The sequence below is a fragment of the Microbulbifer sp. TB1203 genome, from assembly GCF_030997045.1.
Taxonomy (GTDB): Bacteria; Pseudomonadota; Gammaproteobacteria; order Pseudomonadales; family Cellvibrionaceae; genus Microbulbifer.
The window spans coordinates 3115344-3173014 of record NZ_CP116899.1 but is presented as its reverse complement, the minus strand read 5'-3'; the positions used below and the strand labels follow the sequence as shown (position 1 = coordinate 3173014).

Annotated in this window: 35 protein-coding genes (1 of these 35 only partly in view); 18 read left to right on the top strand and 17 right to left on the bottom strand. The window is 59.0% G+C overall.

Going from position 1 to position 57671, the window contains the following annotated elements; all coding sequences use genetic code 11:
• Positions 1 to 31 precede the first annotated feature (31 nt).
• The 3 genes from PP263_RS13310 (at position 32) to PP263_RS13300 (ending at position 4296) form a co-directional block, all read left to right on the top strand.
• Entirely contained in the window at positions 32 to 2533 is a 2502-nt protein-coding gene (locus PP263_RS13310) for a glycoside hydrolase family 88 protein (RefSeq protein ID WP_308364021.1), read from the top strand.
• Positions 2534 to 2545: 12 nt separating this feature from the next.
• The gene (kduI, locus tag PP263_RS13305; protein WP_308364019.1) at positions 2546 to 3388 is read left to right on the top strand and encodes a 5-dehydro-4-deoxy-D-glucuronate isomerase; all 843 of its coding nucleotides are present in this window, start codon (positions 2546 to 2548) and stop codon (positions 3386 to 3388) included.
• 116 nt (positions 3389 to 3504) lie between these two features.
• On the top strand, positions 3505 to 4296 hold the full coding sequence (locus PP263_RS13300; RefSeq protein ID WP_308364018.1) for a gluconate 5-dehydrogenase: 792 nt from the start codon (positions 3505 to 3507) through the stop codon (positions 4294 to 4296).
• A 133-nt stretch (positions 4297 to 4429) separates the two neighbouring features.
• On the opposite strand, the gene PP263_RS13295 is transcribed toward PP263_RS13300, so the two are convergent.
• On the bottom strand, positions 4430 to 5335 hold the full coding sequence (locus PP263_RS13295; RefSeq protein WP_308364016.1) for a complex I NDUFA9 subunit family protein: 906 nt from the start codon (positions 5333 to 5335) through the stop codon (positions 4430 to 4432).
• A 392-nt stretch (positions 5336 to 5727) separates the two neighbouring features.
• Between PP263_RS13295 and PP263_RS13290 the strand changes: the two genes are divergently transcribed.
• Complete coding sequence (locus PP263_RS13290; RefSeq protein WP_308364015.1) at positions 5728 to 6384, top strand: response regulator transcription factor; 657 nt, start codon at positions 5728 to 5730, stop codon at positions 6382 to 6384.
• Between the two features lie 288 nt (positions 6385 to 6672).
• On the opposite strand, the gene PP263_RS13285 is transcribed toward PP263_RS13290, so the two are convergent.
• Positions 6673 to 8163 carry a mannitol dehydrogenase family protein gene (locus PP263_RS13285; RefSeq protein WP_308364014.1) on the bottom strand — a complete coding sequence of 497 codons (1491 nt, stop codon included), beginning with the start codon at positions 8161 to 8163 and terminating at the stop codon, positions 6673 to 6675.
• Between the two features lie 96 nt (positions 8164 to 8259).
• Positions 8260 to 9675 (bottom strand): glucuronate isomerase, encoded by a 1416-nt coding sequence (gene uxaC / locus PP263_RS13280; RefSeq protein ID WP_308364013.1) that lies wholly within the window; start codon positions 9673 to 9675, stop codon positions 8260 to 8262.
• 225 nt (positions 9676 to 9900) lie between these two features.
• On the opposite strand from uxaC, the gene PP263_RS13275 reads away from it, so the two are divergent.
• From PP263_RS13275 to PP263_RS13230, 10 genes are all read left to right on the top strand, one after another.
• Positions 9901 to 10821, top strand: coding sequence for a sugar kinase (locus tag PP263_RS13275; protein ID WP_308364012.1), 921 nt, complete (start codon positions 9901 to 9903; stop codon positions 10819 to 10821).
• Positions 10822 to 10911: 90 nt separating this feature from the next.
• Entirely contained in the window at positions 10912 to 11892 is a 981-nt protein-coding gene (locus PP263_RS13270; protein WP_374693661.1) for a TRAP transporter substrate-binding protein, read from the top strand.
• A 176-nt stretch (positions 11893 to 12068) separates the two neighbouring features.
• Entirely contained in the window at positions 12069 to 12569 is a 501-nt protein-coding gene (locus PP263_RS13265; RefSeq protein ID WP_308364010.1) for a TRAP transporter small permease, read from the top strand.
• A gap of 8 nt (positions 12570 to 12577) precedes the next feature.
• On the top strand, positions 12578 to 13879 hold the full coding sequence (locus PP263_RS13260; RefSeq protein ID WP_308364008.1) for a TRAP transporter large permease: 1302 nt from the start codon (positions 12578 to 12580) through the stop codon (positions 13877 to 13879).
• A gap of 34 nt (positions 13880 to 13913) precedes the next feature.
• Positions 13914 to 15302, top strand: a complete 1389-nt coding sequence (locus PP263_RS13255; RefSeq protein WP_308364007.1) for a glycoside hydrolase family 28 protein — start codon at positions 13914 to 13916, stop codon at positions 15300 to 15302.
• Positions 15299 to 18082: a TonB-dependent receptor gene (locus PP263_RS13250; protein ID WP_308364005.1), complete on the top strand. Its 2784-nt coding sequence runs from the start codon at positions 15299 to 15301 to the stop codon at positions 18080 to 18082. Before PP263_RS13255 ends, PP263_RS13250 begins: the two co-directional genes overlap by 4 nt.
• Before the next feature lie 104 nt (positions 18083 to 18186).
• Positions 18187 to 18369: a hypothetical protein gene (locus PP263_RS13245; protein WP_308364004.1), complete on the top strand. Its 183-nt coding sequence runs from the start codon at positions 18187 to 18189 to the stop codon at positions 18367 to 18369.
• Positions 18366 to 20963, top strand: coding sequence for a TonB-dependent receptor (locus tag PP263_RS13240; protein WP_308364002.1), 2598 nt, complete (start codon positions 18366 to 18368; stop codon positions 20961 to 20963). The genes PP263_RS13245 and PP263_RS13240 overlap by 4 nt, the downstream gene beginning before the upstream one ends.
• 123 nt (positions 20964 to 21086) lie before the next feature.
• The gene (locus PP263_RS13235; RefSeq protein ID WP_308364001.1) at positions 21087 to 22643 is read left to right on the top strand and encodes a glycoside hydrolase 43 family protein; all 1557 of its coding nucleotides are present in this window, start codon (positions 21087 to 21089) and stop codon (positions 22641 to 22643) included.
• Between the two features lie 394 nt (positions 22644 to 23037).
• Positions 23038 to 23436 (top strand): VOC family protein, encoded by a 399-nt coding sequence (locus PP263_RS13230; RefSeq protein WP_308364000.1) that lies wholly within the window; start codon positions 23038 to 23040, stop codon positions 23434 to 23436.
• Positions 23437 to 23634: 198 nt separating this feature from the next.
• On the opposite strand, the gene PP263_RS13225 is transcribed toward PP263_RS13230, so the two are convergent.
• The 11 genes from PP263_RS13225 to PP263_RS13175 all read right to left on the bottom strand — a co-directional run bounded on the left by PP263_RS13225 (position 23635) and on the right by PP263_RS13175 (position 43481).
• Positions 23635 to 26166, bottom strand: coding sequence for a glycoside hydrolase family 95 protein (locus PP263_RS13225; RefSeq protein ID WP_308363999.1), 2532 nt, complete (start codon positions 26164 to 26166; stop codon positions 23635 to 23637).
• Between the two features lie 15 nt (positions 26167 to 26181).
• Positions 26182 to 27291, bottom strand: coding sequence for a pectinesterase family protein (locus tag PP263_RS13220; RefSeq protein WP_308363997.1), 1110 nt, complete (start codon positions 27289 to 27291; stop codon positions 26182 to 26184).
• Positions 27292 to 27529: 238 nt separating this feature from the next.
• Positions 27530 to 28282: a rhamnogalacturonan acetylesterase gene (locus PP263_RS13215; protein WP_308363996.1), complete on the bottom strand. Its 753-nt coding sequence runs from the start codon at positions 28280 to 28282 to the stop codon at positions 27530 to 27532.
• 115 nt (positions 28283 to 28397) lie between these two features.
• Positions 28398 to 29984, bottom strand: a complete 1587-nt coding sequence (locus PP263_RS13210) for a pectate lyase (protein WP_308363994.1) — start codon at positions 29982 to 29984, stop codon at positions 28398 to 28400.
• A gap of 267 nt (positions 29985 to 30251) precedes the next feature.
• On the bottom strand, positions 30252 to 33236 hold the full coding sequence (locus PP263_RS13205; protein ID WP_308363993.1) for a TonB-dependent receptor: 2985 nt from the start codon (positions 33234 to 33236) through the stop codon (positions 30252 to 30254).
• A gap of 109 nt (positions 33237 to 33345) precedes the next feature.
• Positions 33346 to 35364 carry a fibronectin type III domain-containing protein gene (locus PP263_RS13200; RefSeq protein WP_308363992.1) on the bottom strand — a complete coding sequence of 673 codons (2019 nt, stop codon included), beginning with the start codon at positions 35362 to 35364 and terminating at the stop codon, positions 33346 to 33348.
• A 368-nt stretch (positions 35365 to 35732) separates the two neighbouring features.
• On the bottom strand, positions 35733 to 37073 hold the full coding sequence (locus PP263_RS13195; protein WP_308363991.1) for a pectate lyase: 1341 nt from the start codon (positions 37071 to 37073) through the stop codon (positions 35733 to 35735).
• Positions 37074 to 37271: 198 nt separating this feature from the next.
• A complete protein-coding gene (locus tag PP263_RS13190; protein ID WP_308363990.1) occupies positions 37272 to 38234 on the bottom strand; it encodes an alpha/beta hydrolase in 963 nt (320 codons plus the stop codon).
• Positions 38231 to 39805, bottom strand: a complete 1575-nt coding sequence (locus PP263_RS13185; RefSeq protein WP_308363989.1) for an RICIN domain-containing protein — start codon at positions 39803 to 39805, stop codon at positions 38231 to 38233. Before PP263_RS13185 ends, PP263_RS13190 begins: the two co-directional genes overlap by 4 nt.
• A gap of 224 nt (positions 39806 to 40029) precedes the next feature.
• A complete protein-coding gene (locus PP263_RS13180; RefSeq protein WP_308363988.1) occupies positions 40030 to 41601 on the bottom strand; it encodes an RICIN domain-containing protein in 1572 nt (523 codons plus the stop codon).
• 227 nt (positions 41602 to 41828) lie between these two features.
• Positions 41829 to 43481 (bottom strand): rhamnogalacturonan acetylesterase, encoded by a 1653-nt coding sequence (locus PP263_RS13175; protein WP_308363987.1) that lies wholly within the window; start codon positions 43479 to 43481, stop codon positions 41829 to 41831.
• Between the two features lie 4 nt (positions 43482 to 43485).
• Between PP263_RS13175 and PP263_RS13170 the strand changes: the two genes are divergently transcribed.
• Positions 43486 to 43746 (top strand): hypothetical protein, encoded by a 261-nt coding sequence (locus PP263_RS13170; protein WP_308363986.1) that lies wholly within the window; start codon positions 43486 to 43488, stop codon positions 43744 to 43746.
• 126 nt (positions 43747 to 43872) lie between these two features.
• On the opposite strand, the gene PP263_RS13165 is transcribed toward PP263_RS13170, so the two are convergent.
• From PP263_RS13165 to PP263_RS13155, 3 genes are all read right to left on the bottom strand, one after another.
• Complete coding sequence (locus PP263_RS13165; protein ID WP_308363984.1) at positions 43873 to 45708, bottom strand: pectate lyase; 1836 nt, start codon at positions 45706 to 45708, stop codon at positions 43873 to 43875.
• A gap of 110 nt (positions 45709 to 45818) precedes the next feature.
• Positions 45819 to 49076 (bottom strand): pectinesterase family protein, encoded by a 3258-nt coding sequence (locus PP263_RS13160; protein WP_308363983.1) that lies wholly within the window; start codon positions 49074 to 49076, stop codon positions 45819 to 45821.
• 615 nt (positions 49077 to 49691) lie between these two features.
• On the bottom strand, positions 49692 to 50387 hold the full coding sequence (locus tag PP263_RS13155) for a TonB-dependent receptor (protein ID WP_308363982.1): 696 nt from the start codon (positions 50385 to 50387) through the stop codon (positions 49692 to 49694).
• A gap of 588 nt (positions 50388 to 50975) precedes the next feature.
• Between PP263_RS13155 and PP263_RS13150 the strand changes: the two genes are divergently transcribed.
• The 3 genes from PP263_RS13150 to PP263_RS13140 form a co-directional block, all read left to right on the top strand.
• Positions 50976 to 52946 (top strand): CBM35 domain-containing protein, encoded by a 1971-nt coding sequence (locus PP263_RS13150; RefSeq protein ID WP_308363981.1) that lies wholly within the window; start codon positions 50976 to 50978, stop codon positions 52944 to 52946.
• Between the two features lie 841 nt (positions 52947 to 53787).
• Positions 53788 to 56838 carry a pectate lyase gene (gene pelA / locus PP263_RS13145; RefSeq protein ID WP_308363980.1) on the top strand — a complete coding sequence of 1017 codons (3051 nt, stop codon included), beginning with the start codon at positions 53788 to 53790 and terminating at the stop codon, positions 56836 to 56838.
• A 720-nt stretch (positions 56839 to 57558) separates the two neighbouring features.
• On the top strand, positions 57559 to 57671 hold the start of the coding sequence (locus PP263_RS13140; RefSeq protein WP_308363979.1) for a pectinesterase family protein. 1105 nt of this gene lie beyond the right edge of the window; only the first 113 of its 1218 coding nucleotides appear in the window; it begins with the start codon at positions 57559 to 57561; its stop codon lies off the right edge, out of view.

Sequence of the window (57671 nt, the reverse complement as noted above, 5' to 3'; positions counted from 1 at the left end):
GCTGAACAATAAAAATTCGAGAGGAGTGGCCGTGAAATTATCCAGTTCCGTTTACCCACTGTTAGCTGCCGCGTTCGCGCTGGCTTCCTGTGGCGAGAAAACCGATACCGCCGCGAGCGAAGCACAGCAAAAACCGGTAGAGAAGGAAAGTGCGCAGAGCGAGTTGATCGCCCGCCTCCAGCTGGCCAATCCGTCGGCGTTTCCGCGCCTGGACGAACCGGTGTATCTGAGCTTCCGGGAGCTGGGCCTGAGCGAAGACTACGCCGAGCCGTTGGCGGTCCGCGGCGGCGGAAAACTGCCGGTACAGCGGGTCGACCGGGATGCCGATGGCAGCGCCGACGGTATCCTGTTCCTGGTGGACTTGCAGGTGGATGAAAAAATCGACCTGAAAATTTTCCCCGGCAGCGGTGAACAGCCGGCCGCGGATAAACGCACCCAGGCGGAAATTTCCCGCAAGACCGGCGGCCAGTGGGCCGACAGGAAATACCTGGGCGGCTACTTCCAGAATGTCAGCGAGCTGGATGTTCCCCCGGAACACACCGATCACTCGCAGTTTATCCGCTACGAGGGCCCGGGCATCGAATCGGATCTGGTGGGCTACCGGGTCTACCTGGACTGGCGCAACGGTTTCGACATATTCGGCAAGAAAGTGCGCGAGCCGGTGCTGCAGGATGTGGGGCAGGACGGCTTCGAGTCCTACCACCATATGGCCGACTGGGGCATGGATATCCTGAAAGTGGGCGATGCCCTCGGCGTGGGCGGCTATGGCTATTGGGATGGCGAAAAAGTCGTGCGGGTCAGTGATGTGCAGGACTGGTCCGCAAAAATCGTCGACAACGGCGAGCTCTACTCTTCCCTGAATATTGAATACAAAGGCTGGAAGCCCGCGGAGAACAAGCAGGCCGACCTGAGTACGATACTCTCCATGCGCGCCGGCAGCCGCCTGGTGGAAGTGAACGGGCAGGCCAGCGAAGGGCTCGGCGCCCTGGTGGCCGGCCTGGTCAAGCACACCGGTACCCAACTGATGGTCGGCGACCTGGATATTCCCGGCGGGGCCTGGACCTATATCGGCACCTGGGGCCAGCAGAGCCTCGATGGCAGCGGCCTGGGCATGGGCCTGCTGGTGCAGAAAAAGACCGTCAAGGAAGTGACCGAAGACGAACTTAACCAGGTGGTTGTATTCAAGCAGCCGGCCACCAACGATTTCAATTACTACTTCACCGCCGCCTGGGCAAAAGAAGCGGAGAGCAGGCACGGCCCCATCACCAGTGCTGAGCAGTTTGAAGCCTATCTGGCCCGCGAGGCGGAAAAACTCACCATGCCGCTGCGCAAGCGTCTGACCACCGCCCTGAGCGAGACGCAGACCCAGCAGCCGCTGAGCGCCGATGTGGCACTGCAGTGGAGCCAGCGCCTGGCGGATTCCGAGCTGGAGCGCAGCACCTACCAACTGGCTTTCGGAGGCATAGACCCGCACCGCAAGCGCCCGGCCTATTTCGAATACACCACCGGCCTGTTGATGCAGGCCTACGACGACCTCAACCAGGTAAGTCCTGAGCCGCGTTACGCAGATGCGGTGGAAAAGGTGATGGGCTCCTTCGTCAACGAAGACGGCAGTATCAACGGCTACGTGCAGTCAAAATACAACATCGACAGCATCAACGCCGGCAAGATGCTGCTGCGCATATTCGAGCGCAACGGCAAAGACAGCTACAAAACCGCCGTGGCCACCCTGCGCGAGCAACTGGAGCACCACCCGCGCACGTCGGCCGGTGCCTTCTGGCACAAGCAGAAATATCCCCACCAGGTATGGCTGGACGGCGTCTACATGGGCATTCCGTTCTTCGCCCATTACGAAAAAATGCGCGCTGATAATGGCGGAGAGGGGAACTTTGACGAGGTACTGGCGGAATTCAAGGTGGTGCGCGAAAAACTGCGCGATCCGCAAACGGGGCTTTACTTCCACGCCTGGGATGAAGCGAAAGAGCAGGGTTGGGCGGATAAAGAGAGTGGCCTCTCCGCTAATTTCTGGTCCCGTGGCATGGGCTGGATGGCCATGGCACTGGTAGACGTGCTCGACTATATCCCGGAGGAAAACGCGGAGCAGCGGCAGTACCTGATCGACATGGTCAACGAACTGGCCCCGGTGCTGGAAAAATACCAGGACGCTGAAAGCGGTACCTGGTACCAGGTCGCAAATAAAGCCGGCGCGCGGGGTAATTACCTGGAAGCCACCGGCAGCAGCATGTTCACCTACTTCTTTGCCAAGGCCATCAACAACGGCTACCTGCCCGACACTTATGTACCCCTGGCGAAAAAATCCTATCAGGGCCTGCTGGACCAGTTTATCCAGGTGCACGCCGATGGCAGTGTAAGCCTGACCAACAACTGCGAAGTGGCGGGCCTGGGCTTCGGCCGCGACGGCACCTACCGCTATTACATGAGCGAGCCGGTCATCGACGACGATCTCAAAGGCGTTGGCCCCTTCATCATGGCCGGTGTGGAGATGTATAAGCTGCTGAATAAGCAAGGCTAAAAGGAGAGATTTATGGCTACCAAATACGAAGAGCGCTACGCGCACAGCCCGCGCGACTATGTGAGCTACGATACCGAGCGTTTGCGCGAAGAATTCCTGGTGCCGAAACTGTTTGAGGCGGACACAGTGCACCTCACCTATACCCACGTAGACCGCATGATCGTGGGCGGAATCATGCCGGTAGAGGAAGCTGTGCTTCTCGAAACTGTGGACGCGCTCAGATCCGAATATTTCCTCGAGCGTCGCGAATTGGGCCTGATCAATATCGGCGGCCCGGGCGTTGTGGAAGTCGATGGCACCCGCTATGAGGTCGACAGCAAAGAGGCCATCTATGTCGGCCGCGGCTCCCGCGAGGTAAAAGTTTCCAGCAATGACAAGTCCGCGCCGGCGAAGTTCTACCTGAACTCCACCCCCGCACACCGCGAGTACCCCACCCGCAAAGTGGGCCAGAACGACGCAAAGGTGTTGGAGATGGGCGCAGGCGAAACCTGCAACCAGCGCGTTATCCGCCAGCTACTGGTAAAAGAAGTGGTGGAAAGCTGCCAGCTGCAGATGGGTATGACCGAACTGGCTCCGGGCAGCGTCTGGAACACCATGCCATGTCACACCCACAGCCGTCGCATGGAAGCCTATATGTATTTCAATGTGCCGGAAGGCCAGGCCGTGTGTCACTTCATGGGCCCGCCGCAGCAGACCCGCACCATCTGGATGGCCAACGAGCAGGCGGTCATCTCTCCCACCTGGTCCCTGCACTCCGGTGTGGGTACCAGCAACTACACCTTTATTTGGGGTATGGCGGGCGAGAATCTCGATTACACTGATATGGATTTTGTGCAGCCGAACGAGCTGCGATGATCTGAAATTCCCCCTCTCCCCAACCCCCTCCCGCTTGCGGGGGAGGGGCCGGGGGAGGGGGGTGATCGCGGCCAACGGCCGCTCCTACAAATTAAGAATCAATTTAGGGAGTACTTATGGCCAACTCACTGTTCGATCTAACCGGCAAGCTGGCCCTGGTAACCGGTGCCACTCACGGCCTCGGTCTGGCCATGGCGGAGGGGCTGGGCATGGCCGGTGCCAGGCTGGTCATCACGGGCCACTCGTCGCAACAGAAACTCGACGATGCGGTGGCATACCTGCGCAACAAGGGTTTCGATGCGAGCGGCTACCTGTTCAATGTCACCGATGAAGCGGCGGTCGCCGACGGCGTGGGGCAGATAGAAAGCGAGTGTGCGCCCATCGATATCCTGGTGAACAACGCCGGCATCATCCGCCGGGTGCCGTTGCTGGAGATGGAACTGAAGGACTGGCAGCAGGTGATCGACACCAACCTTACCGGCGTCTTCACTATGAGCCGCCCGGTGGTGCGCAAGATGATCGAGCGCGGCGGTGGCAAGGTCATCAATATCTGCTCGATGATGAGCGAATTGGGGCGGGATTCCGTCTCCGCCTATGCCGCGGCCAAAGGCGGGTTGAAAATGCTAACCCGCAATATGGCCACCGAGTGGGCGCGGCACAACGTCCAGGTCAACGGTATAGGTCCGGGCTACTTTGCCACCAGCCAGACCGCGCCTATCCGCGTGGACGGCCATCCCTTCAACGAGTTTATCCTCAGCCGCACCCCGGCGGGGCGCTGGGGTAACCCGGAGGATCTACAGGGTACGGCGATATTCCTTGCCAGCGAAGCCAGCAACTTCGTGACCGGCCAGATCGTCTATGTGGATGGCGGTATCCTGGCGACCATCGGCAAGCCGTCGAACGAATAGCCTGGGGGCGTGGAGCTCCAGCTCCGCTTGCGGGCCGCAGGCCCGCTTTGCGGTGGATGCGCTTCGTATATGCACCCTACAAAATTCCTTTAACCCTATCGATATCATCGGGCGCAAAAGCTTTTATTACCCGCTATTTTTTGGGCAAGCACTCATCCAATAAATCCTCGAGGCTATGGGGATCAATACCGAGGTCGGCAAAAGTTTTCGCGCTCTCACCCACCGTATTGTCACTCTGCATTAGAATAAGTTGGTCGCGGGTGAGTGGAGGGTTGGGCATCAGGCTCAACGCGGCCACCAATACCCGCCAAAGAGTAAATGGTACGGGCACTAATACGCGCCTGCGTCCCAAGTGGGACATAACCACCTGCAGGGCCTGGCGATAAGTGTAGATACTACCGCCACCCAATTCGAACAATTGCTCCTGACCACCACCAGCTCGCCGCGAAAGTTCCGCCACTGCTGTGGCGACGTCTTTGACGTATACCGGCTGCAACCGATTGTTTCCCTCGCCAAACAGCGGTACTACTGGCAATAGGGTTGCGGTTCTGAGGGAGGCCAGGAATGCATCATCGCTACCAAACATAACACTTGGCCGAATCAGGATTGCTCGCCCAAAGGCGTTGCGAACGACCTGCTCGCCCCGTGCTCGCGCGCGAATGAATTTCGACGGTGAATGTTCGTCTACGCCGAGCCCGGATATATGTGCAAGCCGATCAACGCCGGTTGCCCGGGCACAACGGGCGATGCGCTCAGCACCTTTCACGTGGATGGTGTCAAACGTGAGGTCACCTCTCTCCAAATACAAAGAAACTGCATTGACCACGAAGGCCGAACCCATAATCGCCTCTGAAACCCGGCGCTCATCCCGTATATCAACAGGTATTGGCGTGATCTGATCGTTTATGTCAGAGAAATCCACGTCCTGGGGATGGCGTGCCGCAACGCGCACCCGATAACCCATCGTTACCAGCGCCCGTACCACGCGACGACCTAAAAAGCCGGTGCCGCCAAAAACTGTCGCCACCTGTTCATTCATCTCGACCCTCCCGCGCTGACTATCTCGCACCCCTGAATTTTTCTATATGTATTTTTGATGGCCGCGTACGGATTGTGGGTTTCCGGCGCCTTCTCGTTCCCGGGACTGCTGCCATAGCGTACCGAGTTCCAGAATTTTAGTATGTTCTTCATCGTGGCAGTAAGCGAACAATAAATTCCCAGTCCCAGGCAATCGATTGGGTTGTAATTTCGGTCACGGCTAACACGGCGGCTCCCGGTCACGCAAGTTGGCGCAGGTAAACTCCCCGTGCATCGCCTAAAAAATAATTTCAGGTATTATCCGCTGCAAGTTCGCAGTGGTAGCTATTTATTTCTGGCCTAAAGAATGGGCTGGGCGCAATATTGGTAAATAGCTTCCAGGAGGTGTTGCCTGTGCAAACATCTGTTTTCATAGCACACAGTTGTCCGTTGGTGCGCGTTGGGCTTACCTATGTACTAAAGGATGACCAGTCTCTGGTCGTAGTTGGAGAAGCGGACGACATGGCCGGGGCCACCAAGGGGATTGCCCGCTTGCATCCCGATATCGGTACGGTCGAGCTGTCCAGTGGTATTGATGGAGTCCGCGTTTGCGACATCGTAAGGGCCAAGGGAGCAGAGACACGGATACTGCTACTTGCCATGGAGACCAGAGGAGAGGAAGTTTACCGTGCCATTACCGCAGGAGCTGCAGGTTATTTGACTCGTGGCGAGTCACCTGAAGCTATCAGGCTTGCCATCAAACACGCTTTGGGAGGTGAAGTGTCAATTTCCCACGATGCACAAACGGCTTTTCAGGAATATCTTCAGGAGCAGGAAACTCAGGTTCGCGCAAAAGCCGTTGGGCAGTCTCCGGCTCCTTTGCTTTCTGCGGCGGAATTTCAGGTTCTGCGACACACAGCAAAAGGAATATCCATCGATGAAACCGCGCGACTAATGTATATCAGCACTTCCACTGTAAAAAACCATCGACAAAGTCTCTTCGCCAAACTGGGTGTGGCCAATGCTCCCGCAGCTGTTTACACGGCAATTAAACGAGGCATCCTCCGCTAAAAGCAGTCTTGAATACTCCGCGACTAAAGTTTGATACTTACCGGGGGCGGGTAGCAATTAGTTAGTGGGATATAGTGAGATCGAACGATCGGATTTCGGGAGACTGACGGAGTGGAAAATGTGGGGGAATAATGTTTGGCCAACCGGGACTCCCGGCTGATCCTACGGGGTACTTTGCAGGAGATTGCTTGCAGAGCTAAAGATTTGGGAGTTTTGCACCGTTCGTCTGCAAGCAGGCTTCTACAGGGTGCTTTGTAGGAGCCTGCTTGCAGCCGAAGGGGGATGAGATCAGGCGGGGCTTTCTTCCATCTGCATACGCACGGTGTTCAGCACCCCCTGTTTTGCCAGCAGCTCCAGCTGTGCAGTCAGCGCCTGCTGCAGAGCTTCGCTCTTTTGCAGGTCTTCGCCGAAGACCGGTGCAAAACCCAGGAAGGCTGTGGCCAGTTCCCGCGGGTTTCCTGCGTTTGCGTCGCAAAGAGCCTTCAGTTCCTGTGCCAGCGGATCGGAAACCTCGATTGGCTTGCCGGCGTCGTCCTCCGCGGAGACATAGCGAATCCAGCAGGCGAGGGCCAGGCACAACAGCTCGATGGAGCCGCCGTTCTGCAGTTGGTGGCGCAGGGTGCCCAGCCAGCGCTGGGGGATCTTCTGCGAACCGTCCATGGCGATCTGCCAGGTGCGGTGTTTCAGCGCCCGGTTGGCGAAGCGCTCCAGCAGTTGTCCCCGGTAGGCCGCCAGGTCGAAGTCCGCCGGCGCTTCCACCGCCGCACTGGCCTCGTCGGCGAGAAACCGCTCTGCCAGCGCGGCAAAAGCAGGTTCCTGCATCACATCGGCAACGGTCTCAAACCCGGCCAGGTAGCCGCTGTAGGCGAGCAGGGAGTGGCAGCCGTTGAGCAGGCGCAGCTTGATCAGTTCGAAGACTTCTACATCATCGACAAAGGTGGCACCGGCCTTTTCCCAGGCGGGGCGCCCGCGCAGGAAGTTGTCTTCCACCACCCACTGGGAGAAGGGCTCGGCCATAACCGCGGCGTTGTCGCGCACACCGAGAAGCTCCTCGAGGGCGTCGCGGTCTGAATCGGTGGTGGCGGGGACTATGCGATCCACCATGGTGCAGGGGCAGCGGGTATTCTCCCTGACCCAGGCGGCGAATTCCGGCTCCAACTGGTCGGCGAACTGGAAGAGCACACGCTGCAGCACTTTGCCGTTGCTGGGCAGATTGTCGCAGCTGAGCAGGGTAAATCCGGGCAGCCCTTTCTGCATACGTTCGCGCAGGGCGTAGACGATAAAGCCGAGCGCGGATTTCGGGGCCTGCGGGTTGGCCAGATCGTGCTGGATATCCGGGTGCTGCAGATTCAGCTCACCGGAAGACGGGTGGTGGCAGTAACCCTTTTCGGTGATGGTGAGCGAGACGATGCGAACCCCTTCCTGGGTCATGGCGTCCAGCAGGGCGCGCGGGCTTTCCGGAGCCACGTAGACATCCTGCACGCAACCGATCACACGTACTTTTTCGCCATCGTTGCTTTTTTCCACCAGGGAATAGAGATAGTTTTGCGGCGCCAACTGGTCGCGCACTGTGGGCGAGCGCAGGCTGGCGGCGACAATGCCCCAGTCGCTGCCGTCTTCCAGCACCTGTTCCGTATACCAGGCCTGGTGGGCGCGGTGGAAGGCGCCGATGCCCAGATGCACGATTCCCGTTCCAATCTGGCCGCGGTCGTAGCCAGGTGTGGTTACCGATTCCGACATGTCAGTCAGGGTATGACTGTTCAGGACTTTTTCGTTCATAAAACTTTCCAGATTCACTAACTAATAGAAGCGGCCAGCGGCCGCTCCTATTTAGTACACAAGTAGTGCACAAGCATTTTGTGGCGGCAACGGACGTTACAGCTTGTAGGCCCGCTTGGCCAGTGCGTAGCTGAGATCGTGCGCGAGCTCGAACGCCTCGTCCTGCTCCAGCCGGTGTTCGCACACCAGTTGGGAGAGGAAGTTACAGTCCATGCGCCGGGCCACGTCGTGGCGGGCGGGGATGGACAGGAAAGCGCGGGTGTCGTCGTTGAAGCCCACGGTATTGTAGAAACCGGCGGTCTCGGTCACCTGCTCGCGGAAGCGACGCATGCCCTCGGGGCTGTCGTGGAACCACCAGGCGGGGCCCAGTTTCAGCGCCGGGTAGTGACCGGCCAGCGGTGCCAGTTCGCGGCTGTAGCTGGTCTCGTCCAGGGTGAACAGGATTACGGTGAGATCCGGCTCGTTGCCCACCGCTTCCAGCAGCGGCCTGAGCGCATGGACGTAATCGGTGCGGGAGGGGATGTCGCAGCCCTTGTCGCGGCCGTATTTGTCGAACACCACTTTGTTGTGGTTGCGCACGGAGCCGGGGTGAATCTGCATCACCAGGCCGTCTTCAATGCTCATGCGCGCCATTTCGGTGAGCATCTGACCGCGGAACAGCTCCGCGTCTTCGCTGCTCGCGCCGCCGTCGCGTACGCGGTTGAACAGCGCTTCCGCCTCAGCCGGGCTGAGGTTGGCGGTAGTGGCAGTGGGGTGGCCGTGGTCGGTGGAGGTGGCGCCCATCTGCTTGAAGAATTCGCGGCGGTTTTTCAGTGCCGCCAGGTAGCCGGCGTAGTTGCCGGTGTCTTCACCGGTGATTTCCGCCAGTTTGCGCAGGTTGTCGGCGAAGCCTTCGTAGTCCGGGTCGAGCACCGGGTCCGGTCGGTAGGCGGTGATGATGCGACCGCTCCAGCCGCTGTCCAGGATTTTCTGGTGATGACGCAGGTCGTCCAGCGGGGATTCGGTGGTGGCGATCACTTCGATATTGAAGCGCTCGAACAGGGCGCGGGGCAGGAACTCCGGCTTTTTCAGGCAGCTGTCGATGCGCTCGTAGTAGAGTTCGGCAGTGGAGGCGTCCAGGGCCACGTCCAGCTCGAACACATCGTGGAATACGGTATCCAGCCACATGCGTGAGGGAGTGCCGCGGAACAGGTAGTAGTGTTCGGCAAAGCGCTGCCAGATGGCGCGCGGATCGGTTTCCGCCGGAGTACCCTCTCGGCCGCGGATGCCGAGGCTCTCCAGCGGTACGCCCTGGCTGTAGAGCATGCGGAACACATAGTGATCCGGTTTGATCAACAGTTCCGCCGGATTGCCGAAAGGCTGATTGTCGGCGAACCAGGACGGGTCGGTGTGCCCGTGTGGGCTGATAATCGGCAAATCCCTGACACTCTCGTAGAGTTTGCGGGCGATATCCCGCTGGGCGTTATCCACCGGGAACAGGCGATCGGGGTGCAATTGCAAAGGGCGTGGCATAGCGGAAAGGCTCGTTCTAATTGGGTTGTCTTACAAGCATACTGCGTCCCCCATTGAAGGAAAAACCCCGCCCGAAGGCGGGGGGTGCGCGGCAAGTTGGGGTTGGGCCGCGCCAGGCAATGGAGAAACCCAGTACATAGACCGGAATTGCTATACTGCCAAAAATTGGTTATACCGGTCAACGATTAATGGTAAGACCTGCTCTGGTCAGTACAGGAGATAGCTTTGAAACTTGCAGCTTTGGGTGAAGTAATGGTCGAGTTGTCCCCGCGCGGAGAGGGACTGTTGGCCCAGTCCTTTGCCGGGGATACCTACAACACCGCGGTCTATGTGGCGCGCAGTGGCGTCCACACATCCTATGTGACCCTGCTGGGGGACGATCCCTACAGCGAACAGATGCTGGAGGCCATGCGCGCCGAAGGCATTGATACCGGGGCCATAGAGCGCCTGCCCGGGCGTTGCCCCGGCCTCTACAGCATCTACAACACCCCCGATGGCGAGCGCTATTTCACCTATTGGCGCGGGGAGTCCCCGGCGCGGGAATTGTTCGCGGACCAGTTGCAGCGCGAGCGCCTACAGGATTACCTGAGAGAGGTGGATTGCCTCTATCTCTCCGGAATCACCCTTGCAATAATGGCTCCCCATGCGCGTGAGTGCTTACTTACGTTTATCGGGGAGTTCCGCGCCGGCGGCGGCCGGGTGGCCTTTGACAGCAACTACCGCCCGCGCCTGTGGACCAGTGTGGAAGAGGCCCGGGAGGCAGTCTCCGCCTTTCTGCAACAATCGGATATCGCCCTGCTCACCCTGGAGGATGAGCAGTTGCTGTGGGGGGATGGGGATGCTGACGAATGCCTGCAGCGCAACGGCCGCTACCGCCTGTCGGAGCTGGTACTGAAGCGCGGCGCGGAGCCGGTACTGCTGCAGCACGACGGGGAACTGTGCGCCATTCCCGTGCCGGAAGTTCGCGAAGTGGTGGATACCACCGGTGCCGGTGACTCCTTCAATGCCGGCTACCTGGCGGCGCGGCTGCAGGGCGAGGCGCCGGAGGCCGCGGTCTCCGCGGGCAACCGCTGCGCCGCTGCGGTAATCCGCAACCGCGGGGCAATTATTCCGAGAAGTATTGCACCTGGGGCAACAAGCCGATAGGATGGTAAGACCAATTTGGCGGGAGTAAAAGCCGCTAAAATTTTTCGGTCATACCTGTAGCGATAACAATAGACAAACAGGTGCATTAAGATGATGAAAGGAAAAACCCTCTACCGCCTGGCGGTAGTGGGGCTGTTTCTGCTGCTCGGCAGTTGCGGTCTCGAAGATTCGCAGACCGCGCTCAAGCTGGCGCACACCCTGGACCGGCAGCACTCGGTGCATCGGGCCATGGAATTTATGGACGAACGGCTGCGTGAGCTGTCTGGCAACAGCATGCGCATCGATATCTATCCCGGTGGGCAGCTGGGCAGCGAGCGCGAGCTGATCGAGCTGTTGCAGATTGGCAGCCTGGCCATGACCAAGGTGTCCGCCAGCCCCATGGAGGGTTTCGTCCCCGAGCTCAAGATCTTCAATCTCCCCTATGTGTTTCGCGATGCAGATCATTTCTGGAAAGTGCTGCAGAGCGATATCGGCCGCCAGTTGTTGGTGGCCGGCGAGCGCGCGCGCCTGCGCGGGCTGGGCTATTTCGATGCGGGCAGCCGCAGCTTCTATATGAACGACAAGCCCGTTCACACACCGGAAGATTTGCGCGGTATGAAGATCCGCGTACAGAACAGCCAGACCGCGATCAAGATGGTCAACACCCTCGGCGGCGCCGCGACTCCGGTGAGCTGGGGGGAACTCTACACAGCCCTGCAGCAGGGTGTGGTCAGCGGTGCGGAAAACAACCCGCCCAGTTTCTATCTCTCCAAACACTACGAAGTTTCCAGGTACTACACCCTGGACGAGCACACCTATGTGCCGGACATGCTGCTGGTCAGCACGGAAGTGTGGAAGAAACTCGATCCGCAACAGAGGGAATGGCTGCAGCAGGCAGTGGATGACGCGGTGGCCTACCAGCGGGAACTCTGGCAGGAATCCACCCGCGAATCCCTCGCCGCTGTGGAGGCGGCCGGCGTGAAAGTGATCTATCCGGACAAGCAGCCGTTTATCGATGCCGTGCAGCCGTTGCACGCCAGTTATAAGGGCACGGAAGTAGGCGAGCTGCTGGATCGGATTGCGGCTATGTAGGGCCCTCGGCCCGCCCCTCTCCCCAGCCCTCTCCCCGGAGGGGAGAGGGGGCCAACTCCCCTCTCCCGCTTGCGGGACACCTCCCCTCTCCCGCTTGCGGGAGAGGGGCCGGGGGAGAGGGCATAAAAAGGGGAGAGGGCAAAAAAACGCATCGAATTATAAAAGGCGTACTGGCGATGAATAGAATAGAAAAACTGCTGGAAATCTTCCTCGGCAGCCTGCTGGCGCTGATGGTGCTGGACGTCACCTGGCAGATACTCACCCGCTTCCTGCCCATGAGCCCCAGCTCCTATACCGAGGAACTGGCGCGCTACCTGCTGGTCTGGATCGGTCTGCTCGGCGGCGCCTATGCCTACCGCAAAAAATCCCATCTGGGTATCGACCTGCTGACCAATGCCCTGCCGGAAAAAATCGGCAGGCAGGTTCAAATTCTCACCATATTCCTGTGCTTCGCCTTTGCCGCATCGGCCATGGTGTTCGGCGGTGTCAAACTGGTGGCGCTGACTGTCGAACTGAACCAGCTGTCCGCGGCACTGAATATTCCCATGGGTATTGTCTACAGCGTGATACCCCTGTCCGGCGGCTTGATCTGTCTCTTCAGTCTGGACCAACTGGTCCAACTGTTGAGCGGAAAGAAAGAACGCATTGCAACAGCCGTAAAAACTGCGTCCGCCTAGGAGGATTTATGGAAATCACCGCAGCCGTATTGCTGATCAGCTTCCTGCTCCTGCTGGCGCTGAACGTCCCTATTTCCGTCAGTATTGGTATCGCCACCCTGCTGACCATGCTGATAACCATCGATGTGGTACCGGCACTGATCACCATGGCCCAGCGCATGGCCAGTGGGATCGACAGTTTCGCGCTGTTGGCGATTCCATTTTTCATTTTCTCGGGGCTGCTGATGGGCAGCGGCGGAATCGCGCGACGAATTATCGACTTCGCGCGGGTATTGGTGGGCATGTTGCCCGGCGGCCTGGCGTTCGTGAACATCATCAGCTGCACCCTGTTCGGTTCCATTTCCGGTTCCGCGGTGGCCGCCACCTCGGCGATCGGCGGATTCATGATTCCGTCGATGACCAAGGAAGGCTACGACAAAAATTTCAATACAGCCGTTACCGTGGCCTCCTCCACCACCGGCCTGCTGATACCCCCGAGCAATATCCTGATCGTGTACTCCCTGGCCAGCGGAGGCGTGTCCATTGCCGCGCTGTTTATCGCCGGCTACCTGCCCGGGCTGCTGGTGGCCGTGGGGCTGATGTTGGTCTGTGGAATCTGGGCCAAAGCCAAGGGCTATCCGGTGGGGGAAGTCACCCCCTGGCGGGAGGCGCTGCGCAAAACCCTGGACGCGATACCCAGCCTGTTCCTGGTGGTGGTGGTTATCGGCGGCATTATCAGCGGTATCTTCACCGCTACCGAGGCCAGTGCCATCGCGGTGCTCTACTCGCTATTGCTCTCGGTGCTGGTATACCGGGAAGTCAAAGTCTCGCAATTGCCGGAACTGTTGGTAAAGGCAGTGGAAACCACAGCGATAGTGATGTTCCTGATCGCCGCCTCCTCGGCCATGTCCTGGATACTCTCCTACGAGAATATTCCCCAGACCATCAGTGAGGCTCTGATCACCATCAGCGAAAATCCGCTGCTGATCCTGCTTACCATCAACCTGGTCCTGTTGGTGGTGGGGGCCTTTATGGACATGACCCCGGCAGTTCTGATCTTTACCCCCATATTCCTGCCGGTGGCCGTGGAGCTGGGCATGTCCCCGTTGCAGTTCGGCATCGTCATGATCCTCAACCTCTGTATCGGGCTGTGCACACCTCCGGTGGGCAGCGTGCTGTTTGTGGGCGCAAGCATTTCCAAAACCTCGATCACCCAGCTTATCCGACCGCTGCTGCCAATGTATGCGGTGATGTTCCTTGTGCTGATACTGGTGACCTATGTGCCAGCGATCAGTGAGTACCTGCCGCGGGCGTTGGGATTGATCGAATAGGCCTATTGGAAGCTTGCATACGGAAGTGCGTTATATGCGGAAGAGCAAGAATAAGAGCACTTTTCAACATGTGCTCGCTCTCGCTTTGTTCGCACTCCTATCTCCATCGGCGGGTGCGGACGAATGGGAGCTTGCCGAGCATATCGTTGCGGATATTCAACTGCCGAACATTCCGGATAAAACATACAGAATTACCGACTTTGGTGCCAAGCCGGGAGCTGACGCTAGGCGGGCGATACTGGAAGCCATAAAGGTCGCTTCTGAAAATGGCGGCGGAAAGGTGGTGATCCCTAAAGGCAGGTGGTTGAGCAATGGCCCCGTTGTCTTGCAAAGTCGTATAGAACTCCGCCTGGAGGAAGACGCCACTCTGTTATTTTCCCGCGAGCCGGAACACTACCTGCCGGTTGTAAAGACCCGATGGGAAGGCACCGAATTGTTTAGCTACTCGCCGTTGGTTTATGCCAGCAATGTGGAAGATGTGGCAATAACCGGCAAGGGCACTATCGACGGCAACCGGAACAGCGAATTCAAGGATTGGCATCCGTTGCAATCCAAGGATATGCACAGGTTGCGCAGGATGGGAGCCGAAGGAGTCCCCGTTGAGGAACGCATCTTTGCTGAGGGAACCTATCTTCGTCCACCGCTGGTGCAGTTCTTCCGTGCCCGGCGGGTCTTGCTGGAGGATTACACAGCTCTGAACTCGCCTTTCTGGGTAAACCACCTTGTCTATACAGAAGATGCCACAGTTAAGGGTATTCGTGTCGACAGTCACTTTTCGAACAATGACGGAATCGATATAGAGTCGAGCAAAAATGTGCTGGTCGAGAACAGCTGGTTCCGGACCGGTGATGATTCGGTGGTGATTAAATCCGGCCGCGACCTGGACGGCCGCAAAATCGGCATCCCCAGCGAGAGAATTGTTGTGCGCCACAATGATATGGGCGGAGAAGATGGTATAGCCCTTGGCAGTGAAATGTCCGGTGGTATCAAGCAGGTATTTTTCTCCGATAACATACTGCGCCAGGGAGAGTCCGCCTTTCGTTTCAAGTCAAACCTCGATCGCGGTGGTTTGGTGGAAACTGTCCGCTTCCGCAATCTGAAAGTGGAATCGTTCAAGAACCTGTTCTGGTTTCAGTTGAATTACCCGGGAGAACTGGGTGGATTTTTCCCTTCTACCTATCGGGATATCGTTTTCGAGAATATTGATGTAGAGGAGGTGGGTACCTTTCTGGAGGTTCACGCACCATCGTCTGCGCCGCTTCAGGATGTGTTGTTCAAGGATGTCATTGTCGACCAAGTGGAAACCCCAATGGTTATAGAAAACGCAGTAAATCTGAAATTTGATGCAGTAAAACTAGGCAGTCAGCGAATTGATGGCGTACTTAGCTGGCATGAAACAGAGAAAAAGGAGATAACGCGATGAACAAATATAAAATCAAGCCGCTCGTGTTGGCTATGGCAGTAGCTTCGCCGGTGTTTGCTCAGGAGCAAAGTGCTAATGAACAAGGACAGACGCTGGAAGAAATCACCGTAACGGGGTTTCGCGCCTCCTTGCAAAAGGGTTTGGACGCCAAGCGTATGAATGCCAACAGCAGCGATAGCATCGTCGCCGAAGACATCGGCAAGATGCCGGATCTCAACCTGGCCGAGTCGTTGCAGCGGGTGCCCGGTGTTGCCATCACCCGCGAGGGTGGTGAGGGTCGCAATATCACCGTGCGCGGCCTTGGTCCGGGTTTTTCGCGCACTACTCTGAACGGTATGGAAGTTCCCGCCAGTACCGGCGGCCTGGATTCCTCCGGTGGTGTCAACCGCGGCCGCGATTTCGATTTCAACGTTTTCGCTTCGGAGCTATTCAACAGAATCACTATCCATAAGTCACCCGTCGCCTCGGTGGAGGAGGGCGGACTGGCGTCCACAGTGGAGCTGTCCACTGCCAAACCTTTGGATACTCCCGGCCAGCATATAGCTTTCGGTGGCCAGTTGATGGTGGACAGCTTTGCCGGTGAGCAGGATCCGCGTTTCACCGGCCTCTACAGCAATACCTTTATGGACGATAAGCTGGGCGTACTTGTGAGCGCTGCCTACTCTGAGCGCACCGTGCGCCAGGAGGGCTTCGGTACTGTACGTTGGACCAGTCCCCATGCCAATGGGGGCAGGAGTTGGGCCAGCGGAACTTCCCCAACCGTGGTCAACGGCACTCCTAACCCCGGAGCGAACCATTCCGGAGAGGTGGACCCCGACGCGAACCCGCTTGACTATATGTGGACGCCGCGCCTCCCACGTATGGACTCCTTCAACCGCGACCAGGAGCGCCTGGGCCTTACCGGCTCGCTGCAGTACCGCCCCACGGACACCATGGAGTTCTCCCTGGATGTACTCAGCTCGAATCTGAAGGCGGATGTGACCTCATACAACTACTTCGCCCAGTTCCGGAATGTCTATGACACTGTGATTCCCACCGAAGTCACTCTCGATGAATCCGGGCGTATGATCGTCGCCGGCGAATTTGAAAACGTGGCACCCCGCTCTGAGAGCCGCGGCCAGTTCAGTGAGACAGATTTCCAGCAGGTAGTGCTCTCAGGCAAGTTCGATCTTGCGGACAATATCACTCTGGATGTGATGTACGGCAACGCAGTGTCCGAGCACAGTGAGGACCAGCTGCGCTTCAACCAGACTGCCGCCGAGGGACACAGCTTCTCCTACTCCTTCTTGGAAGACGGCGATATTGCCGAGATGTCCTATGGCTTCGATATCCTCGACCCCTCAAACTATGAGTGGTCTGGCCCAACTTTACGTCGGGATATCGTCGAGCGCACCAATGATACCTTTCGCGCCGATTTCACCATCGAAGGCGACAGTTCCAGTGTCAAGACAGGTTTGATCTGGAACAGCCGTAAGGTGGAATCCCAGCGGTGGGATGCCATTAACATTAACTCTCTAAACGGAGAAGTGGTAGCCGCGGGCTTGGCAGACCAGTTGGGCAATGTCGTGGATGACTATTCCGACGGCATAGACGCGCCCTCTGGTTTCCCCACCAACTGGCTGGTGGCGGATTACGATGCGGCCGCTGCCGCCTGGGGTGTAGGTCAATGGGAGCTGAACGAAGACGACTCCAGCACCTACGACATCAAAGAAGAGACCCTGGGTGGCTATGTGGAGACCAATGTGGAAACCCAGCTGCTGGGTCTGCCCCTCACCGTGAATGCCGGCTTGCGCATAGTGGACTCCGAAGTAACCTCACAGGGTGTGGCCAGCGACGGCGAGGGTGGCTTCGTGCCCACCCGCAGGGAGGGTAGCTATACAGAAGTGCTGCCTTCCACCAACCTGGTGTGGGAGTTCCGCGAAGATCTGCTGCTGCGCCTGGGCGTGGGCCGCAACATCAGCCGGCCGGGGCTCGGCAGTCTCGCGGGCACGGTCAGTGTGACGCCCATCAACCAGAGTGTCTCTCTCGGCAATCCGGATCTTGAGCCGGTGCGAGCCAATTCTGCGGACCTGGGTCTGGAGTGGTATTTCGACGACGAGTCGGTACTGGCGCTGACCCTGTTCCACAAGGAGATAGAGAGCTTTATTACCACTCAGGAACTGGAAAATCAGTTCCTGCCTGACGATATCCGCGCTGCGGTTGCAGCGCGGCCTGAATATGATCCCAACAGTCCGCTGTTCGAGCCCAATGTCATTCAGCCGGATGAACAGGGCTGGGATCTCCGGACGCCCGTCAATGGTGAAGGCGCTACCGTGGAAGGTTACGAGATTGGCTACCAGCAACCGCTGCGCTTCCTGCCGGGCTGGGCCAGCAATTTCGGCCTGCTTGCCAACTACACCCACGTGCGATCCAGCGCCGACTTCGGCGATGGTGTCGAGGGCGAACTGCCGGGCCTGTCGAAGAACAGCTATAACATGGGCGTCTACTATGAGACGGACCAGTTCGGAGCCCGCCTGATGGTTAACGACAGGGATGATTACACCACCCGTGCACCTGGATCCAACGGCAACGCGGCTGAGATGACTAGCGGTCCCACCCGTGTGGATATGTCGGCCTTCTACAACGTGACCGACTATCTGAAGGTGACCTTGGAAGCCATCAACCTCACCAACGAAACCGAGCGCCTGTATACCACTGGCCCTACCGGTGACATGGATCTGGTGAGGGAGTACAACAGTACTGGACGGGAAATTCTGCTGGGCATGAGAGTCAACTTCTAACCCATAGTGCACTGTGGATCTGCTTGCAGGGAGACGAAAGTGCCTCCCTGCAGCTCCTCAACGCGCTTGGGTAAAGCGATGAGAAAAAAAACAGGAGAATAATAATGTACCGCACATTTGTGAAAAAACCGTTGTATCTTGGCATCGCTGTTGCCGGTATGACACTGAACGTTGCCTCTGCGATCGCCCAGGAGAGTTCCGCGGCGATCGAGGAGATCACGGTCACTGGCAGTTACGCCGGAAGCCTTGCCAAAGCTCTGGATACCAAGCGCGATTCCACCACATGATGGATTCAATTCTGGCGGAGGATATTGCCGATTTCCCCGACCAGAACTTGGCGGAGTCCCTGCAGCGCATACCCGGGGTGGCCATCGACCGGGACGACGGTGAGGGCCGCACCATCACCGTGCGCGGTCTGGGCTCCACCTACACTCGCGTGCAGGTCAACGGTATGCAGGCCCAGTCTCTGGCCGCAGGCTCCGGAGGTCCGCGTACCGATCGCAGCTTCGATTTTAACGTCTTCGCCTCCGAGCTATTCAACCGCCTGGATGTCTACAAGACCACTTCGGCGGAGCTGGAAGAGGGCTCGTTGGGCGCCACCGTGTCCCTGCAGACCGCTCGTCCGCTCGACTACGATCCCTTCACCCTGGTGACCAATCTGCAAGAGAGCTACAACGACCAGTCCGGCGAAATGACCCCGCGTATGTCGGGCCTGTTCAGTCTCAGCAATGAGGACAAAACCCTCGGTTTCCTGCTCTCCGGTGCCTACTCACAAAAGAATTCCAGCACCGAGGGCGCCGAAACCGTGCGCTGGGAAACCTGGGAGGGCAGCAAGGGAACCGGCCTGGTTAACTGCAGCGCCTGCGACAGCGACGACGAGCGGGCCGCGGTTATGCAATCCTGGCATCCGCGCATACCCCGTATCGCCGACAAGACCAATGAACAGGACCGTCTGGGCCTGACCTCGTCCTTCCAATGGCGGCCCGCCGAGAGCACCCAGCTGACCGCGGATGTCCTCTACGCGAAAGTGGACGTGACCCGCAACGAGCCCTACTTGGGCGCTATCTCGCTGGCGCGCCTGGATACTAAGCCGAATAGCGGCACCAGTGAGATGGATATCCTGGACTACACCATCGACGACAACGGCACCATGACTAGTGCCATCGTGGCCGGCGCTGACGTACGCTCGGAGAATTTCCGCGCTGACTGGGATTCCGAGTACAAGCAGTATTCACTGGGGCTCGAACATGATTTCAGCGACCGCCTGCGCGTCAAGGCATTGGTTGGGGCCACGAAATCGGTGATGGACAACCGCGAAGTGACTGTGGTTTATGAGCACTTTAGCGATGGCGATACGGTCAACGATGGCGAGGAGGACGAATACTCGCGGCAGAACGTCGCTTACGCGGACGCCGACGACTGGGTCAGCTGGAACTACAATGGCTCCACTTCCCTTGACATGGCGTATGGCTTTGATCTCTCCAACCCGGCCAACTGGGAGCTGTCCGAATATCGCGACCGCCTCTATGACGCCAGTTCAGAGACAGAACACGCAAGCTTCGACCTGGAGTTCGACCTGAGTGACGCCTTCACCCTGAAGGCTGGCGCCAGCAGCAAGTTCTACGGATACGAAATTCGTGGCCAGCGTGCCGACAAGCTGTTTTCCGAAGCTGATATTGAGGACGGGACGAGGGACGGTAACGCTTGTGGTATAAGTGCAGCACTGAGTGGCGGGGACGGTAGCACGGTAAATTCCGGTGGCCAGACCTATTTCATGGCCGATTTTGCCCGTTCTTCCGAACTGATGGCCTCCGGATGCTGGGATTACGCGCCGCGCGCCGGTGACAACCGCAAGGTGGACGAGGACAGCCTGGGTTACTTCGCGCAGATCGATATGGACACCGAAGTATTCGGTCACCGGTTGCGCGGCAACCTGGGTGTGCGCCAGGTCACCACCGAGCTGGCCGCCACCGGTCTGACCGTCTTCACCGACGAAGATGATGTGGACCAAGAGGTGTATGCAACTGTCAAGCACGAGTACGACGACACTTTGCCGGCCCTGAATCTCGCCTACAACCTGAGCGACGATGTGATACTGCGCGCAGGCGCGGCCAAGGTGATGAGCCGGCCCAACCTTACCGACCTCAACCCGGGCGGCTCGGTTTCCATCTTTGGCGAGCCCAGAGTGAGCTACGGCAATCCCTATATCGAACCCTTCCGCGCCAAGGCTTACGACCTCTCCGCCGAATGGTACTTTGCCGAAAATGCATTGGTGAGCTTGGCGCTATTCCAGAAGGATATCGACTCTTTCCCCACCTCGGATAGAGTGGACATGCCCTGGAGCGAAACCGGCCTGCCGGACAGCATGCTGGGTGCTCAGGTCGACCAGCTCAAAGACGCGGTGTTTGAAGTGTCGCGCAGGGTTAACGGCGGTGGTGCGGAGGTTAAAGGCTGGGAGCTGCAATACCAGCAGCCGCTGACCTTCCTGCCCGGCCCCGAATGGGTAAGGGATTTCGGTGTGCAGAGCAACTACACACGGGTCGAGGGCGAGACCGACAGCGGCAACCCCTTTACCGGCCTGTCCGAAGAGTCTTACAACTTCACCCTCTACTGGGAGAATGAGGACTTCCAGGCGCGCATTTCCAATGCCTACCGGGGTGAATACTTCAGGAACCTTAGCCGTGAAGAGAAAGTCGGCGCCAGTAACCATATCGACCTGTCCGCCAGCTACAACGTTAACGACAACTGGAAGCTGAGTTTCGAGGCCATCAATATCGGTGATGAGCCCAAGTACAGATACCTGGGTGAAGATGAAAAGCGCCTTTACGATGAGCACTTTACCGGTGCCCAGTACTACCTGGGTGCTACTTACCGCTACTGATCGGTGGCCACCGCAAAACAGTTGTTACTCTTTGCGGTGGCGTTGTAATGCGTCGTTATTTTCCCGATTGGGCATCATATTCCAAGAGAATGATGCCTTTTTATGTAAATGGAGGCTCATGCTGTGAAACAGCTCCTAATAGCATGCGCTGCGCTGTGTTTACTGGCGCAAACCGCTAATGCCGCCGAATATCGAAATCCCATAATTCACGCCGACTATTCGGACCCGGATGCGGTTCGGGTGGGCGACGATTTCTATATGATTTCGTCCAGCTTCAACCATGCGCCCGCCCTGCCGATACTGCACTCCAGGGACCTGGTGCACTGGCGCCTGCTCGGCCACGTGCTGGAGCAGCAGGTGCCGGACGAGCGTTTTTCTATTCCCCAGCACGGCAACGGCGTCTGGGCGCCCAGCCTGCGCTATCACGACGACAAATTCTGGGTTTTCTACGGCGACCCGGATCAGGGTATTTTCGTGATCACCGCCGAGGATATGCGCGGCCCCTGGAGCGAGCCACACCTTCTGAAAGAAGGAAAAGGGCTGATTGACCCCACCCCCCTGTGGGATGACGATGGCAAGGCCTACCTGCTGCACGCCTGGGCCAAGAGCCGTTCCGGCATCAATAATGTACTCACCCTGCACCGCATGAGCGCCGATGCGCGCAAGGTTCTCGACAAGGGCAAAGTGGTGATCGACGGCAATAAGATTCCCGGCTATCGCACTCTGGAAGGCCCCAAGTTTTACAAGCGCGACGGCTACTACTATGTGTTTGCGCCCGCGGGCGGTGTCACACAGGGCTGGCAGTCGGTATTCCGCGCAAAAAAAATCGAAGGACCTTACGAGGCGAAGGTGGTGTTGGCTCAGGGCAATACCCCCATCAACGGCCCGCACCAGGGCGCCTGGGTAAGCACCTCCGGTGGTGAGGACTGGTTCCTGCATTTCCAGGACAAGGACGCCTACGGCCGTATAGTGCACCTGCAACCCATGCAATGGAGAGATGGCTGGCCGGTGATCGGCGCAGACCCCGACGGTGATGGTCGCGGCGAGCCGGTACTGAGCTACGCGCGTCCCAAAGTATCCGCGGCATCGTCGGACTTTTCCCTGGCTACCAGCGACGAATTCGATACGAAAGAACTGCAGCCCCAGTGGCAGTGGAACGCCAACTGGCGCGCCGACTGGTATTCGCTTAGCGATAACCCCGGCCACCTGCGCCTCTTTGCCCAGCCCGGCACCGGTGAGGCAGAAAACCTCTGGCATGTGCCGTCGCTGTTATTGCAGAAGTTCCCGGCGGAAGAGTTCCGCGTGGAGACCAAGCTGCGGCTCGAGGGAGACAAGGCCCAGGCCGGCCTGTTGGTCTACGGCACCGACTACGCCTGGCTCGGGCTGCGCAACGAAGACGGCAAAAGCCAGCTGATTTACAACGTGTGTATCGGCGCCCGCGGCGGTTGCAAGACCCATGAGGTTCTGCTCGCAGAGCTGGAGAAGCCCCAGGCGGAAATCAGCATCAGCGTCTTTCCCGAAGGCCGTACCGTGTTTTCCTACCGCCAGCCGGATGGGAACTGGACACCGCTGAACGAGGGATTTATCGCCCAACCCGGACGCTGGGTGGGCGCCCGCTTCGGCCTCTTTGCCCAAGGCGACAACGGCCACGCAGACTTCGACTATCTGCACGTAAACTAATCTTCGCACTGTCCTTGTAGGAGCGGCCGTTGGCCGCGATGGGCCCTGGGAAATTACCACTGTCGATCGCGGCCAACGGCCGCTCCTACAGAACACGTGAAAAAACCATGGGATTTTTCGTCGTTCCATTGCCGGACAGACGGCGCCCTCTCTCGGCATTACCCAGATCTGCAGCGGCCTCTCGATCCGAACCCACGACGTGCGCGTCCAGCATATCCGCGTACGCCCCGGCGATGCGGGGCAAGCGGCGCGTAGCGGCTGGGCACCGGAGGGGATCAGAGTATCTGCTGGCCTGTGCAGGCGCGCGCCCAGCCAACGAGCACCGTCAGTTCCCGATGATATCGAGACATGGCTGGCACAGCCGGCCGCTGAATTGGAGTGAGGAGTAAAAAGAATGAAGATCGAACATTTTGCTTTCAACGTGGCGGACCCCGTGGCGGTGGCCGCCTGGTACACGGAACATTTCGATATGCGTGTGGCACGCAGCCTTGATAAGGCGCCCTTCACCCATTTCCTCGCCGACTCCAGCGGTGCGGTAATGATCGAAATCTATAACAACCCAGCGGATGAAGTCCCGCCCTATGGAGAGATGAACCCGCTGTTGTTGCACTTGGCGTTTGTCTGTAAAGAACCGGAAACCAGTCGGGAGAAATTGGAAAAGGCCGGGGCCAGTTTTGTGGACGAAGTGCGACTGAATGACGGCTCGCATCTGGTGATGATGCGTGATCCTTGGGGATTGGCGATTCAGCTTTGTAAGCGCGGGCAGCCGATGCTGGAAGTTGAAGGAACTTGAATATTCTGTTCTAGGAGGGGCGGAGGGTGAAACTCTCTCGGCCTACTCGACAAGCGGCCGGTCCAGCCGTCTTCCCGGTGGCCTCGCGGGCGATAGACTCGTTCAGCATGCGCATAAACCAGCTGATATCCATGGGTCGTGCCCGCCAGACTGAATAAAAATCAAGCTGATTCTGAGACACTGGCCCTAAAGATTCCCCTATTCCCGTCCAGCAGGTTGCCCCTCCGGCGCGCGAAAGCGATAGCTTTCGCCTGCGCTAGTGGAAAACTCGATCAGCTTGGTATCCGGCAAAATCACCTTCTGCAGGCGGGCCAGGGGTGAGATTACCGGGGCCGCGGTGGCCGGTACCGAGAAAAACGGATTGGGGTTGTTGCTTTCCGGGCCCGGCTTGCTGAGTTCCAGGTTTTGCGTGGGCCGCAGGGGGCTGTGCAGGCGCAGGCGGCAGTTGCCGCCCAGGCGGGAGGTGATCTCCAGGCTTTCAACGGCCCCGTCTTTCCAGCTCATATTCACCACGAAACCACCGCGGGTCACCAACCCCTTGACGCTGCCGTCCGGCCAGGCATTGGGCAGGGCGGGCAGCAGGTGGATGGCGCCGTCGTGGCTCTGCACCAGCATTTCCGCAATACCGGCGGTGACCCCGAAATTGCCGTCTATCTGGAAGGGGGGATGGGCGTCGAACAGGTTGGCATAGGTTCCGCCCCGCTCACTGACCTTGTCTCCCCGCTCGTCCACCAGGGTCAGCTGGTCCTGCAGCAGTTTATAGGCGCGGTTGCCATCCAGGAACCGGGCCCAAAGGTTTACTTTCCAGCCCATGGACCAGCCCGTGGAAACATCTCCGCGGTGTTCCAGCGAGGTTTTCGCCGCTGAAAAAAGCTCGGGGGTGCGGTAGGGGGAAATCAAGTTGCCGGGATGGGCGCCGTACAAGTGGGAAACATGCCGGTGGTGGTCCTCGGGGTTGTCCCAGTCCCAAAGCCATTCCTGCAACTGACTGAAACGGCCGATATGCATCGGCGGCAGCTGCGCGCGTTTGTCGGTCAGTTCCTTGGCGAAGCTGTGGTCGACATCCAGAACCGCCGAGGCATCGATTACCGCGGAAAAAAGATCAAATACCAGTTGGTTGTCCATTGTGGTCCCGGCGGAAACCGATACGCGAGGTTCGCCGCCGAGATACTTGTTCTCGGGAGAATTCGAGGGCGCGACTACCAGCCAGCCCGACTCCGGTTCCTTGCGCAAGGTATCGGCGAAGAACAGGGCGGCATCGCGCAGTACCGGATAATACTTTTGCAGGAATTCCCTGTCGCCGGTGTACAGGTAGTGTTGCCAGATATGCTGGCTCAGCCAGGCGCCGCCGCCCTGCCACTGGCCGTAAAAGCCGGGGTCCACCTGGCCGGTGATGCGCCAGAGGTCGGTGTTGTGGTGCATCATCCAGCCGCGGCCGCCGTAAATTTTACTGGCGCTTTCCCGGCCGGTTACGGAAAGGTCCTCAAGCATAGAGAAGAGCGGCTGGTGCAGTTCCGACAGGTTGGTGCTCTCGGCGGGCCAGTAGTTCATCTCGGTGTTGATGTTTACCGTGTACTTGCTGTCCCAGGGTGGATTGAGGTGGCGGTTCCAGATTCCCTGCAGGTTGGCCGGCTGGGTGCCGGGCTGGGAGCTGGAGATCAGCAGGTAGCGCCCGAACTGGAAATAGAGCGCGGCCAGCTCCGGGTCTTGGGTTTTGGCGAAGTTCTCAACGCGCTTGTCTGTAGGCAGGGCCGCTGCCTCCGTAGTTCCCAGATCCAAATGGACCCGGTGGAACTGTTTCCGATAGAAATCCGTATGGCTGCGTTTTAGTTGCTCGAAGGTTTTTCCTCGGGCCCGCCGCAGCTGCTCCTCCACGCGGGCCACCGCGTTGCCGCTGACATCCCGGTAGTTGTTGAAATTGGTCTCGGTGGCGATGAAAAGCGTCACCGAGTCGGCGGCGCGTATCCTCAGGGAGTCATCTTTTGTTTCCACCCTTCCGCCGTTGATTTGGGGATGAACGATGGTGGCAAAGCGGATTTCCCCCCGCTGGCCCTCGCGGTCTCCGGCGCGGCCCCGGATAAGCAGACGCCCGTCGGCTGCGGTGGTCTTGTGCTGTTGGGGGCTGGCGAAGTGCAGGTCCAGGTCGATCTGTGCCGGTTTGTCCGCGCTTATTCGCACGGCGATCACCTGGTCGGTAAACGAGGAAAAAATCTCCCGGGTGAAGGTGACATCGCCCAGGCGGTATGACGTCTTTGCCAGGGCGTTGGCAATATCCAGCTCCCGGCGGTAATTCCGGTATTCCCCGTGGCCGGGAAAGTCCATCAGCAGGCTGCCCACCGTCTGGTAGGGCATGCCGTTGTTGGTTTTTGAGTGCAGGTGCTGGTTTGTCAGTCGCTGCGCTTTCCGATATTCGCCTTGGAAAAGGGCCTCGATTACCTTGCCGACATAAGGGGCTGAGTCCTCATTGACATTGTTGTTGGGCCCTCCGGCCCACACAGTGTCCTCGTTGAGCTGCAGCTCCTCACGAACCACACCGCCGTAGATCATCGCTCCCAGGCGGCCGTTGCCAACCGGCAGGGCCTGGGACCAGTTTTCCGCGGGTTTTTCGTACCAAAGCGTGAGGCTTTTATCCTCCGGGCCTGCGGCCTTGTTCGGGGTAGCGGCGTCGACTTGGGCCACGGCAACCAACAGGTTGCAGGCCAGGGCGATGAATTGAAGTAATCGTTTCATGGCAGGCGGTCATTGTTATTCAGCCGGGGTTGCTTTGAAGGGCCGCAACCAGTCGCCGAGGATTTTTTCCCGGGTGTATTCTACCGCTTGCTCATCGCTGAGCTGTCGCCGTTTGGCATTGACGGCGGCGCCCGGGCCGCGGCTTTGGTATTCGTAAAAGCGCGCGCCTTCCGGCTCGAACACGGTGCGCTTGCCGCCGTCACGGCTGGTGCCGCCCATCGATGCCCAGCCGTCGCGGGCGATATGGTCGTCCATATAGGTGTTGATAAATACGCTTGCACCTATTGCATCCGGGTCCGCATAGCGGCCGTCGGCGAAGGTGGTGGTGGGGTGCCAGGGGCGGCCCAGGGGCACAGAGTCAGCCGGTACGTCGGCTTCCTTCAGCAGGCGGCAGTTGAGGAATACTAATCCATAGGGGTTGCCGATATTGGTGCTGGGTGCGGTGACATAGCCAGTCGTGGTCATCTGCCTGGCGCGCGGGCGGTTGATGATATCGCTGTTTTCAAACAGCACAGTGCCGGCGCCGAAAATAAAATCCACATTGCCAAGAATTTCGCTGTCGAGAAAATAACTGCGGCCGCTGTTGGCGTAGAGGGTGTCCTGGTAGCCGGAGAGGCGCACGTTGCGGAAGGCGGCACGGTCGCTGTTTTGTGCCAGGGTCAGGGCCACCGCCTGGGTGCCGCGTACTTTTTCCGTGGCATCCGGGGCCAGGGCGTCGTTGGCCAGGAAGTCGAAGCTATTTTCTATGGTGAGGTCTTCCGCGCGGAAACCGGGCGCATACACGGAGAGGGTGGCGGAGCGGAAGGTGCCCCAGGTTTCCTCGGAGCCGGGCATTTTCTGGCCGGCGTAGGTGTCGTGGCTGATTACCGTGTTGTCCCGGTTCTCACCCAGCAGGGTGATGTTGGGTTTGTCCACGGTGAGTTTTTCGTGGTAGTGGCCGTTGCGGATATAGATTATGTGGGGCTTTTCTGCCGCGGTGGGTGCGGCTTCGAGAGCGGCGCGGATGGTGCGGTAGGTGTTCTTTGTGCTTGAGGAGAGTGGGTCCACTACCGCGTGGTAGTTGGGTTGGGCGATGCTACCGTTGCAGAAGAAGAATACCGTAATGAAAAAAATCAGATATCGCATGGTGTTGCCTGCCGAGTTTTATCTGAGTCCGTGGGGCGGGCCCGCGGCCCGCTTGCGGAGCTGGAGCTCCGCGGTCCCGGGGGCACTTTGTAGGAGCCTGTTGTGACCGCCACGGACGGCGGAAATGCAGATTTTGCAGGAGCAAAAAATCTGCCAGGCGAACAGGCCAGAGCTCCGTAGTTATTCGCTTGCAAGCAAGCCCCTACAGCGCACAATCATTCCGAGACCAGAGTCCCGGTCAATAGCTGAACGTCAGGTGTTTGGCTTCCGGTTCGCGTAATTTCTTTGCCAGTGGGTGGCCCATTTTTTTCATTTCCCTTAGTGCCAGCTGTGCAACTTCCCGCGCGCCCAATTGATTCAGGTGGGTGTCGTCGCGTACGCCGTTAGGGTAGTTTGGATGGGTGTCCGGCGGTATATGCAGGAAGCGCAGGGCGGAGTTCTCGTCGCCCTGTTGCTGGAAGTGTTCGCGGGTAATGGCTTCCATATCGATAAAATCCACCTTCTCTTCCTTGGCCACTTCCCGGCTCAAGGGAGCGTAGGGATGGGTGTGTTTGATGGTGCCGTCTTCGTTGAAATAGCGCCGGGTGATTGGGCTCATCAACAGTGGTGTGGCGCCCTTGGCGCGGGTTTCGCGGATAAAACGAGCCAGGTTGGCCTTGTATTGTTCCGGAGGAGTGTAACGATCCTTCTTGTGTTCCGACTCGTCATTGTGGCCGAACTGGATAATTACGAAATCGCCGGGCTGAAGGGATTTTTCGATGCTCTCCCAGCGCCCCTCCTCAATAAAAGTGCGGGTGCTGCGGCCGTTCATCGCGCGGTTTTCCACTTTGATACTTTCATTGAAAAACAGCGAGAAGGGCATACCCCAACCGTTTTCCGGGAGGTCCTTGACCGGTTTGAACGCCATGGTGGAATCGCCGGCCATAAAGACGGTTTCGGCCTGGGCGAGCAGGGGGAGAAGTAGGGAGAAAGCGCAAAGTATTTTTTTCATTTTGTCGCCTTGTTCATGTGTATTTTGTAGGAGCGGCCGTTGGCCGCGATCGGTGTCCAGGGCAGCCCCCTCCCCCACAAGCGGGAGAGGGGAGCGGATTGGAGTGTAGCCTCATCTACTGGCAGGAAACCTTGCCAAGGCCCAGAACGTAGTTCATGTCGTTGGACAGCGGCGAGTTGAAGGGCGTTTCGCCGTATTTGCCCGCAGTGGCGCTGACGTAGTCCACTAAGTCCTGGCCGGCTTCGGTTTTCACTGAATCGACTGAATAGCCGGTAGCTTCTACGGTACCCCAGGCATTGGTGATTTCGATAGAGCTGGCCTCATTCAGGTTGCAGGCGCTATCGGAGAGCCACACAAAGGTGCCCTCGGCGCGGAAGTTGCTCTGGTTGCTTGTATCGTCGTCAGAGTAATTGTCGCGCGCCAGATCGTTACGCAGGATGCCGGGGGACACGCCGTGTACCTCGTTCACTATTAGGGCGTTGTTTTCCCAAAGTACCTGGGCGCCGACCCGCGCGCTGAACACGTCCTTGCGGTAGTTCATAAAAAGGTTGTTGAACGCATGGGTGCGGCCGCCGCGGATCAGCGGCACCCGGCGTGCGGTGCCGGAGAATTCTTCGAACTTGGCGTCGCGGGTGACGAAGGCATTGTGGTGCATGGTGGTGCGGATATTTTCTATGCCCGTCTCTGTATCACTCGAGCCGTGCAAACTGGCCCGCTTCACGTCCATCAGCCGGTTGAAGGACATGGTGATATTGTGCGCAGCGTTTTTCACGTCGAAGGCGGAGTCGCCAGTGAGGTCGAAGCTGTTTCTGTGAATCCAGACATCCTGCGCCCCGTCATTGCGGATCATGTCCGGGTCCAGTGCATGATCCTCGACGTGGCCGGCACCGCGGAAGTCAAGGCTTGTGAGAATCACGCTCTGGGCGCCGTCCACCTCAAAACCGTTGAAACGGAAATAGGCGTTGCTTTGCCGGCCGTCCAGAGTGGTGTTGGAGCCCACATCCGCATTGCCAATGGGCAGGCCGCTGACATTGAGGCGGTTGTTGAAGAACTCCGCCACGCAGTTGGCTTCAGCCACGCCTTTGTCGGCGCACCACTGGTGGTAGTCGATACACTGGGCTTCTGTGCCTTCGATCGCCGATTGCACAGAAGAGCGGTTGCAGTAAACCCGATGCATGGAGACTTCCGTTTCCTCGGCGAAGTCAAGCTTGTCGAACACTATCCAGTTGTGAGCGCTGCTGCTGACCGCATCGTAGATCTGCTGTTCGACGGACGTAGCCTGGTTTTTCTTGATAACTACCAGTTTGCTGCTGCCATTCGGGTCGTAGCCGCCCAGGGCGTTTTCACCGTAGCCCACGGCGCGGCCCAGGGTTTGGGACAGGCACTCTACGATTTCCTGGTCCGTATCCAGCTCCGCGGAATCCCGCCAGTTGACGTTGGGGTTGGTGGCCAGCGTGCGGCATTCCTCACTGATATTGGCGGAGCCGGTGTTGCCGCCGGACGAGCTTGAACTGCTGCTGGACGACGAGCCTCCCGAAGAGGAGGATGAACTCGACGAGGATGAACTCGAGGAGGATGAACTCGACGAGGATGAACTGGAGCCATTGGCCGGCGGGATGGTGTCGGAGGAGCCGCCGCCACCGCCGCAGGCGGCGAGTAGCAGGGATGCGGCCAGGGCCAGTGGTGTGGGAAACAACTTCATTGACGATTCCTCTGATGATGCAAATTCAAAATATTTTTGTAGCGTGGATAAGCGAAGGGCATCCACCATCTCCATGACCCGATCCCTTTCAGTGGACGCCTTTCGGTTGATTCGCGCCATCCTTGGCGCTCACCTGCTTCGCAGACGCCTTCGGCGTCCAAATCGGCTATCCTGCCGATTTGTATCCACCCTATCCCTTATTCGCCCCCTTTACTTTGCTCCATAACGCAAAAAAGCCCCGCGAAGGCGGGGCATGGGGCATAGATGCTAGAAGTCCATTGTCAGGCCCAACTGGTAGCCGGGGCCGTATTGCTCCACGTCGAACAGCATGCGGCCGCCGGAGTACTGGTTGCCGGTGAAGTAGTACTGGTCAACGCTGTCGGTGAGGTTGATGGCATCCAGGTAAACCCGCATGCCATCCATCACGCGGTAGGTGGCTTTGATATCGAATGTCACCGACTCATCCTGGTATACATCCGCCCAGGCCTGACATTCGGTCGGCAGGCCGGACGCGGCGTCTGCAGCCATATCCGCCTCGGTACAGCTGCCGATACGCTTCAAGATTTCGCCGGTGTAGTTGGCGATGAAGCGCACGGAGAGGTCGTCGTTTTCCCAGCCCAGGGTCAGGTTGGCTGCCATGTCAGCCTGCTCCGGCAACCGGATGCTGCCTGCGCGCACGGTATCGCCCACCTTGCCGTCGCTCTTCTGCACAGTGAGGTTGGATTGGATGAAAATGTTGTCCAGCCAGCGGCCGATATAGTGGTCTTCCCAACGGCCTTCGAAGTACTGGCTGTAGCTTAGCTCGGCACCGTATACGGCTGCGCTTTCACCGTTGAGGTAGGTGGTGGCGTTGGTGATGACGAGGTCTTCGGGAATATTGAACATGGTCACCTGCTCCACCGGCAGGCGGAAGGGCAGATCACTGATGGCTATGTTCACACCGGAAGCATCGACGATAAAGTCCTTGATGTCCTTGTAGAAGAGGGCACCTTCGAGGAAAGTTTCCTCGCCGTAGTAGCTCAGGGACAAGTCCAGGTTGGTAGCCCGCATCGGGTCCAGGCCGGGGTTGCCGATGCGCACTGAGTTGTCCGAGGACATCTCGAAAAACTGCGCCTGGTAGTCCACGTCGCCGCGAGCGGAGCCGATATCGGCCGGGTCCTCGTTGCAGCGCTCTTCACCGGTGTAAGCCGGATCGGTATTACAGAAGACCACCCGGTCCGTTACCTCGAAGAAGCCGCGGCTCTTGCCAAAGTCCGGACGGCTGAAGCTGGTCCAGAGGGCGGCGCGGCCTAGCAGGTTTTCGCTCAACTCGTGGCGGTAGTGCAGCGCCGGCAGGAAGCTGTCGTACTTGTTGCCGACATTGTCCAAGGGTAGGGCTATGTCGAGGGACTGCAGGCCGTCTCCTTCCTCGTTGCGATCGTTGCGCATGGCCATATAGCCGGTGGATTCGAACTCGGTGCGCTCGTAGCGAGCACCGGCGATCAGGGTGGCCTCCGGCAGCACCTGGAATTCCGCCATCAGGTAGGCGGCGGAAGTGTCTTCGCTCAAGTCGTAGTCCAGTTTGGTGGAATCCACCTCCCGTCCCGCCTGGTCGTATTGGTCGCCGATGGCGCGGGTGGCGGCGATCAGGCGCTCAGCATCGCTCCGGGTGATGAAGGCGTGGTCGAAGTTGACGTTCTCGGGGATATAGGTGGCGAAGTCCCCCAGGGTTGAGCGGGCCAAGTCTTCGCACACCAGATCGTCGCCGCAGCCGGCATCGTACTTGTCGCCTGGCACTACGCTGGCGCGGTTCTTGTCATTACTGCGATCCCGTTGTTGCGCCTTGACGCCGGTCTTGATGTAGTTGAGCAAGCCGCCATCCGCCCAGTCCTTGCGCAGATTAAATGAGAATTGGTCCACCGCGTCTTCGCGCAGGCTGTCTTCCAGAAAGATGTTGTCGTAGCCCATATAGGGCTGGGAAACTTCGCCGAAGCGGTAGCCGGCGCCATCCTGGCCTCCGGTGGAGGGGACGCTTTTGCCGCTCACCTCCTCCAGCCAGTCCCGGTCAACGATCTGGCCGTTGATGTAGCCGTCGCCGTAGCGGCCGATGGCGCCCAGGTTGCGAACGCGGAACTGTACCCGTCGGCCATCTGGCTTCTCATTTTCACTGCGAGAACTCACCAGCTCGTAATCCACTTCCCAGCCGTCACCGAAACGGTTCTCGCCGCCGAGGGCAATAGTATTTGTGGTGACCTCCGATTCCTGGATGAAGAATTGCTGCTGCAGGTCCGCGCTGCCGCCGCCGAACACGTTGTTGGCCGGGTCCAGATAGACCACATCATTGGAGCCGCTGTAGTTGTAACGGTAGTACTCGCGGAGGGCGATATCTTCGTCCGAGTAGCTGTTGTGATTGACTTTCAAGTGGTAACGGCTGTCGTCGTCGGGCTGATATTCCAGGTTGAGCAACGCCGCCACCCGCTCGCGCTCGGCGTTTTCCTGGCGGGTTTCGAATTCCCACGGGATCAGCATGGTCGTGTCGTCGACAGTGACGTAGCTGGGGAGAGAGTTGGCATGGTGGCGGGTTTCGTAGCCCTGCGTCACGCGCTTCTCCCAAGAGGCGGTGTAGGCGACGCCAATGGTGTCGTCGAGGAAGAGGTTGGTGCCCTGCAGGGTGAGCTTGGGGGAGTTCTCCTCCGCCTGGTCCTGGTAGTAGTTCTGTGCGCGGATCTTGAAAGTGTTTTTGCCGCGATCCAGGGCGGACAGGGTTTTCACATTGATACTGCCGCCAATGGCATCCAGGTCCATGTCCGGCGTCAGGGATTTGTTCACCTCGATGGACTGCAGTACGTCGGAGGGCAGACTGTCGAGGGAGAAGGCGCGGTCCTCCAGGGTTTCATTGGTACCGCCACCGGCGTTGGCCATGGTGCTGCCGTCCATGCGCACGCTTACCATGCCCGGGCCCAGGCCGCGCAGGTTGACGAACTTGCCCTCGCCCTCGCTCTTCTGCAGTGTGATGCCTGGCATGCGCTGCAGTAATTCTGCCGCGTTTTGGTCGGAGAAGTTGCCGGCATCGTCCTGGGTGACGATGGAGCTGAAGTTGTCCTTGCTGCGCTCCGCGGCGCGGGCGTTGGCATCAGCACTGCGCACGCCCTCTACATAAATTTCTTCGAGGGCGGCGTCGTACAGGGTATTTTCGTCTTCCTCTTGGGAAAACGCTTGGGCGCTGGCCAGGGCTATGGCCAGGGGCAGGATTTTTTTGCTGTGGTGTTTCATTGTTTTCTCACCTTTGCCGGGCGGCGCGGCTATTTCGCTGCCGCCTTTATTGTTTTTTGTGCGGGGCCCGCAGGCCCCGCTGTTCGCCTGCAAGCAGGCTCCTACAAGATCACAGTGCGGGGGCGTAAGGGCCGAGTTCGCCTATGCCCTCGGGCAGCTGGCCCACCAAATCGGCCGGTTCCAGGCCAGCGGTGGTGGCGTCGTCGGTCCAGATCAGCCAGTCCACGTCGGCCTTGTAGGCACTGCTGCTGCCCTCGCCGATGCGTAGGCGGGGGGAGCTGCTGCCGCCGTCGCGGCCGGTGCCGCTGATTTCCACCGAGACCTCGTCGCCCGCGAACAGATGCGAAATGTTCTCGCCATCGCGGTAGACGCGCGCGGTGATGTCCGTCGTGCCGTTCAGGGTGAGGGCGACGTGGTAGATATGGTAGCTGTCGTTCATAGCCACGTCGGCTTGGGCCGTGGTGGAACCGTCGGTGAATCTCTCCAGTTGGATGCGACCGTCACCGCTGTCTGGGCGAAGGATAGCCTTCACCCGGCGGCCGTCCGCCTCGCCGAAGGAAATCTCCACCTCGAGGCCACGGGCACTGTTGGTTGGGGTATTGATACGCCCGATCCAGGTGAAGTGCCGTGGGTAGCCGGCGCTGGAATCAGCCATTACCCCGGAGAGGTCCGCGTTGGGCGTGAGTGAGGCATCGCTGGTGGTGTCAAGGGAAGTGGTGCCATCGTCGTTGGTGGTGTAGTAGGCCTCGTTTCCGTCAGACACGGTGAAGTTTCCGAGTTCGCTACCGTTCACCACCACTGCGCCAGCCTCATTGGGTGCCAGGCAGCCGTCCCACACATCCCAGGAAATAGTGGTATCCACTGTTGTGGTGGGCGAGCAACCGGCGGGCGCTTCCGGAGTAGCGGCGGCGGAGGGGCTCCAGTCGCTCGGGCCGGCGGCGTTGACTCCGCGCATGAATACGAAGTGTTGGGTACCGTTTTCCAGGCCGTCGATCACTGTACTGGTGCCGTCAATGCCTTCAATCAGGGTGGCGCCATCGGTGCTGTCGCTGGTATTCCAGGCCAGGTCGTAGGTATTGGCTGTTGAGAGGCTGTCCCAACTGACGGACAGGGAGCCATCGCGGGGAGCGAGGGCCGGGGCGGCTTCCGGAGCGGCCGGCGGCGTGGCGTCAGTAAAGGTGTTACAGGCTGGCAGGCTTTCCTGGCCGTTGTCGCCCTGGGATTCGATCAGCAGGTCGTCGATGATTATCTGGACGCCACCGGAGCTGGGGACGCGGAATTGCAGGAAGGAAGTGGCGCTGCCGATCTGGTCTCCGCCGGTATCTCCGGGGACATTGATTTCGAACCTCTCGCCCGGCACCAGGTTGTCTGTACTGGCGGCGACGAGGCGCGGGGTACTGTGGATGGAGGTGCCGGTGGCCGTACTGGCCTGGTTGCTGTCGGCGTAGACTTCCAGGGTGCCGCCAGTGCCGCGCACCGCCTTGACACAGAACGAGATGCGGTAGGGCTGGCTCAGGTCGAACTCGCCCCAACTGCCGGTTTCGGGGGTGGCGTCGCCGGCAGTGGAGTCTCTCTTGGGATCGGTATTCTCCGCGCTCTTGGCGGTCGGGTTTGCCAGTTCCGAGCGGGTCTGGCCGAGAGTGATCCGAGCATTGCCGATCAGCAAGGACGGGTTGCCGTCGTCACTGACGATGCCCAGGCGGGCTTCGTGGTCTACGGTGATATTGGCCGGGTCTGGATTATTGTCGTCCTCGAAGAAGCAGCAGGAGGGATACCAGAGGGCCGGATAAGAGTCTTCGTATTCGGCGTTTTCCTGCGCCGTCATCAGGCTCTTGTACTGAGAGCTGAAGAAATAAATGGTGTCAGCTTGGTCGAAGGCGGTGAACAGGCCATCGCCGAAGTCCTCGTGGAAGGGCATTGGAGTATTGGTTATGCCACTGCCCGAGGAGCCGCCGGAAGAGCTGCTTCCGGAGGAGGAAGACGTGCCCCCTGAGGAAGAGCTGGAGGACGGTGTGGAAACCACATCCCCCTCATTGCCGGAATCAGAGCCGCCGCCGCTACAGGCGGTCAGGACGCTCATGCTGGAAAATAGGACTAAGGGTATCGCAGTGCTAGGCCAGGATTTCATGGCTTTTCCTCTCTACGTCATCGGTTAGTTATTTTTATCGAGCTTCGAAAATACGCAGGCTCGGTTTGGAAACCGCTTTGGATAAGCAGTGTAAGCAAATTGGCTTGACCATATCAAGTGGTTTGTGACTTTGGTCAAACCCCTCTGAGCTTATTTTGGAATTTTGGCGTATTTTTCTTTCATATTATCGTATTTTTCGTCCTGTTGAAGGGGGGGCGGTTAAAAAAACCGCAAAAAAAGGCGCCACAAGAGACGCCTGAAGTGCTGTGAGACTGAAAGATTGAAAGAGGTCAGCCACTCTCGCCGGTGGTCAGGCCGGCGCCGGGTTCGCCATCGCCGCTAACCGGCTCGCTGCTGCCACCGCCGGTTTAGCCCTCGATGATGTCCTCGGGAACGCCCAGGCAGTCACGGCTCACCCTGCCCACGCCGGCGTTGGTCAATACGTAATCCTTCACTTGGGCGCCTTCCACCACCCAGGGCAGGGTGTAGGGTGGCTCATAGCTGCTCAAGTCGATGGCCCCGAGGTTCTTGCTGATGGCGGTGAATTCCCCACCGTTCTGGGTGGTGCTTGGCTGGCCGCCCCACACGCAGTCTTCGCTGCTGGTGCAGTTGCTGCTGGGGAAGGGGCCCCATTCGACGTTCAGGAGGAAGTTGCCGCTGGGGTTCCAGAAGCCGATTTCGATGCTGTCCTGGGAGATCAGCGGGTTGCTGGCATTCTCGAAGTAGTTGTTTTCCACCCGCATCTCGGCGCCCATTCGCGAGTTGATGGCGGTGCCAAGCACATCTTTGTAGTAGTTGTTGGCCACATGGCCCTTGCCGAAGCGGAACAGCGGCAGGCGCGAGTTCACGTTCTCCCAGCGGTTGCCGATAAAGCTGATGTGACGGTCGAAGTCGTTGGTGTCGCTGGAACCCCACAGGGAGGTCTTCCAGCTATCGTGCATGTAGTTGTAGGAGAGGGTGACGTTGTCGATGCCGTCCTTGCCGCTAACCAGCTCGTCGTAGTAGTCCTTGGCCGTCTCGAGATCGTTGTACAGCTCGTTGTGATCGATCCAGATGTTGCTGCCGCCGCCCTGGATGCTGATGGCATCCTTCTGGCCGATGCGCACATAGCGCATAGTGACGTTGCGCACCGCGATGTTATTGGCGCGCACGATATTGATGCCGATGCCATCGAACAGCGCCGCGTTGCCCACGCCGATGATGGACACATCCTCCATGTCCTTCACGTCGAACTGATTGGCACCGCCCGAGTTCTCTGGAGTGATGGTGCCGTTGACGTAAATGGTGAGCGGGGTCGGGTTGTCCTGCTTGCTGGCCAGGGCAGCCACTATATCGGCGCCGGTCGTGGCCACCACGTAGGTGCCGCCGGCGCCGCCAGTGACGCCGCCATTGAGCGAGGCGAAGCCCTGCACCGTGTTGGCCTGTTCGCAGGAGAGCAGGCCCTCGACTGGGCCGCCGGAACTGGAGCTGCCAGAGGAACTGGAAGAGCTGCTGGATGAACTGCTGCTGGAGCTGCTCGAAGAGCCTCCGGACGAACTGCTGCTCGACGAACTGCTTGAAGAGCTGGAGCTGCTCGAAGAACTACTGGACGAGCTGCTGGATGAAGTGCTGCTCGAGCCGCCGTCCGAACCGCCACCACCACCGCCGCCGCAGGCGGTCAGGCCGCTCAGTAAAAGCAGGGTGAGTGTCGTGTTGGGGAAGAACTTCATGGTAGGGCCTTCGACGTTGCGCTTTTTGTTGTTGTTGAACTCGAGTACACAGAAAGACTCAGTTTGTGAAAACGGTATTGGTCAGACAATTTAGTCTAATTGGTAAGGCTTCGGCAAGAAGATTTACACCCACTGGGTCCCGGCACGTCGTCGCGCCTGTCCCAGGCAGGCCGTCGATGCGCATGGCGTGGAATCGGGTTATGGCTCCGGTTTGGGTGCGTTTTCGGCAAGCGCGGTGGAAAGGAATTCGTCCAGTTGCGCTTCAACTTGGCTGAACCAGGGCTCGAACAACCAGAAGCTGTGCGGCGCGCCGGTGTAGTGGTGGTGACGGAAAGGCACACCCAGGACCGGAGCCTGGGCGGCGACGGTTTCTATGCCGGCGGTAAAGCGTGGGTTCTCGCCACTGAGGGCGAGCAGCGGCGGCGAGCCGGCTTTCAGGTAATTGATGGGCGAAGCCCGGCGCCAGGTGTCCGGTATTACTTCGAAACGGCCGCCGAGGAAGGCGCTGGCGGAGGTCACCGGCCGTGCCGGATCGTTCTCGAACTTTAGCGCCAGCGGCGTGGTGAAATCCCACAGACCGTCGATATTGACGATGGCCGCCACTGGCGCACCACCGGGATTACGGTCCGGGTCCCCGGCCCAAAGGCCGGCCAGGGTCGCCAGTTGGCCGCCGGCTGAGCTGCCGCCGATGGCCAGGCGTCTGGGGTCGAGGTTGAAATCCCCCGCGTTGGAGCGCAGCCAGGCCAGCGCCGCGAGCAAGTCTTCCACCGCAGCGGGAAATACCGCCTCGGTGGAAAGCCGGTAGCTTGCGGTAGCTGTCACATAGCCGCGCGCGGCCAGGCCCTGGGCCAGGGGTGCAAGCAGGGATCTGTCCCCCGAGCGCCAGCCGCCGCCGTGTACCAGCAGCAGGCCGGGCCGTGGCGCCGGGGCGTTCACCGGCGCAAACACATCCATTTGCAATTGCCGTCCATCCACAGTGCGATAGGTCTGCGCCGGTCGGTGGCGTACGCCATCGGCCGGCTGCAGCCGCACCGGCACTATGTCCGGGTGGCGGGGTGACAGCTTTTTGTAGGTGTTGTCCAGGGTGTAGTCCTGCGCTCCGGCAAAACAGCTCCAGAGCAACAGCCACAGCCCCCCTGTCAACAACTGCAGGAATTTCACTGCGGCCCCGCTCTGCCTTCCAACTGGGCCGGCAGGTCGTTGGCGTCGTCGAGAGTGTAGTCGTACAGATTGACGTCGCCGAATACCGAATCGCCGGAATCGCGTTCGTCGTCCGTAGCGGATTGGCCGGTGTAGACGTTGCCGCTGGCGCTCATATAGCCGGATAGATTCCAGTGGGGGTAGTGGGTGTCGTCGAAGTTGTTGTTTTCCACCAGCGCTTGGCCGTTGTCGCTGGTATTGACGCCGAAGAAACTCACTTTCTTGTAGTAGTTGTTGTAGATGTGGGCCCGGGAGGCGCTGCCGTACACTTTCGGGTTGCGTCCGCCGGTGTAGTCGAAGAAGTTGTGGTCGAAGCTCACCTGGGTGTCCCCTACCACGCTGACGTACCAGTGCTGGTTGGCACACACATAGTTGTTGCGGCCATCGAAGTGGTTCCAGCTCAGGGTCACGTTCTCACTGTTATTGGCGTCCACGTGACCGTCGGAAATCATGCTGAAGCCCACGTGGTCGATCCACACGTGACTGGAATTGTACAGGGTGATGCCGTCGCCGGCCTCCACCAGGTGCGGGTTGACGTTGGCGATGGTCAGGTTGCGCACGATGATGTTGCTGCTGCCGGACAGATTGAGGGTGGCGCCCTCGATGCGGCTGTTTGGCCCCAGGCCGATCAGCGTCTTGTTGTCGGTCACGTTGATGCGGGTGTCGTATCGGAGCACGGTAACGGTGGCGTCGCTGACGGAGCCCAATTCGGTACAGCTGTGGGTGCTCGGCGGAATCCGGAAGGTGATCTCCCCCGGGTCCTGGTAGTCGGGGCAGGCGACGGCACAGGCCTGGGTTGCCCGGCCCTCACTCAGGCAGTCGATGGTGGTGTTGTCGGGGATATGGATGATCTCCGGCGAACTGGAGGTGAGCGCTGCGGTGAGTGCGCTGCAACTGGTGACGGTGGTGGTGCTGGTGGCTGCGGAGCCGCCGGTGGTGGTGCTGAGGCCGTCATTGCCGGGCTGGGCGGCGAAACCTGTGGGGCCATTGCCGCAGCTGCCGTTCACCGGGTTGAAGTACCAGCGCTGCAGACTGTCGCCGGACAGGGGGGCCTGGGACACGTTGGCGCCCTGGCTGCTGCTCTCGGCGGCAATTACCTTGCCGGAGTGGCGCGCGACCACCGCAAAGCCGCCGCTGCTGGACTTTTTCAACTGCCACTGCTGGTTGCTGGCGCCGCTGTAGGCCATCTGCTGTATATTGGCGCCGTCGCTGGTGGACGAGCCCGCCACATCCAGGGAGTCGCCGCTGTGCACCGCCAGCAGGCTCCAGTAGCCATTGCCCAGGTCGGTGGCGAGAAATTGCTGGTTGGTGCCGGTGTGCTCGCTCCACTGCAGCACGTTGGCGCCGTCCTCGGTGGAGTTGCCTGCCACGTCCAGGGCATAGCCGGAGGCGCGGTTGATCAGTTTATAGGCGTCGCCGCTGGTGGGCGGGGCGTCGCAGTTGTCCGCGCGGACGTCGCTGGCGGCAAGAACAATCAGGGAGGCCAGGCCGAGAAGCCAGGTCCGCCCTTCGAGCATTTTTAGTGAATTCATTTTTTCTGCTCCTGAAGGGAATTATCGTTGTTTTGTAACTACTTACCCTCGGAATAACGGGTACGTCGATATTTCCCTGTAAGAGCCTGCCCAGCAGGCGACCCGGATTCGGGCATTGTCGAAGCCTTGTCGCCAGCAGCGCTGGCTCCCAAAGGGAGGGCCCGGTGCGAAATAATCGCCGGGCCCTCATTGCGGCACCTTTCATCGCCGCACCTTTCATTGCGTCATTGCGGCCCCGTGCCAGCTTCCAACTGGGTCGGCAGGTTATTGGCGTCGTCGAGCGTGTAGTTGTACAGGCTGACGTCGCCGAATACCGAATCACCGCTGTCGCGATCTGGGTCGGTAGCCGAACGGCCGGTGTAGACATTGTCGCTGGCGCTCATAAAACCGGATACATTCCAGTGGGGCGCGCGGGTGTCGTCGAAGTAGTTGGCCTCTACCAGTGCCTGGGCGCTGTTGATGGTTTGGATGCCGAAATAGGTGATCTTCTTGTAGTAGTTGTTGTAGAGGTGGGCGCGGGAGGCGCTGCCATCCACTTTCGGGTTGCGCCCGCCGGTGTAGTCAAAAAAGTTGTGGTGGTAGCTCACCTGGGAGTCCCCTACCAAGGCGACGTACCAGTGCTGGTTGGCGCACACATAGGGATTGCGGCCGTCGAAGTGGTTCCAGCTCAGGGTCACGTTCTCGCTGTTATTGGCGTCCACGTGACCGTCGGAAATCATGCTGAAGCTCACATGGTCGATCCACACGTGACTGGAGTTGAGCAGGGTGATGCCGTCGCCGGCCTCCACCAGGTGCGGGTTGACGTTGGCAATGGACAGGTTGCGCACGATTATGTTTTTGGAATCGCGCAGGTCCAGGTTGGCGCCCTCGATGCGGCTGTTGGGACCCAGGCCGACCAGGGTCTTGTTGTCTGCTACCCGGATGTTGGTGTCAAAGCGGTCACGGGTGACGGTATCGTTAGTGTTCGAACCCAGCGAGATGCAGGTTTGCCCGCTGCCGGGAACCCGGTAGGTGAATTCCCCAGGGTCCTGGTTGTCGGGGCAGGCGACTTCGCAGACCTCGATGGGGCGACCCTCGGTCAGGCAGTCGATGGTGGTGTTGTCGGGCACCTGTACCACCGCCTCGCCATCGGCCTCCAGGGCGGATTTCAGGGCGCTGCAGCTGTCGACGGTGACCGGTGTCGCGTTGCCGCCGCCTTTGGTGGTGGTCAGGCCGTCGCTGCCGGATTGGGCGGCGAAACCTGTGGGGCCATCACCGCAGTTGCCGTCCACCGGATTGAAGTACCAGCGCTGCAGGCTGTCGCCGGACAAGCTGGTCTGGGAAACGTTGGCGCCGCGGCTGCTGCTCTCGGCGGCGATGGGCTTGCCGGAGTGGCGCGCAACCACCGCAAAGCCGCCGCTGCTGGATTTTTTAAACTGCCACTGTTGGTTGAGGTCGCCGTCGTAGGTCATCTGCTGTAGATTGGCGCCGTCGCTGGAGGACGAGTCCGCCACATCCAGGGAGCTACCGCTGTGCACCGCCAGCAGGCTCCAGTAGCCATTGCCCAGGTCGGTGGCGAGAAACTGCTGGTTGGTGTCGGTGTGCTCGCTCCACTGCAGGACGTTGGCGCCGTCAGCGGAGGATTTGCCTGCCACGTCCAGGGCGTAGCCGGAGCCGCGATTGATCAGTTTGTAGGCATCGCCGCTGGTGGGCGGGGCGTCGCAGTTGTCCGCGCGGACGTCGCTGGCGGCGAGAGCAACCAGGGCAGCCAGGCCGAGAAGCCAGGTCCGCCCTTCGAGCATCTTTATTGAGTTCATTTTCTGCTCCTGAAGGATTTATCGTTGTTTTGTAACTACTTACCCTAAGGTGAATGGGAAGGTCGATATTTCCCTGTAGGAGCGGCGGATGGCCGTCCCGCCGCTCCTACAGGGAGGAGTAGTTACTCTGTTTTTTTAATGGTTCATGGTTACTGCTTGCGAATAACTTCCTTGAAAACCCCGGGGAAATTCCCCGGGGTTTTTGGGTGGAAGCCCACCCTTTCCATTTATTCCCCGCTGACGCCGTCCACCTTGAGATCGTAGATGCCGAGGTACTTTCCGGTGCTGGTTGCGCCTGAGGCATTCCAGGGGAAAATCCGGACGTACAGGGTGTCGTTGTTGGGGTCTGCGTCCGTGGGATCCACCGTGCTGATCACACTGTATTCCTGCACCGTAAGGTCAGTATCATCCCTGGGGAGGAGGGATGTTTCGTTCAGTTTGACCGGCTCTCTGAAATCGGCGAACAGGGAGTACTCGATATCGGCCTCTACGGTCGAGCCTCCGCTGGAGGCGAGGTAGACGGAGATGGTGTCGACATAGAATTTCTGCGACTCGGCGGTGACGGCGAACTGCAGGTAGCGGTCATCGCTGCGGGCGACCATGGCCTCTCCAAACACCTGGAATCTGGCGACACCGGTGTCCTGCCCATCAACTGCCATTGTTTTGGTATTGCCCGCCTCCAGGTTGTTCACCAGGGCGTCGCTTGCGCTCACCAGGCCGTCGGTGATTGCGGTGGTGGACGCCCCTTCGGTAAACCAGCGGGAATAGGAAGCCACGCCTGCGCCCACCGCGACGCCGGTGCCCGACACGGCCACGGTGCCCAGCTCGGTGCCATCCAACGCAAAGCTCACGTCTCCCGTGTAGGCTTGCTCGCTTGCCGCGGTGAATTGCACGTAGAGGTTGGAGGTGAAAGCGCCATTGGTGAAGTCAATGGTAGTGGAGCTGCTCCATACCTCGGAGTCCGCCGAATTGCTCAACAGGAATCCGTCCGGTGCGGTTACATCGACGGAGCCGGTTGCCGGCACGAGATCGAAGGCGGAAATGGTGAGTTCTTTGGTGTTGGGAACATCGACATAGCGATTTCCCCAGTCCAGGTTGTCGGGGCTGGCCACCAGGGAAGTGGCTTCGACAATATGTCCCTCCATCAGGCCCTGGGACTCCAGGCCCTGGACGGCCGCCCTGGCGATCAGGATGGCAAAGAGCTTCGCCGGGTGGGTGCTGTCGGCAGCGATGTACAGGTGCTCTGTCGCCGCTTCATCACCGTAGCTTTCCACGATGGCTTTGGTCTCGGCGGTGAGATCCACGAACGGTACGCCATAGGTGTCCGCAACCGCTTTCATTGCGGCCGGGTAGTCGCCCCGCGGGAAGTTTTCCCCATCGTACTTGGTCTCAAGATTGTGCTGTCCTTTTTCGGTGATGGTACCGCCGCTGAAGTATTTGCGGACGATCGGCGTCATCAGAATCGGGATTGCGCCTTTTGCGCGGGTCTCGAGCACGTACCGCTTCAGGAACTGGTAGTAGGAGTGCTCATAGTAGGGGGCCGCGGGGTCGGGGCCCTCGAGGTCGAGGTCCTCGGGGCAGCCCTCGCCGTTCTCGGTGCCATCGGGGCAGTAGGCAAAGGTACCGGCCTCAGCGTAGTCGCCGCCGCGCCTCTGGTCGTTGTGGCCGAACTGGATGATGACGTAATCGCCCGCTTTAATGAGTGGCAGGACGGCCGGCCAGCGCTCGGCCTCATAGTAGAAACTGCGGGAGCTGCGTCCGCCCCTGGCCCAGTTGTTGATGACCGTCTCTTCGCTGAAGAACATCGGCATTGCCTGCCCCCAACCCATTTGCGGCAAGCGATCTTCGCCGTAGTCAGTCATGGTGGAGTCGCCGAGCATATGGATGGTCGGTGCTGCGCCAGTGGCGCCGCCGGAGCTACTGGAACTGCTCGAGCTGCTGGAGGAGGAGCTGCTCGACGAACTGCTGGAAGAGCTGCTCGATGAACTGCTGGAAGAGCTGCTCGACGAACTGCTGGAAGAGCTGCTCGATGAGCTGCTGCTGGAAGAGCTGCTGCTTGAACTGCCGCTATCACCGCCGCTTCCGCCTCCGCTCCCGCCGCAAGCGGTAAGCAGGGCACCCAGTAGAATAGATGCGATTAAATAACCAGGGGTTTTCATTATTATCTCTCCGCTGATGATGGATTGTTAATTACTACTGAGCCCGTCCCCGGTTCATCGGCATACTTCAGCCGGGATGGGCTCATGGTGCTCAAGATTATGGTGCTCAATATCACGGTGCCGCCTCGATCAACAGGTCGTCCAGCACTACGGTGGCGGCGCTCTCTGTCCTCAGGGTGAGGAAGGAGGTGCTGCTGGCGGTCAGGCCCGGCACTGTGTAGGTCTGGCCCGCAACCAGTTCACTCAGGAGCACCTGGTAGAACTTGGAACTGGAGCCCCAGACGGAGTTGCCGCTGGAGAAGGTGTTATTGTCCACGTAGAGCTGGAAGTACTTGCTGGTGTCGCCGCCGACGCTGACCACCTTGAAGGACACCTGGTAGGGTGCGCTCAGGTCGAAGACGCCGGTGGTCGAAGTGTCAGTGGGGGCGGTGGCGACCTCGGGGGTGCTGTTGCCCACGGACACGCGGCTGCCGGTGAGGCTGAGCGCGCCGCTCTGGATCTCCGCGGTGCCGGTCACCCGGTGGTACATGGGCGTGCCGTTGCCGGGAGCGCCGGACAGGTCGCGGTAGTCGCTGGTGAAGAAGGTGCCGGTGTCGGTGGCGAAGTTTTCCGCGTAGGGCAGGGCCACGTCCTCCAGGATCGGTTCCTCCTCTGCCGGTACTTCGTCGGCGGGGGTGACCGGGTCGGGGATTTCCAGGCCCGACTGGTCCAGTTTGCCGACGCCGGCGTTGGCGATGACCAGTTCCTTCAACCCGTCGGTGGGGTCCAGGGTGTAGTCGTAGGGCACGGTGTAACTGGAGGTGGACTCGCCGCTCTGGGCGGTGATGTCGTTTCCGCTGTCATCGCTCCAGGTGACCCCTGTGCCGAACACATTGCCGTTGAGATTCCAATAGCCGATGACGTCTGAGTAGAAGGACACGATCGGGTTCTTGGTGTTCTCGAACACATTGTGCTCGATCAGCATCTCGGCGCCGGCGCGGGAGTTGATCCCGCTGGAGGTGATGTTGTTGTAGTAGTTGTTGTACACGTGGCCTTTGCCGTGCCGGTACAGGGGCACGCGCGCGGACAGGTTCTCGAAGCGGTTGTGGTGGAAGGTCACCAGCCGGTCGGTGTCCGGGTTGCTGTCGGTGTCCGTGTGCCCGTGCAGGGAGGTCTTGTGCGCGTCGTGCAGGTAACTGTAAGAGACGGTGATGTAGCGCGCGCCGCTCTTGGAATCGATCAGGCCGTCGTAGTAGTTCTTGTCCACGGCGAGGGAGTTGTACAGCTCGCAGTGGTCGATCCAGATATGACTGGTGGTGGAGCCGTCGTCGTCGCCCTCGATGTCGATGGCGTCGCGCTCCTGGCCGGGCCAGGCCTCATGGAAGGTGAGGTTCTGAACGATGATGTTGTTGGCGCGCCGAATGCCGAGGCCGATGCCGTCGAACTCGCCGTTTTCGCCCACACCGATCAGCGACACATTGTCCATGTCCTTGATTTCGATGTCGGTACCGGTACCGGTGTTGAGGTCGGTGATGGTGCCGTCAATGTAGAGGGTGACTGGCTGGCCCGCGGTCTTGGCCTCGTCCAGTTTGGCCTGCAGGTCGGCGCCGTTGTTCACCGTGTACACCAGGCCGCCGGCGCCGCCGGTGAGCAGGTAGTCGTGGCCGGCAAAGCCGCCGTCGGCGTTGCCGCCGGAACCGGAGCCACCGCTGGACGAACTGGACGAGCTGCTGGAGCTGGTGGAGGAGCTGCTCGATGAACTGCTGCTCGAACTGCTACTGCTGGAGGAGCTGCTCGAAGAGCTGCTGCTCGAGCTGCTGGAAGAGCTGCTGCTCGAACTGCTGGAAGAGCTGCTGCTCGAACTGCTGGAGCTGATGCCACTGTCGCCGCCGCTACCACCTCCGCCGCCGCAGGCGGCCAGGCCGCTACACAGCGCCAGGCTCAGCAGGATTTTCCTCGAATTACACATGATTTTTCTCCGAAGGCCACGCGGCGGGCGCCGCGTGGCCTGGCTTAGTGGGCACCGGCCCGGGTTCTACAAGGTAGGTTCCGGGGATCCGGTGCCGCTCGGGTCTAGTATTACTGCACCAACTGTATGTCCTCGAAGGTGTAGGTCTGGTCGCTGTAAGAGGGTGCAACGAAGAGGCCCACTTTCATCGTGTCCGGCAGGTTGGTGTCGGAGTAGGTACCGGCGCCTAGGGACACGTAGGTGCCGCCGCCGTCCATGGAGTAGAAGGTGTAGTACTTATTGCCCACTCGCTGCAGCTTCAGGTAGAGACTGTCGCCCGGGGTCACCGAGAACTTACCGCTGGAGGTGCCCCAGGTGCCGCCGTCTTCAAGTACACGGGAGTACTGGGTCAGCCAGCCGCTGTCTGTTGACAAGTACGCGCCCGAGGTCGCAAGTGGCGATGTGGCTCCGCTCGCTGTGTCGCACTCGCACATCATCAGGCCCACCGGGAGTTGGGGGTGGGGGTAGGGCTCGCCCACGGACTTGAGCTTGGCGGTGAGCACGAAGTCTCCGGTCACTTCCTGCGAGGCCAAGTAGAAGGACTGGGCAGTTTGCTCGAACTTGCCGCCGCTGACGGTGAAGGTGATGCTGGTATCCGTCTGTGCGGTGATTTCTCCACTGACCCCGGTGCTGCTGCCGCCCAGTATCATGGCGTTCCCACTCCACAGGCTCGGCTCGGGTACCGGCTCTGCAGGGCAGAGTTCGTCATTGGGCTGCTCCGGCATGGGGTCCCAGCCTTCGCCACTGTTCCAGCCGGCGAAGATCTGCGCCCGGGAGCAGAAGCGCTCGGCCACTTCCGCCTCGCTCAGCAGATAGCAGGTGTCGCCGCCACTACAGCGATTGGAGAGGTCCAGCGGGCTGCCCGCGAGGTCCATGCTGCCGTACTCGCGCCAGCCGGCATCGGCAGTGGCGATGGCCGGGTTGGGGGTCCGGTCCGGATGCCAGCCGATATCGGCCACGTGGGTGTCCATCTTGGTGTTGATAAAGGCGATGTTGTCGTAGTAGCTGGTGCTGCCGCCACTGCGCGCCAGATAGTGGGTGCCATCGGCCACGCCTGCATCGCGGGTCAGGGTGGAGTTCAGGAACACGAAGCCCGGCGAGCTTTCGGCGGTGCGCGCCTGGAGCACGTAACCGCCTTGGCCACCGTCGGTGCGGGTCATAGTGCGGATCTCGCTGTCTTCGAACACCGCCGCCTGAGCCGTGCCCCAGATGAAGTCCACATTACCGGCCACCAGGCTGTTGTAGAACCAGCTCCACCCCTTCAGCAACAGGGTGTCCTGCTCGCTGATGAAAGCGGCGTTGGTGGCGATGAGGCGACCTCCGTCGTTGTTGAAGTAGATGGTTTCCGCCTGGCCTCCCTCGCCGATCAGGGTGGTGTTGATCAGGGCGAGATCCTTGAGGGTGAGCATGTCGGAGCTCTCCGCCAGGAAGATAGGCCGTGTGCTGGTGCCGGGGTTGAGCGCGTTGTTGTTGCTGTAGCGGATCACCGTCGCCCCGGAGCCTTCGCCCTGGATGGTGACGTTGTCCTTGCCACGCAGGAACAGTACCTCGCGGTAGTCGCCGGCTTTGATAGTGATGGTGGCTGGGTCGTTTGCGGCCACATTCTCCATCACATGGTTCAGCGCTCCCTGCACCGTGCGGAAGTCCGCAGCGCCGTCGTCGTCCACCGTTACGTCGGCACCGCTGGGGCCGGCGGCGCGGGTGGTGAAGCTCCAGCCGGCGTCTTTGCCCAGGCCGACGAAGTCGGTTCCGTTCAACTGTACGCCGGGCTCCAAAAAGGTGCTGCTGATGGCCACATAGTACTCAACGCCGTAGTCCAGTGCGCCGGTGTGGGGCGAGATGGTCAGGGTGTTGCCATCTATTTCGAACGGATTGACGTTGAGGGTGCGCGTACTGCTCTGCCCTTCGTAGCCGAGGGTGTCCATCTCGCCGCCGGCGCGGAGGGCGTCCACCTCGGTGTCGTCATCGGCGCGGAAAATGCGCACCGAGCCGACTTCGGCGAGGGTGGGAGCACCGTCGAAGGTGATGCTGAGGCGGGTGTCCTCGTACTCGCCGGTGTTGCCCGGAATCGGGCTGACCCGGGTGCTCAGGTCGCCGTAGGTGGCGGTGGGCATTTCGAAGGCCTTGGCCACGCTGACTTCGATGGCCTTCTGCAGGCTGGTATCGGAGTCGCTGGTAAAGGTGATGGTGGCGTCGCCCTCGGCCAGCGGAGTCAGGGTCACTGTGTTGTCGGTGACATCCACGGAGACCGCTGCCGGATTGCTGGACTCTACGGTAAAGGTGTCGGCAGTGACGCCGTCGCTCTTTATCGCGGTGACGTTCACTTCCAGCGCCGGATCGCCGGCGGTGGTGACCCAGGTGGATTCCGCGTAGTCCAGGGTGAGCTGCACCGGTTTGATGTTGGGGTCGCCCACCTTCACATAATCCACCTCGAAGGAGCGGTTGTAGGTGAAGAAACCGATGCGGCCGGCGGTCTGGTAGAGACTGTCGGGATCGGTAAAGGAGCCCAGTTCCTCGCCGTCGAGGTAGAGGGTGACCGTGGAGCCCACCATATCGAAGCGCACTGTGTACCAGGTGCCGTCGGTGCCGCCCTCGGTGCCGAGTTCCAGCGGCTTTCTCGCCACTGCCAGGCGACTGATGCCGCCATTGGCCAGCCCAGCTTCCACCTGGGTGGTGTCAGTGCTGTTCTGCATATTCAGGCCACCGAAATACCACTCCAGTGGCCCCTGATAGCGGCCCATGGCGAAGAGGAACTTGTTGCCGGTGTTGCCATTGGCCCGCGGGCGTATGCGGTACTCCACGGAGTAGTCCACAGGCACACCGGAGAAGGCCGCCTCCTTGACTAGGATCAGTTCGCCCTCGTTCAGGTTGTCGCCGCGGGTGCGAGCGGTGAAGCGCAGGGACTTGCCGGCGTCGCCCTCGTCGAGAATGTCGAAGGTGCCCGGGTCGGGGAGACCGTAGCCGTCGATCACCGCGTCCCAGTTGCTGGCGAATTCGCCGTCTTCGAAGTCGTCGCAGAAATACAGGCTGCCGTCTTCCGGGCAGGTGAAGGCGGTGGTGGCGCTGCCGCCGGAACTGCTCGAGGAGCTGCTTGACGAGCTGCTGGAACTGCTTGACGAGCTACTGGAGCTGCTTGACGAGCTGCTGGAACTGCTTGACGAGCTACTGGAACTGCTTGACGAACTGCTGGAACTGCTTGACGAACTGCTGGAGCTGCTTGAAGAGCTGCTTGAGGTATCGCCGGGGTCCGAACCGCCGCTGGAACCGCCGCCACAGGCGGCAAGCCATCCAGATAGGGCGACTAGCGTGAGCAGGGAAGGTGTTTTCATTGGGACTTGCTCCTCTCATTTATTCTTGTGAGCAATACTGCTGGCCGTCTTGTGGTGTCAGTTCGGCGCAAATTGCGCAAATAGCATACCTTTGGAGATTTGGTAAGTCCACTTTGGATAGACAGAATCTAATGGTTGGAGTGACAAGGCAAAAAGTGCGCCAAACCATCAGGATCTGCGCTCGGATACCGTTTTTGGGCACTTCCCGTTGTCGGAACGTCGGAAAAGGTGCTACTAAGCTAAGGATCGGCAGGACAATTGGCAGGCGGATGGGCAAAGCGTAGTGTGCTTATCGAGGCCCTGAGGGGAGCACAAACAGGCCATCCTCCGAAATCGGGGGGTCTGTACCCCGGGTAGGCAACTCGAGTTTCGGAGTTCGAGGCACCTGCCGATGGCGGCCCCCATCCCGACTCGGAATTGAACTCCGAAACTTGAAGTTTTGAAGCAGGGGAACAATTTCCCGGATTAAAAAATAGAGGCGCTCATGATGGAGAGCGAAGTGCGCCCCTATCGACAACCGAGAACTTGGCCCAGGGAAGATGGGCCACGCTGCGCTTTGCCCATCCTACAAGGTGGCCCCCTTAAATCACTGCGGTTACATCCAGAGAATGCTGACTAGAACTTCTTGCTCAGTCTAAGGTAGTAGCTACCACCGTTAAATCCGGCAATGTGGTTGACCGGATAGATCGCCCCCAGGAAGCCAGGCGTGCGTCCATTCCAATCATCAATTTTCCACTCATCCGGCTGCTCGTCGAACAGGTTCTTCGCACCGACAGCAACAGAGAAGGTGTCGTCGAAATCCCATCCGAGTTCGGCATCAACGATGACGAGGGGATCCGTTACCAACGGAAGATTCGGGTCATTAAACAGGCTCTCGTAGGTTTCATCATAGTAATTGATACGAAGCAGCCCGCTAAAAGCGCCCTTGGTGTGGGACACGGTGAAGATTGTGCGAGTGTCCGGCAAAGCGTCTTCGATTTCATGTTTACGACCATCGCTGATCGCCTGTTCACGACCCGTAACCGTGGTGTCATTCCAGTTGAATGATACGGTCTTCGCGCGCTGCCAGCCGGGCGCACCATCGTCGCCGCATCGGAATTGGGTTCCCGATTTGCATTGAGGGAAGGAACGATCGAGATTAATGCTTCGATGGTTTTTGTATTCCCCTGGCGCTGGAGATCTGAGCCGGTGAGAACGTCTACCGGTACTGGAAAAGATAGCGCTGATCTTTCCACTTGCGCCGGGAGCCAAGGACGGAAACCTCCTCAATCCCTTCCTGCATACCCGCACTGTTGTTTTCTTGCTGGTCAACTGTAGTTGCCTCTTGAGCAAGTGAAATTGCAGGCAGAAAGCTGGCCGGGACGGCGGGATAAGCCCCCCGGTAACCATTTTCTTTATCGCATTTTGACAACATAACAATAAAGGGAGGGCCAACATTTGATTGAGCCTCTGGTACTTTTTACCGAGACTCTTTCAATATCTATTAGCGTTCTGCGGGGCTTTTGCCCTGATGTCCTGCCAATAGCCATTAACCAACTCAAGTTCCGGAGTTCGCGGAACCAGCCCTGCTGGCGAACAATGGCGTTGCCATTTAGCACTGTCTTTTCGCCTGCAGGGCAGGCCCCGCAGCAGACACAGCGGACCACCATGCGGCACGGCGCCTTGATCTGAACTCTGAAACTTGAGTAACCAGAATGCGAACTGCTCTCTGTCTCGCCCATCCTGTGTGTAATTACGCGCCAATAGGCTTTACAGGAATACTAAACAGGTCTAGCCTCCTGCCGGATTTGGTTTTGCCAATTTATTGAGGTGGCAACCAAAATCTTAGCGGTACAGCGATGAGACCGGGAGACTTCCCACGGCTCGTCACCAATAACAGACAATAAAAAGGACCGTATCATGAAGAAATTCTCAAGAGCGCCAGCCCTTCTGGGCCTGGTGGCGGCCGGCCTGCTGCCTGTCGCCACCTGGGCACAGCCGGTGGGCTATGCCACTTTAAATGGAGGCACTACCGGCGGCGAAGGGGGTGAAGTCGTCTATGCGACCACCGGCACCGAGATTCACGCGGCATTGTGCAATCGCGCCTCCAGCGACACGCCCATCATCATCCAGGTCGAGGGCACCATTAATCACGGCAATACCAGCCAGGTCTCGGGTGACAGCTGCAATACCGCCGCAGACAAGATCGAGCTCAAAGAGGTCAGCAACGTCACACTCGTTGGCGTCGGCAACGGCGCCCTGTTCGATGAGCTGGGTATCCACCTGCGCAGCGCATCCAACATCATTCTGCGCAACCTGCATGTGCGCAACGTCAAGAAATCCGGCTCGCCGATTTCCAATGGCGGTGACGCCGTTGGTATGGAGAGCAATGTATTCAACGTCTGGGCGGATCACCTCACGCTTGAGGCCTCCGGCGGCGAAAGCGCGGGATACGACGCACTCTTCGATATGAAGAACAACACCAAGTACGTGACCCTCTCCTACAGCATCCTGCGCAATTCGGGCCGCGGCGGCCTGGTCGGTTCCAGCGACAGCGACGACACCAACGGACCGGTGACCTACCACCACAACCTGTACGAGAACTTGGACTCGCGGGTGCCGCTGTTGCGCCATGCGACCGCGCACGCGTTCAACAACTACTATCGCAGCCTCAACAAGTCCGGCCTGAATCCGCGCATCGGCGGCCAGATCAAGGTGGACAACAATTATTTCGAGGACTCCAAGGATGTGTTGGGAACTTTCTATACCAACGACATGGGTTTTTGGGACGTAAGCGGAAATATCTTTTCCAACGTTACCTGGTCCGAGGAGGGTGATAGCAATCATCCCGCAGGCCCGAACCCTGTATCGACAGTTTCCATGGATATTCCCTACTCCTACACCCGGGACGATGCCGGTTGCGTGCCGCAGATAGTTCTGGCCACAGCGGGCGCCGATACTGGCCTGCTGGAATCCGACGGCAATTGTCAGTCCAGCTCATCGAGCTCATCCAGCAGCAGCTCTACGTCTAGCAGCTCCAGCAGTTCCAGCTCTTCCAGCAGTAGCTCTTCCGGTGGTTCCGGTGGCGAACTGGGTACTAACCTCTCCATCGGTGCGGGCGCTGACGGCAGCAGTAAGGGTAGTGGCAGCAGCTATGGCAATGTGATCGACGGCGACCTGCAAAGCTACTGGCAGCCCGCATCCTCCAGCGGTGAGCGCGTCTCGGTTAAATGGAGCAGCGCCACCGCGTTCAATACCGTGATCATTCGCGAGATCGGCAGCGCGGTGCAAAACTGGCGGCTGGTGAACCACGACACCGGTGCAGAACTCGCCTCCGGCACAGGCATCGGTTCTGCACTGCAGGTGAATCTCGGCGATGTAAGCATGAGCAAGATCAATCTAATGATCGACACTGCCAGCAGCGCGCCGCAGATAGCCGAACTAGAGGTCTACAACGCCAGCGGCGACCCGGCCACCACCGTCACCTTGGAGGAAAACGCCAGCGGTTTCTGCTCTGTAAACGGCGCGGTGGAAAGTGAATGGGCAGGTTACACCGGCAGCGGCTACGCCAACACCGACAATGCCTCCGGCAACGGGGTGAATTGGGCGGTATCCGCACCTGCGGCCGGCGTCTACACCCTGCAGTGGCGCTTCGCCAACGGCGGCAGTGACAGGCCGGCAGATATTCTGGTCAACGGCGGTGTCGTTGCCAGTATCGGCATGCCCGGCACCGGCGCCTGGGATAGCTACGCCGACAGCGGCACTGTGGACGTGGGGCTGAATGCAGGCTCTAACCAACTGCGTTTGCAGGCCACTGACAGCGCAGGCCTGGCCAATATCGACCACCTGGATGTCACCGGCAGCAGCCCGCAGCCGGGCAGCTGTAACTAATCCATATTCATTGACATTCCTCCCCTTCCTAAAGGAAGGGGATTTCTCCCACGAGAAGCTCATGCCCGAGCGCGAGAATGTTCCTGGCCGCGTTCAAATCGCGGTTGTCCGAGGCATCGTTCTCGCAACAGGTCCACTCCCTTATTCCGAGCGCCGCCCTATCTTTCGGGCTGCAGTGGGGAATAACCCCGCAGCGCGAGCAGCACTGAGTGGCTCCCTTCGGGCGGGCCGCTAAGCGGCCATCTGCGGCGTTACATTTACTTGCCGTAGCGGGCTAGGCCTGCGCAAAGGCGCTTTGCATCTGGCGCTTGGCGGCCCACTGATATCTGCATTTGAATACCGTGTCTCCACTTCGACAACGACGTTGACGGTCCGGCCGCTCCACGTACTCGCGGTATCTGCGGTCCTGCCGTTCTGTCAGGTGTCATGCATTGACAGTTTTGTGCTGGACGTCACGGAAGGTGGCTTTACAAATTTCTTTTGAGAGCGCTAACATTCCAAGGCAAATTGGTTTTGCCAATTTTTGTACTTGCAGCCAGCGTCCCGGTACAGCGATGCCGAGAGAACCCTCGCGGCCTTTCCAATAATCGATAATAAATTTGCCATATGAAATCACTCCTGAGAGCAGCGGCTTCCCTGAACCCGCCAGTACCCGGCAATGACAGTAACTCCCCTTCCTCGTCGTCTTTCGCAGGCGGCTCTTCCTGCAGGGAAACTTAACCGCTTGGCGCGGGCGAATAGCCAGGGCCAAATTGGTACCTGAGCACTGTTATTTTCAAACGTTTTGGTACCAGTGCTCAAACGAAAACTAACTACTACTAGAATGGAGCGAATAAAAAAAATGATCACATCAAGGAAAAAAGTCTTTTATGGCTTGGGATTAACGCTACTCCTGTTTGGGTCGGCGAGCCCGCAAGCACAAACAGGCGATAATCTTTCCATCGGTGCCGGCGCTGACGGCTCATCAAAGCTCAGCGGCACCAGTTACGGCAACGTTATTGACGGCGACATCGGCACCTACTGGACACCTGACAGTTCAACCGGTCGCGTATCCGTGAAGTGGCCTGCGGCAACCACTGTCAGCAGCGCAGTGATTCGTGAAGCCGCAGGCTTCGAGGGCAATATCGGTTCATGGCAGATGGTCAACCACAATACCGGCGATGTCCTTGCAAGCGGCGCGGGTGCAGGCACAATCAACTTCAGCAGTACCAGCCTCACCAAGCTGAATTTTGAAATCCTGAGCAGCAACGGCACGCCAGCGGTTGCCGAGTTCGAAACCTATGAAAGCAGCTCATCCGGCGCCACCGGAAGCGTAAACCTCGCTGTAAGCGTTTCCGGCGCCAATGCCACCCTGAACTGGGACGTCAGCGACATTGATGTTTCGTACCAATCGGTTTACCGCGATACCGATCCAAACCCGCAAGGCCGCACCCGCATCGTCGCCAATGTTGCGGGAAACAACTACACCGACCGCGATCTCCCCGACGGTACCTACTACTATTGGATCAAAGTTGTTGACACCAGCGGTAACGCCTTCAACTCCAATGGCGATGACGCCGTTATCTCCACCACAACAACGCTGAACCTTCAGGAAAGCAGTGGTTTCTGTTCGGTGGACGGTTCAATAGATAGCAATCATGCCGGTTTTACCGGCAGTGGATTTGTCAATACGGATAACAAACTCGGAGCGAGCGTTACCTACAGCATCAATTCGGATTCCGCGCAAAGTGTGCAGGTCGATATTCGATATGCTTCGACCAGTAATCGCCCGGCAAACGTCGAGGTGAACGGTTCCGTAGTGGGCACGGTTAATTTTAATTCCAGCGGGGCATGGACAAACTGGACCAGCGAAAGCCTTACTATTCCTTTGCAGGCAGGTGAAAATACCATCAGACTGGTTGCGCAAACCGCAGATGGATTGCCCAATATCGATTCCCTGGCAGCTGTTGGTGTTAGCTTGAGCCCGGGAGCCTGTGGCGCTGGACCTGACACTGCTGACTGTAATGACGTCACAGGCGTACCGGTTATAACGGTCGCTAAGGACGGCAGTGGACAGTACAGCACGGTGCAGGCTGCCATCAACAGCGTTTCATCCTCGAATAGCCAGCCGACACACATTCGCATCAAGCCCGGCGTCTACTATGAAAAACTCGTTATCGACCGGCCGAACCTGACTCTGTGCGGTGAAACCGGTAAAACCGCTTCAACGGTTCTGACCTATGACGATACCTCGGCCACACCCGACGGAAACGGGGGCACCCTCGGTACTTTCGGTAGTACGAGTGTTGCTATTAGCGCGGACGATGTTTCGGTGGAAAATATCACCATGGAAAACAGCCATGGACCGGGAATCCAGGCGGTAGCCGTACGGATTACGGCGGATCGTGTGCAATTCCGTAATACCCGCTTTCTCGGCAACCAGGATACGCTCTATGTGCACAGTGGGTCCCAGTACTTCAAGGACTGCTATGTCGAGGGAACTGTCGATTATATTTTCGGCCGCGCCACGGCGGTCTTTGATAACTGCCAGATTCACAGTGTAGGCGGCGGCACGTCGATCACTGCACCCAGTACGGAACAGGCACAGCCTTATGGTATTGTCTTTCTTGGCGGGCAAGTGACAGCTTCTTCCAGTGTAAGTAACGGCAGTGTTGCACTCGGCAGAAACTGGCGCCCCTACGGTTCAGCAACCTATCTGGGAGTAGACCTGGGTGCGCATATTTTGCCTGAAGGCTGGAGACCCATGGGCGACAACACGCTCGATACCGCGCGTTTTGCCGAATATGAAAACACCGGGCCCGGCTCGAATACTTCGCAACGCGTGCCCCAGTCAAGGCAGTTGTCCTTCGCGGAAGCAGCGAACTACACCGTGGAGAATATCTTTGACTCCTGGGTGCCGAGCTATAGCAATGGCAGCGCTGATAGCGCCAGCGCTCCTGTGCTATCACAGGAGGGCAACCCGGTACACAGCCGCTTTAACAGGTATTTGACCGAGTGGAGTCTGAGCACCAATCAGGCGGACATCATTCTCTCTTATCAATACGACAACGGCGGCTGGCCGAAGAATCAATCCTACAGCAGCATGGGCAGTGGCGGCAGCGGTTCCGCAACCATTGATAACGGCGCGACCACGCTGGAAATGGCCTATATGGCGGAGATGTATAAGCGCACCGGTAATACCACCTACCGCGATTCCGCCAGAAGGGCCATGAATTACCTGCTGGAAATGCAATATTCCACAGGCGGCTGGCCACAGTTCTATCCTTTAAGGGGCGGATACTCGGACCATGTCACCTTTAACGATAATGCCATGACGCGCGTTTTGACTGCCTTATATCATGCGGAGAGAGGCTCAGCGCCTTTTGATACAGATGTTTTCAATAGCAGCGACCGCGCACAGTTCCGGGCTGCAATTGACAAAGGAGTGGAATACACCCTGCGTGCCCAGTGGAGACAAAACGGTGCATTAACAGTGTGGTGTGCGCAACACGGGGCAACGGATTATTTGCCAAAGGCTGCGCGTGCGTACGAACTTGAATCACTCAGCGGCAGTGAATCGGTTGAAATTATCGCGTTTTTGATGACACAGCCGCAAACACCGGAAATTGAAGCCGCAGTGAAAGCCGCTCTGGCCTGGTATCGCAGTCCGAATACCATTCTGGAGGATTACACCTACGATAAATCCACCATAGAAAAAATTATCTCCTCACCTGGTGACAGAATGTGGTATCGCTTTTACGATCTCGATACCAACGAAGGTTTCTTCAGTGATCGTGATGGCGGCAAGTATTACGACATCATGGACATCTCGGAAGAGCGCCGCGAGGGTTATAGCTGGGGCGGAAGTTATGGGGAGAAAATAATTTCCTATGCCGAGAGCGTAGGTTACTGATAAACAAAATGCCTCGGGATCGGCAAATTCCGAACCGGAGGAAACCCTTTCCAAAGCCGCTTTCATAAGCGGCTTTTTTATTGCCATCATAGCCCAATGGCATTAGGTTTAAGGGGCATGAGGGCAATTTTTGCAGGATGGGCAAAGCGTACACGAAAAAATGCTCCATGCGTTTGCACCGAGCACCTCCAGGTGCTCGCCCTGCGGGAGCTTCGCTGTGCCAAATTGCTCCGTCCATAGCGGGCTCGTTCCCGTCAAGGCCCGGAAGATGGGCACACCACTGCGCTCCTTGATCCCCGCTGTAGGGTGCGCCGTGCGCACCCTCCCAGAACTGACACGAACTCCACTCTTTCATGGTGCGCACAGCGCACCCTCGCCAGAAATTTATAGAGTCCCTCAATTACTCCTTTTGCAATTTAGCCTCAGCTATTTTGCGAACAATTTTCCAAATTTCACTCCAGGTTGAGGACGAAGTTGCCGTCTGGTGCCAACCCGTGCACATAATTGGTTTTGCCAATTTTGCATATTGGTAACCATCGCCGGCCTGTGTTGTAATCAATCCACGCGATCGTGTGCCCTGAGCCCCGACTCCGCTCAGGGGTACGTGGCCATCCCTGCGGTTTCCGCGGAGTTGATGCCTCATGCGTTCTCGTCGTTATCTGCATCCTTCCATTCGATGCTTGGGGAGTCGTCACTTATTAAATAATAACCAGGTGATTTATGAGAAATATCTACGCGATTGGGCTTGCGTCAGCGGTGGCGCTATCCTCCCCCGCTCTTGCGATCGATTACTTCGTCGACCCGAGTGGCGCTGATGGTGCCTATACCACCAT

Bases quoted from the DNA above. Each gene is read 5' to 3' on its own strand.
- PP263_RS13200 (WP_308363992.1), bottom strand. From the start codon at position 35,364: ATGAAATCCTGGCCTAGCACTGCGATACCCTTAGTCCTATTTTCCAGC.
- PP263_RS13165 (WP_308363984.1), bottom strand. From the start codon at position 45,708: ATGTGTAATTCGAGGAAAATCCTGCTGAGCCTGGCGCTGTGTAGCGGC.
- PP263_RS13220 (WP_308363997.1), bottom strand. From the start codon at position 27,291: ATGCGATATCTGATTTTTTTCATTACGGTATTCTTCTTCTGCAACGGT.
- PP263_RS13170 (WP_308363986.1), top strand. From the start codon at position 43,486: ATGGTCGGTGCTGCGCCAGTGGCGCCGCCGGAGCTACTGGAACTGCTC.
- PP263_RS13175 (WP_308363987.1), bottom strand. From the start codon at position 43,481: ATGCTCGGCGACTCCACCATGACTGACTACGGCGAAGATCGCTTGCCG.
- PP263_RS13295 (WP_308364016.1), bottom strand. From the start codon at position 5,335: ATGAATGAACAGGTGGCGACAGTTTTTGGCGGCACCGGCTTTTTAGGT.
- PP263_RS13160 (WP_308363983.1), bottom strand. From the start codon at position 49,076: ATGAAAACACCTTCCCTGCTCACGCTAGTCGCCCTATCTGGATGGCTT.
- PP263_RS13245 (WP_308364004.1), top strand. From the start codon at position 18,187: ATGTACCGCACATTTGTGAAAAAACCGTTGTATCTTGGCATCGCTGTT.
- PP263_RS13150 (WP_308363981.1), top strand. From the start codon at position 50,976: ATGAAGAAATTCTCAAGAGCGCCAGCCCTTCTGGGCCTGGTGGCGGCC.
- PP263_RS13270 (WP_374693661.1), top strand. From the start codon at position 10,912: ATGATGAAAGGAAAAACCCTCTACCGCCTGGCGGTAGTGGGGCTGTTT.
- PP263_RS13230 (WP_308364000.1), top strand. From the start codon at position 23,038: ATGAAGATCGAACATTTTGCTTTCAACGTGGCGGACCCCGTGGCGGTG.
- kduI (WP_308364019.1), top strand. From the start codon at position 2,546: ATGGCTACCAAATACGAAGAGCGCTACGCGCACAGCCCGCGCGACTAT.
- PP263_RS13180 (WP_308363988.1), bottom strand. From the start codon at position 41,601: ATGAACTCAATAAAGATGCTCGAAGGGCGGACCTGGCTTCTCGGCCTG.
- PP263_RS13300 (WP_308364018.1), top strand. From the start codon at position 3,505: ATGGCCAACTCACTGTTCGATCTAACCGGCAAGCTGGCCCTGGTAACC.
- PP263_RS13225 (WP_308363999.1), bottom strand. From the start codon at position 26,166: ATGAAACGATTACTTCAATTCATCGCCCTGGCCTGCAACCTGTTGGTT.
- PP263_RS13265 (WP_308364010.1), top strand. From the start codon at position 12,069: ATGAATAGAATAGAAAAACTGCTGGAAATCTTCCTCGGCAGCCTGCTG.
- pelA (WP_308363980.1), top strand. From the start codon at position 53,788: ATGATCACATCAAGGAAAAAAGTCTTTTATGGCTTGGGATTAACGCTA.
- PP263_RS13240 (WP_308364002.1), top strand. From the start codon at position 18,366: ATGATGGATTCAATTCTGGCGGAGGATATTGCCGATTTCCCCGACCAG.
- PP263_RS13215 (WP_308363996.1), bottom strand. From the start codon at position 28,282: ATGAAAAAAATACTTTGCGCTTTCTCCCTACTTCTCCCCCTGCTCGCC.
- PP263_RS13285 (WP_308364014.1), bottom strand. From the start codon at position 8,163: ATGAACGAAAAAGTCCTGAACAGTCATACCCTGACTGACATGTCGGAA.
- PP263_RS13260 (WP_308364008.1), top strand. From the start codon at position 12,578: ATGGAAATCACCGCAGCCGTATTGCTGATCAGCTTCCTGCTCCTGCTG.
- PP263_RS13185 (WP_308363989.1), bottom strand. From the start codon at position 39,805: ATGAATTCACTAAAAATGCTCGAAGGGCGGACCTGGCTTCTCGGCCTG.
- PP263_RS13210 (WP_308363994.1), bottom strand. From the start codon at position 29,984: ATGAAGTTGTTTCCCACACCACTGGCCCTGGCCGCATCCCTGCTACTC.
- PP263_RS13250 (WP_308364005.1), top strand. From the start codon at position 15,299: ATGAACAAATATAAAATCAAGCCGCTCGTGTTGGCTATGGCAGTAGCT.
- PP263_RS13195 (WP_308363991.1), bottom strand. From the start codon at position 37,073: ATGAAGTTCTTCCCCAACACGACACTCACCCTGCTTTTACTGAGCGGC.
- uxaC (WP_308364013.1), bottom strand. From the start codon at position 9,675: ATGCCACGCCCTTTGCAATTGCACCCCGATCGCCTGTTCCCGGTGGAT.
- PP263_RS13205 (WP_308363993.1), bottom strand. From the start codon at position 33,236: ATGAAACACCACAGCAAAAAAATCCTGCCCCTGGCCATAGCCCTGGCC.
- PP263_RS13255 (WP_308364007.1), top strand. From the start codon at position 13,914: ATGCGGAAGAGCAAGAATAAGAGCACTTTTCAACATGTGCTCGCTCTC.